We start from the raw sequence: 56,087 nt of genomic DNA, 5'->3' as shown, positions 1-56,087 counted from the left end.
CCGGGCACGCGGAGGTCGGGCTCCGGTGAGCGCGCTGACGGGGACGGTCGCGGCGCTGCTCGGCATCGAGGACGCCGGCGACGTGGCCCGCGTCTCGGCCCGCGCGGAGGCCATCGGGAGGGCGCTCCCGGCTCCCGCGCGGCTGGGCCTGCGCGCCGGGGCGGGCACGCTGGACGCGTTCTCGCGGCTCGCCACCGGGCGTCCGCTGGACCATCTGGACCCCGATCGGCGGGACGCGTTCTGCGCCTTGCTGACGTCGCGCGAGCCGGGGGTCCGGCTCGTCGAGACGTTGAAGATCCCGCTGCTGCTCGCCGCCGGCACCGAGCTGCTGCCGATGCCCGCCGTGCCCATGCCCGCCGGGCCGGGCGGCCCGCGTCCGGACGCGCCCCTGGACTGCACGCCGTCCACCGACCGGCCGGCGTGCACTACGGCCGACGCCGTCGTGATCGGATCGGGCGCGGGCGGCGCGATGGCCGCGCGGACCCTCGCGCGGCGCGGTATGTCGGTCGTCGTCCTGGAGGAGGGGCGGCGGTTCACCGTGGCGGAGTTCCGCGACCGTCCGCCGCTCGACCGGTTCCTCGACCTGTACCGCGACGGCGGCTCCACCGTCGCGCTCGGCCGCCCGCCCGTGCTGCTGCCCCAGGGCCGGGCGGTCGGCGGGACGACGGTCGTCAACAGCGGCACCTGCTACCGGACGCCGGACCGCGTCCTGCGGCGATGGGCGGCGCTCGGCGTGCCGGTCGAGGACTTCGGCGACCACCTCGACGAGGTGGAGGCCACCTTGCGGGTCGCCCGGCAGCCGGTCGAGCCGCTCGGGCGAAACGGGCTGCTCGCCCTGGACGGAGCGAACCGGCTCGGCTGGCGCGCCGCGCCGCTGCGCCGCAACGCGCCCGGCTGCGTGGGCAGCGCGCAGTGCGCGGCCGGTTGCCCGCACAACGCCAAGTACGGGGTCCACCTGAACGCACTCCCCCAGGCGTGTGAAGCGGGGGCGCGGATCGTCACCCATGCCAGGGCCGAACGAATCCTGGTCGAGCGCGGCACCGCCACCGGTGTGCGCGCGCGCCGGCCGGACGGCACGTCGTTCGAGATCCTCTCACCGCGCATCGTCGTCGCCGCCGGCGCGACGGAGACACCCCTGCTCCTGCGCCGCTCCGGTCTCGGCGGCCATCCCGAGCTGGGGCGCGGCATGGCCGTCCACCCCGCCACGAACATCGCCGGACGCTTCACCGAGCCCGTCGTGTCGTGGTCGGGAGTGATGCAGAGCGTCGGCATCGAGGAACTGCACGGCGACGGGATCCTCATCGAGGCGACGGCGAGCCCGCCCGGCATGAGCTCGTTCCCCCTGCCGGGCGCGGGGCGGTCGCTGCGCCGCGAACTGGAGGGCGCGGACCGCCTCGCCGTGCTCGGCGCGATGATCGCGGACGCCCCGTCCGGCCGCGTCCACGGCGCCCGCCACCGCGCGTACGTCCGCTACGACCTGACCGGGGAGGACGCCGGCCGGCTGCGCCGCGCACTCGTCGCGATGGGCCGGATCCTGTTCGCCGCCGGGGCCGAGGAGGTGCTCACCGGCCTGCACCGCCACCCGGTCGTCCGGGACGAGGCCGGGCTGAGGCACGCGGTCGCGACGGCGCCCGCCGCCGACCTGCACCTGGCCGGGTTCCACCCGACCGGGACGGCGAAGCTCGGCGCCGAGGAGGCCCGCGCGCCCGTGGACCCCTCCGGGCGGCTGCGCGGCGTGCACGGCGTGCACATCGTGGACGCGTCCGTCCTGCCGAGCTGCCCGGAGGTGAATCCGCAGCTCACCATCATGGCGATGGCGCTGCGGATCGCCGCGGGCATCGGCTGAGCGGCGGCGGGCTCGCGGGCGCGCCGGTCCGCGAGTCCGCCGCGCCGGGATCAGACCCCGGCTCCCACCAGGCCGTGCGGGTCGAGGATGACCTTCTCCGCCGCACCGCGGTCGAACTCGGCGTAGCCCTGGGGCGCCTGTTCGAGCGGCATGACGATCGCGTGGACGTTGCGCGCGATCTGCACCTTGTCGTGCAGGATCGCCATCATCAGCTGCCGGTTGTACTTCATCACGGGGCACTGGCCCGTGGTGAGGACATGCGACTTCGCCCAGCCGAGGCCGATCCGCAGCCCGAGCTGCCCGATCTTGGCGTTCTCTTCCGCCGCTCCCGGGTCGCCCGTGACGTACAGGCCGGGGATGCCGAGCGCGCCGGCCGCGCGGGTGATGTCCATCAGCGTGTTGAGGACGGTCGCGGGGTGCTCCCCCGCCGACCCCTCGGGACCGTGGCCGCGCGCCTCGAACCCGACGCAGTCGATCGCCGCGTCGACCTCGGGGACTCCGAGGATCTGCTCGATCTGCTCGGCCACGTTGTCGTACCGGGACAGGTCGATCGTCTCGCAGCCGAAGGCGCGGGCCTGCTCCAGCCGGCGCGGGTTCATGTCGCCGACGATCACGACGGCGGCGCCGAGCAGATGGCAGGCGGTGGCGCAGGCGAGCCCGACCGGGCCCGCCCCGGCAACGTACACGGTGGAGCCGGTGGTGACGCCCGCGGTGTAGGCGCCGTGGTAGCCGGTCGGGAAGATGTCCGACAGCATCGCCAGGTCGGGCAGCTTCGCCATCACGGTGTCACGGTCGCCGGGGAACTTCAGCAGGTTGAAGTCCGCGTACGGGACGACCGCGTACCGGGCCTGGCCGCCGTGCCAGCCGCCCATGTCGACGTACCCGTACGCCGCGCCCGGGCGTTCGCGGTTGACGTTCTCGCAGACGCCGGTGTTGCGCTCCTTGCAGTTGCGGCAGCGGCCGCAGGCGATGTTGAACGGGACGCTGACGAGGTCGCCCTCCTTGATGTACTCGACGTCCCTGCCGGTCTCCACCACCTCGCCGGTGATCTCGTGGCCGAGCGTCAGCCCGGCGGGCGCGGTCGTCCGGCCGCGCACCATGTGCTGGTCGGACCCGCAGATGTTGGTGGCGAGGACCTTCAGGATGACGCCGTGCTGCAGCTTGCGGCCCGCCTGCTCGGCCAGTTCGAGCCTGGGGAAGTCCAGTTCCTCGACCGTGACCTTGCCCGGCCCCTGGTATACGACGCCCTTGTTGGTGTCCGCCATGACCTTCTCCCTTCTCGTCGAGAGTCGGTTTCGGCCATACCCGATTCATGCCCGTTAGTCCGTTTTTTGGGGGAAGGTTTAGGACCCCAGATAGCGCAGGACGGCGAGGACGCGGCGGCTGTACCCGGCCGCGTGCGACAGGTCGAGCTTGTCGAAGATCGCGTTGACGTGCTTCTCGACGGCGCTCTGCGAAACGTGGAGGTTCGCGGCGATCGAGGCGTTGGTGTGCCCCTGCGCCATGTTGTCGAGGACGTCCCGCTCCCGCGGGGTCAGCCGGGCCAGCGGGTCGGCGTGCGCGCTGTGCGCCAGCAGCCGGCGGACCACCTCCGGATCGAACGCCGCGCCGCCCGCCCCGACTCGGTCGAGGGCGTCCAGGAACTCGTCCACCTGCGCGACCCGGTCCTTCAGCAGGTAGCCGACGCCGGTGGTGTCCGCGGTGATCAGCTCGGTGGCGTAGCGCTTCTCCACGTACTGCGACAGGACGAGCACCCCGACGTCCGGCCAGCGGCGCCGGATCTCCAGCGCGGCGCGCAACCCCTCGTCGGTGTGCGTCGGCGGCATCCGGACGTCCACGACCACGACGTCGGGCGGGCCCTGCGCCACCGCCGCGAGGAGCGCGTCGCCGTCGCCGACCGCCGCGTCCACCCGGTGGCCCTCCTCGGCGAGGAGCCGCACCAGGCCCTCGCGGAGCAGCGTCGAGTCCTCGGCCAGCATCACCCGCACGGCAGCTCCGCGGTGATCACGGTCGGGCCGCCCGGCGGGCTGTGCACGGTGAACGTCCCGTCCAGCGCGGCGACCCGGCGGGCCAGCCCGGCGAGCCCGCCGCCGCCCGGGTCGGCTCCCCCGCCGCCGTCGTCCTCGATGCGCACGCCGATCATTGTCGCCGATCCGGCGACGGCCACCCGCACGGAGCGGGCGCCGGAGTGCTTGGCGGCGTTCGTGACGGCCTCGCAGACGACGAAGTAGGCGGCGGTCTCCACCGCGTGCGGGGGCCGGCCGGGCACGTCGTACTCGATCGCCACCGGCACCGCGGACCGCTCGGCCACCGTCTCCAGCGCCGCCCGCAGGCCCTCGCCGTCCAGCGCGGCCGGGTAGACGCGCCAGGTGACCTCCCGCAGGTCGGCCAGCGCCCGCTGCGACTCCTCGTGCGCCTGCTTCAGCAGCTCCGAAGCCCTGTCCTCGGCGCCGGCGCGGCGTGCGCGGCCGATCAGCATGCCGAGCGCCACGAGCCGCTGCTGGACGCCGTCGTGCAGATCCCGCTCGATGCGCCGGCGCTCGTCGTCCACGGCGTCCACCACCTGAGCCCGCGTGACCGACAGCTGCGCGATGCGGCGCTCGTACTCCGCCAGCGGGCTCGGGCCGAGGCAGCGCCGCGCCACGCCCCGCTCCATCGCCGCGACCCCGACCAGGCCCTGGACGGCGAGGAAGAGCAGCACCAGCCCGGCGACGACCGCGTAGAGGACGATCCACCAGCTCGGCGGGATGCCGTCCAGGTAGTCGCCCGTGATCCACCAGCTCACCGCCAGCCGGACCCCGGTCACCGCGCCGAAGGCGATCAGCAGCAGGATCACGCCGCCGAGCAGCCCCACCGGCACCCGCAGCACGAGGTAGGAGAGCGCCCGCAGCGGGCCGTACTGGACGACGCCGTCCTCGCCGAGGAACGTCCGGAGCCGCCGGCGCTCCAGCTCGGTCAGCCTGCGCGCCCCGTCGGCGACGACCGCCGGGACCGTGCGCTGCCCGTGCGAGAAGGCCAGGGAGTAGGCCATGAGCGGGGCCGCCACCGCCAGCAGGACCAGCTCCGCGCCGGCGGTGAACGCGCCCAGCGCCAGCCCCACGGCGGCGCGTCCGATCGCCGCGAGGCCACCGCGCGGGACGTCAGAAGATGCGGTCACGTTCGAATTCTCTTGTCTCCGCCCGATGCGCACCCGGCCGCCGTTCCTGGACGAACCGCTGCCCCCCGGCGGCCTTCCGTGACTTCACGATACGGACGGCGAGGAACACCACCGCCACCAGGGCGACCAGCGCGACCACGGCCTTGGAGTAGACGCCGACGCACTCCTCGACCGTCCGCCAGTTGTCGCCGAGCCCGTATCCGGCCAGCACGAACGTCGTGTTCCACAGCAGGCTGCCGAGCGTGGTGTAGAGCAGGAAGGTCGCCATCCGCATCCGCTCCACCCCGGCCGGGACGGAGATCAGGCTGCGGAAGATCGGGATCATCCGGCCGAAGAACACCGCCTTGGCGCCGTGGCGGGCGAACCACGCCTCGGTCCGGTCCAGGTCGGCGAGCTTGACCAGCGGCAGCCGCGCTGCGAGCGCGCGGATCCGGTCCCGCCCGATCAGCGCCCCGATCCCGTAGAGCGCCAGCGCGCCGGCGACGCTGCCGAGCGTCGTCCACACGAGCGCCGCCACCAGGCTCATCCGGCCCTGCGCGGCGGTGAACCCCGCCAGCGGCAGGATCACCTCGCTCGGCAGCGGCGGGAACAGGTTCTCCAGCGCGATGGCCAGCCCGGCACCCGGCGCGCCGAGTTCCTCCATCAGGCCGGTCGCCCAGCCCGCGACGCCGCCGGCGGACTCGCTCCCGGACGCCGCGTACATCATTTCGATCATGCTTGAGACGCTAGGAACCGGCGCGTCCGGCCACCATGGAGAGCACCGCCGACGCGTCCGGCCGTACGCCGCACCCCCAACCTGCGGAAAACCGCACCCCTGCCACGGAAAGGCTGACGGGCAAGGCGGATCGGCCTAGTCTTGTGGGCCACGTCACCGCCCGTCCGCGGGCACCAAGGGCGCACAACAGAAGGAGCCGCACGCGTGGCAGACGACCTCCCCGAGAGCGCGCCTCCCGGAATCGATCCCTCCACGCCGACCTTCGCACGCGTGTACGACTACTTCCTCGGCGGCAAGGACAACTTCGCCGCCGACCGGGAGGTGGCGGACATGGTGATGCAGCTCGTCCCGGAGGCTCCCGTGGTGGCGCAGGGCAACCGCGTCGCCATCGAGCGGGCGGTGACCTACCTGGCCCGCGATCTCGGGATCGACCAGTTCGTCGACATCGGGTCGGGGCTGCCCACGGCGTCCAACGTGCACCAGTTCGCGCGCACGGCCAACCCGGCGGCGCGGGTCGTCTACGTCGACAACGACCCGATCGTCCTGGCGCACGGGCGGGCGCTGCTCACCGAGACCGGTGTCGCGACGTTCATCCAGGGCGACCTGTACGAGCCGGAGAAGATCTTCACCGACCCGGCGCTGACCGCGCTGCTCGACCTGTCGCGCCCGGTGGGGGTCGTCCTGGCCGCGATCATCCACCACGTGCCGGACGAGCGGGACCCCGCCGGCGTCGTCCAGGCGCTGCATCCGTTCCTGGCGGCCGGCAGCCACGTCGTGCTCACCCACCTGCACGACTCGGGGAACGACCCGCGCGTCGAGGAGGCCAAGCGCATCCTGCAGTCCGGCCTGGGCGGGTCCTACTTCCGGCACTCCTCGGACATCGAACGGTTCATGGAGGGGTTCACGATCCTCGAACCGGGGGTGGCGCACGTGACCGAGTGGCGGCCCGACGGGCCGGCCGGGCCCCTGGAGCACCCCCTGCACACCCAGATGGTGGCCGTGCTGGGCCGGAAGGACTGACCGGGTCCCCTTGATCGGCCGATTAAGCGCAGAGTGAAACCGGTACCGCCGGCGGACGTCCGCGCGGGAGCCTCGGAGGCCCGATTCCCGCAGGCCGTGCGGTTCCGGACACCGGCGCCACCCGGTTTCGGGCATCGGACCGACCATGATCCAGGTAAAGGATCTTTTTGATCGACTTTTCCGTTAAGAGCCTTTCTTGTAGCGTTCGCAGCGTTTTGTGAAGTGCATTCATGATCGGACTTTCCCGCCACAAGATCATCTGAGGACGCCGCGATGCCCCTGGCGACAGGTCTGGCCGCGGCCGCGCTCCTGGGCCTGCTGACGCTCCTGGCCACCGCGCGGCGCGGCCGGCGCCGACACACGTCGGAGAACGAGCACCCCGAGTCCCTGACGGCCGTCCTCGGCCCGGGCGACGAGGAGTACCTCGCATGGCTCGCCGACCACCACTGGCCGGGGGACGAGTACCTCGATCTCGAACACGAGTGGCTCACCGAACTGGCGTTCGGCGAACCGGCCGGTCACTACGTGTCGCCGCTGTGCCCCCAGTGCAACCTTCGCCGCGAGGACGTCTGGCCGTGCCCCACCTGCGGCAGGCTCCTGCACTCGTCCTGCGGCCACGGGATGCGGCGCCGGACCGTCGACCGCCCCTACCGGACGCACGGCGCCAACTCCGAGGCCGTCATCGCGGAGTGGATCTGCACGGGCTGCACGTCCGTCGTCGGCCTGGACGTGGACCACGGCGGCGAACCGGACGAGGGCCTCTTGCGGTGAAACGTCCCAATTGCCCGATCCTGCCGGTCTTCACACGTGCCCAACAGTAAAGAATCCGCCATCCACTTGCATATTTCGGTCGGACGGCGGCAGGCTGCACTATGTCCTTAATCATAGGGACACCCGTGGAGGAACCCCGTGACCGCTCAACAAGACTCGATCTGCCAGCACGATCCGACCTGTCCGACACCGGACGACCTCGACCGCGAGGCCGCGCGCATCGTCGCCGCCCACCCCGAGCAGGGCTGGAGCCTTCTCTGCAACGGCATCGTCGTCTTCGACGACACCGGCGAGCTGCTCCCCGACGGCCGCGTGATCGCTCCGCACCGTCCCAGCACGGCCGCCTAGAGGCGAGATTCCCTCCGTGATCACCTGATCACGTACCTGCCGCAGCCGAGCCGGGCGCGCTCTTCGAAAGCCGCCCAGGCCGCCGCGGGACGCTCTGGAAACCCCGTCCCGCGTGATCGGCACACGCTGCAGGCCCCCGGCATGAGCCCGGCGAACTGACGCTCGTCCGCATCGAGCACACCCGATCCCGGCCAGGTCGCCGTCACCGTCCGGTCGAGACGACCACCAGCGGACTCCATCCCCAGGCCAAAGCCTGGCCGCGTGCGCCGCCACCCGCGTGTCGTGGCACCCCGGCGCGAGGATCACGTCAGCCTTGGAGAGAGGGCCGGAGTCCCGGCGCTCGCATGTCGGGATGCCATCCGGCGGGTGGTCCCGGTAGCGTTCAACTGCTTTGCTACTTACGCAAGATTCATGCGGAACTCGACCGCGAAAGGACGGTGTAGGTGTGGTCACAGTCCTGGTCCTCGTGTCCCTGGTCGCCCTGTTCGGACTCTGCCTGCCGAACCTCCTGCGCCCCATGCCGCCGCGTCCCGCGCCCGACCCGCCCCCCGACGCCGGCCATCCGGAGTCGATGACCGCCGAACTCGACCCCGGCGACGAGGAGTACCTCGCCTTCCTCGCCAACGAGCTCTGGCCCGACGACGAGTACCTCGAACCAGAGCACAGCACCGACGGCGAAGAGGAATCCGGCGGCACCGACATGCTCCTCTGACCCGCCCGGGTCAGGGGGATTCGAAGAGGGCGCTCACGGATTCGCCGTTGTGTATCCGGCGGACCGCCTCGGCCAGGGCCGGGGCTATGGAGAGGACGCGGAGCTTGTCGCTGCGGTCCCCGTCGGGAACGGGGACCGTGTTGGTGCAGACGATTTCCAGGACGTCGGGTTCGGCGGAGAGGCGCTGGAGGGCGCCGGCGGCGAACAGGCCGTGGGTGCAGGCGATGCGGATGGTGCGGGCGTCCATCTCGCGGAGGCGGTCCAGGAGTTCCAGCACGGTGCTGCCCTTGGCGATCTCGTCGTCGAGGACGATCACGTCGCGGCCGGCGATCTCGCCGATGACGGAGCTGATCTGGACGCGGTCGTCGGGGAAGCGCTGCTTGGCGCCGGCGGCGACCTTGACGCCGAGGAGGCGGGCGAAGGCGGCGGCCTCCTTGGCGTTGCCGAGGTCGGGTGAGACGACGGTGGCGCGGGACAGGTCGTGGCCGCGGAAGTGCGCGGCCAGTTCCCGCAGCGCGTTCAGGTGGTCGACCGGGACGGAGAAGAAGCCGTGCACCTGCGGCGAGTGCAGGGTCATGGCCAGGACGCGGCTCGCGCCGGAGGCGACGAGCAGGTCGGCGACCAGGCGGGCGCCGATGGAGATGCGGGGCGCGTCCTTCTTGTCGGAGCGGGCGTAGGAGAAGTGCGGCATCACGACGGTGATGCGGCTCGCGGACGCCCCCCGTGCGGCGTCGCACATCAGGAGGAGCTCGACCAGGTGCTCCTGGACGGGTGCGACGAGCGGCTGGATCAGGAAGACGTCCCGCTCCCGGCAGTTGGCCTGCAACTGTACTTCGAGGCAGTCGTTGGCGAACCGGTCGACGCGGGCGGGGCTCAGCGGCACGCCCAGATGGGAGCAGACCTCGGCGGCCAGTTCGGGGTGGGCGCTGCCGCTGAACACGGCGATCTCTCGCACGAACCGCTCCTCACATGATCGACTGCGGCCCGCTCATCGTAGGGCGGCGCCCGGTCAGGTGCTGGGGAGGGGCTCGCCGGTCTCCAGCAGGGTCTTCAGGCCGGACAGGACGTGCGGCCAGCCGTGCCGGGACATGCCGAGCAGGGTCTCGCCGCCCTCGTGCACGACGGTCAGCTTCACCGTCTCCCCGGCGGGCTCCATCTCGAAGGTCACCTTGGAGCGGGGCTCCTGCATGAGCTTGGCGCGGGTCTCCTCGTCCACGCCGACGGACCGGGCCCACTCGGGTGTGAAGGTGTGCCAGGTGTAGGAGAGGCGGCGGCCCGGTTCGGATTCGAGGACGACCTGCTCGGGGTCGGCCGTCGTCGCGCCCTCCTCGTGCCAGTCGATCGGAGACCCCGGCTTCCAGTCCGTCTCGAACGAGACGCCCCAGTAGCGGCGGGTGAACGCCGGGTCGGTCAGGGCCTCCCAGAGGCGTTCCGGCGTGGTCTTGATGTAGGTCGTGTAGACGAACTCGTTTCCGGTCATCGGGTCCTGCTCCAATGCGGTCTTCAGGTCGGCGAGCGCACGCGCGCGCTCCTGGTCGTACCGGCTCATCCATCGGTCGGCGATGGCGTTGATCGGGGCGGCGTCGAGATAGTGGAGCTTCTCGCGTCCCCGGCGCAGGGTCGTCACGAGACCGGCGGTCTCCAGCACCGCCAGGTGCTTGCTGACCGACTGCCGGGTCATGTCCAGCCCGGCGCACAGCTCACGGAGCGTCTGCCCGTTGCGGGCGTTCAGGGTGTCCAGCAGCCGGCGCCGGCTCGCGTCGGCGAGCGCCTTGAAGACCTCGTCCATCCGTCCGTCCCATATGCAGCCATCTGGTTGCTTTTAACTATAGGCAGCCAGATGGTTGCATGTCAACGGACGGTCCTGGTCGCGGGGAGGGCGGCGCTACGGTTTGCGCCCCACGGCACCGTAGGCGTCCACCGGTTCCGGCTCGGCCCCGGCCGCCGTGTCCGGCCGCCAGTGCGTCACCGGGACGATGCCGGGCTCCACGATTTCGAGCCCGTCGAAGAAGCGCCCGATCTGCTCGGGCGTCCGAAGGACCAGCGGGGCGTTGCCCGACGCGTTCCAGACCTCGACGATCCGGTCGGACGCCGCGCCGTGGACGACGTTCGTCCCGTCGAACATCGCCAAGTAGCTGCCCGGCGGCACCCCGCCCAGGAGTGTCCGGACTATCCCGTACGCCTGGTCGTCGTCCGGGATGAACTCCAGGATCCCCATCAGCGTGAACGCGACCGGCCTGCCGAAGTCGAGCGTCTCGGCGGCGGCCTCCAGGATGGTCTCGGGATCCCGCAGGTCCGCGTGGATGTAGGCGGTGCGCCCCTCGGGGGTGCTGGTGAGCAGCGCCTTCGCGTGCTCCAGCACCAGGGGGTCGTTGTCGACGTAGACGATCCTCGACTCGGGCGCGGCGCGCTGGGCCACCTCATGGGTGTTGTCCACCGTGGGCAGGCCCGTCCCGATGTCGATGAACTGGCGGACCCCGGCCTCGGCGGCCAGATGCCACACCACCCGGTTGAGGAACAGCCGGGAGGCGCGCGCGAGCCGGGCGACGTCCGGGAGCATCCCGAGGATCTGGTCCCCGACCTCGCGGTCCACCGGATAGTTGTCCTTGCCGCCCAGCCAGTAGTTCCAGATGCGCGCCACGTGCGAGACGTTCGTGTCGATGCCCGGCCCGGGCCGCTGTTCGCTCATGGGCACCTCCTCGGCCGTTCCTTTCCCGCCGCGGACAGGGGTCAGTCCTCGTCGCCCGTCTCGCTATCGATGACCTTGCCTGTCGCGGCGTTTACGGTGACCTCGTGTTCGGTGCCGTCCTGGGCGGTCACGTCGAGTTCCCACACCGCCTTGCCATCGTCATGCTCGAACTCCGCGGACGTGACGCGACCGGAGACGGCCTTCAGCGCCGCACCCGCCGCGTCCGACACGGTGACCTTCGCATTCCGCAGCGCGGCCTCGCCCCGGTGGTCGCCGTCCTCGTCCGGGCGGTCCGCGCGGTTACCCGTGACCTTCGCGTTGCCGGCGTCCACGGTCACGTCACGCCAGGTTCCGTCGGCGGCGAGGACGTCGACCTCCCAGACCGTCCTGCCGTGCGCGTCGTTGAGGTCGATCTCCTCGACCTTGCCCGGAACGGCCTTCAACGCCGCGTCCACGGCCTGCGTCAGCGAGACCGCCGTCTTCGCGGGCCGGTCGTCGGACGGCGATGCGCCTCTGCCTTCGTCGTCGTCGGCGGCGGCGACCGCGGCCGTGGCTCCCCCGCCCGCGAGGACCCCCGCGGCCACGACCGTGACCAGCAGCCCGCGGCCCGCGAGCAGGCGCCGTGCGTCGAACTTCATCGAACCCCACCTTCGGATGTCGTGTCAGCGGCCGGTGTTCCGGCCGTGCAGATGGACGATGCCCCGAATTCCTGTAGCCCCGCTGAAGCAACCTGAAGCCGCCTTCAACCCTCTTCTTGCAAGCGCCGTGATTCATCGCCTCAGGGGAATCGCATCCTTTACCTGCGCCCTGGTACACAAAACGAGTAACCTTCCGGGAGCTGTCTGTGAGTCTGGAAGGCACGAACCGGCTTGCCGGGGATACGGTTCAGAAGACGTCGATCGGGTGGCTGTCGCTGGGCTCGCCCCAGCGTGGGGCCCTGTCAACGGTCCCGCGCCGCACACGTGTGGTGGATGCGACTTCGACGCGGCGGCCAGTCGTGAGCGAAGAGCGTAAATCGGTGGAGACGATCGAGCCAAGAGCTCGGTCGTTGACGGCCGAGAAGTTGACGCGGGATTTGGCACCACCTGTGGGTGTTGATGGTCCGCGTCCGGGCGCTCTCGTGCCCGGACGCGGGCACACCTGCCCATCGTGCCCGGGCGCTCCACGGTGGACCGCCACCTCCACCTCCGCGCCGGCCCTGGAACACCCGCCATGCCGACGAGCTGACCCGGCAAGGAGTTCGCCGTGCTGGAGCATCTGGCGGCGAACGCGGGCCGCGTCGTGTCGAAGGCGCAGATCATGGAGGCGGTCTGGGACTTCGCGTACGACGGGGATCCCAACATCGTCGAGGTGTACGTGAGCGCGCTGCGCCGCAAGCTCGACGTCCCGTTCGGGCGGCGGTCGATCACGACGCTGCGCGGGGCCGGATACCGGCTGGCCAGGGACGGGGGCGCCTGAGGTGGCCCGCCGCCCGACGTCCGTCCGGGCCCGGACCACCCTGGCCGCGACGGCGGTGGTGGCCGTCGCGCTGATCGCCGCCGGTCTCGCCGTGGTGCTGCTCCTGCGCGCGAACCTCGGCGGCCAGGCCGATCTGAAGGCCGAGGTGGCGGCGCGCGAGGTGGCGTCCCAGCTGGCGACCGGCACCGCGTACGCGGCGCTCGATCTGCCGGATCCGGAGGATCACCCGGTGCAGGTCGTGGGCGAGGACGGCCGTGTCCGTGCGGCCAGTGAGGATCTCCAGGCGATCCAGGGCGCCGGCTCCCCCGCTGTGCGGGCCGGCCGGTCCCCGCGCGTCCACGGCGACGATGACGACCACGATGACGACGCCCCGGGGCGCGGCGAGGTCTCGGGCGACGACCCCTCGTTCAGCACCGGCAGCGCGACCGTGGACGGCCGCACCGCCCGGTTCCGGTTCGCGGCGGTCGAGGTGACGACGCCGCGGGACGAGACCGTGACCGTGTACGCGGGCACCGACCTTGCCGCCGCGCGGGACGCGGTCGGCACCGCCACCCGGGCGATGCTCGCCGGACTGGCGCCGCTGCTCGCCGTGGTCGCGGGGGTGACGTGGCTGGTCACGCGGCGGGCGCTGCGGCCGGTGGAGGCGGTCCGGGCGGAGCTGGCCGAGATCACCTCGTCCGGCGACCTGGCCCGGCGGGTGCCGGTGCCGGACGCGCGGGACGAGATCGCCGGGCTCGCCGCGACGACGAACGAGACCCTCGCCGCGCTGGAGGACTCGGTGGCGCGGCAGCGCGGGTTCGTCGCGGACGCCTCGCACGAGCTGCGCAGTCCGATCGCGTCGCTGCGCACCCAGCTGGAGGTCGCCGCCGCACATCCCGAGCTGATGGACGTGCCGGGGCTGGTCGAGGACGTCGTGCGGCTCCAGCATCTCGCCGCCGACCTGCTGCTCCTCGCCCGCATCGACGCCGGTGACCGTCCGCCGGCCCGGCCCGTCGCGCTCGGGAGCCTCGTCCGGGAGGAGCTGGAGCGCCGCGCGGCCCGCGACCGGATTCCCGTCCGGCCGTCGATCGAGGGAGACCCGCACGTCATGGGCGTGCCGGGACGGCTCGCCCGGGTCGTCGGCAACCTGCTCGACAATGCCGGGCGGCACGCCGGGACGGCCGTCCGGCTGTCCTTGCGCGAGGTGGCGGGCACCGCAGTGCTGGGGGTCGCCGACGACGGGCCGGGCGTGCCCGCCGCCGACCGGGGGCGGATCTTCGAGCGGTTCGTGCGGCTGGACGACGCCCGCAGCCGCGACGAGGGCGGCGCGGGGCTCGGCCTCGCCATCGCCAGGGATCTGGTGCGGGCCCATGGCGGGGACCTGACCGTCGGCGAGGCCCCCGGCGGCGGCGCGCTCTTCGAAGTGCGGCTGCCGGTTATTTGAGGAGTTGGCGGGCGATGACCATGCGCTGGATCTGGTTGGTGCCCTCGTAGATCTGGGTGATCTTGGCGTCGCGCATCATCCGCTCCACCGGGAACTCGCGCGTGTACCCATACCCGCCCAGCAACTGCACCGCATCCGTGGTCACATCCATCGCCACATCCGAGGCCAGCGCCTTGCACGCCGAGGACACCAACGTCAGATCCGCCACCCGCTCCCCCCGCATCGCCCGCTCGGACTTGACCGCCGCGTGGTAGGTCAACTGCCGGGCGCCCTCCAGGCGCATCGCCATGTCGGCCAGCATGAACTGCACACCCTGGAAATCGGCGACCGGCCGGCCGAACTGACGGCGCTCCTGCACATACCCCACCGCGAAATCCAGCGCACCCTGCGCGATCCCCAGCGCCTGCGCCGCGATCGTGATCCGGGTGTGGTCCAACGTCGCCAGCGCCGTCTTGAACCCCGTCCCCGGCTCCCCGATGATCCGATCCGCCGGAACCCGCACATCCTCCAAGATCACCTGCCGGGTCGGCGACCCCTTGATCCCCAGCTTGCGCTCCTTGGGACCGAACGACACCCCCGCATCGGCCGCCTCCACCACGAACGCCGAAATCCCCCGCGCCCCCGCCGACGGATCGGTCACCGCCATCACCGTGTAGAACTGCGACACCCCCGCATTGGTGATCCACATCTTGGTGCCGTTCAACACCCAATGCTCACCATCACGCACCGCACGGGTCTTCATCCCCGCCGCATCCGACCCCGCATCCGCCTCCGACAACGCATAGGAGAACATCGCCTCCCCCCGCGCCACCGGCGCCAGGAACCTCTTCTTGAGCTCCTCCGAACCCGCCAGCAGCACCGGCACCGTGCCCAGCTTGTTCACCGCCGGAATCAACGACGAGGACGCACACGCCCGCGCGACCTCCTCGATCACGATCACCGTCGCGAGCGCATCAGCCCCCGCACCCCCGTACGATTCGGGCACGTGCACCGCGTGCAGACCATTGGCGACCAGAGCGTCCAGGGCCTCCCGCGGGAACCGGGACTCCTCGTCCACCTCCGCCGCGAAAGGAGCGATCTTGGCATCGGCCAGCTCACGCACCGTCCGCCGCAGCAGCTCATGCTCCTCCGACGGCGCGTACGCGGGAAAGTCGCTCATCGTTCCTCCACGGCGCTCACGGCGCGCGTCAATACTTTGACGGCCAATATTTGGACGCCAAAGTAATCGACCGCCGCGGCGGCCGTCAAGACGGTCAGAGATGCTGCAGCAGCTTGGCGAGCGCCGGGTTGTCGTTGCCGCGGTGCCAGGTCAGGCTCAGCTCGACCGGGGCGGGGTCCGGGAGGTCGACGGGCCGGAACGTCAGGCCGGCGTAGCGGAGCCGGGCGGCCGCCGCGGGCACGAGCGCGACGCCCCAGCCGGAGTCGACCAGCGCGAGGATGCTGTGCACCTGGCTGAGATACTGCGCGTACACGGGCGAGACGCGGGCCTGCCGGAACAGGCTGATCAGCAGTTCGTGGAAGTAGCGGGCCTCGACGGGCGAGTACATGATGAACCGCTGCCCGTCGAAGTCGGCCAGCCGGACCGGGTCCTCCCCTTCGGCGAGGGGGTGCCCGTTGGGGACGGCGGCGAGCAGCGGCTCGCGATCGGCGCGGCGTTCCTCAAGGTCGGGGTCGCTGACCGGCGGCCGGACGAACCCGAGGTCGAGGCCGCCCTCGGCAAGGGCCCGCACCTGGTCCCGGGTCACCATCTCCCGCAGCACGATGCCGACGTCGGGCAGCGCCGTCCGCGCGACCTCCAGGAGCCGGCCGAGCGTCGCGTAGGCGCTCGCGGCGGTGAAGCCGACCGTGATGGTCCCGGCCTCCCCCGCCGACACCTGCCGGACGGACATCGCGGCGTGGTCGGCCTGCTGGAGCAGCCGGCGGGCCTCGTCGAGGAACGCCCGGCCCGCGGGCGTGAGGCGGACCGAGCGGTTCGTCCGGTCGAACAGCCGGACCTTGAGCTCGTTCTCCAGCAACTGGATCTGGCGGCTCAGCGGCGGCTGCGTCATGCGGAGCCGCTCGGCGGCCCGGCCGAAGTGCAGTTCCTCGGCGACGGCGACGAAGTTCGTCAGCTGGGTGAGAGTGAACATTGATTCCGCACAGGTATCAGTGGATGCATTTTTCGTGTTGGACCTAAATCAATCGGCCATCTTAGCCTCGGGACCATGAAGCAGACTGCGCCCGACGACATCGCCCGGCGGCTCGGGTCCGGGCTCCTCTCGTTCCCCGTCACCCACTTCCGCGACGATCTCTCCTTCGACGAGGACGGCTACCGCGAGAACATCGCGCGGCTCGGCGGATACGAGGTGGCGGGCCTGTTCGCGGCGGGCGGGACGGGCGAGTTCTTCTCGCTGACGCCGGACGAGGTCGGCCGGGTGGTGCGCGCGGCGGCCGGGGAGGCGCCGGACGGCGTCCCGGTGATCGCGCCCGCCGGGTACGGGACGGCGGTGGCGGTCGAGATGGCCAGGGACGCCGAACGCGCCGGCGCCGACGGGGTGCTGCTGTTCCCTCCCTACCTCACCGAGGCTTCGCAGGACGGTCTGGTCGCGCACGTCCGGGCGGTGTGCGAGGCCACCCGCCTCGGCGTGACGATCTACAGCCGGGCGAACGCCGTCTACCAGGACACGACGGTCGCCGAGTTGGCCGACGCGTGCCCCAACCTCGTCGGTTTCAAGGACGGGGTCGGCGACCTGGAGCTGATGACGCGGGTCCGGTCCCGCCTCGGCGATCGCCTCGTCTACATCGGCGGGCTGCCGACCGCCGAGACGTTCGCGCTCCCCTACCTGGAGATGGGCGTCACGACCTACTCGTCGGCGATCTTCAACTTCGTCCCGGAGTTCGCGCTCGCGTTCTACGCCGCAGTCCGCGCGTGCGACCGGGAGGGGGTGCAGCGGCGGCTGGCGGAGTTCGTCCTCCCGTACTGCGACATCCGCAACCGCGGCAAGGGCTACGCGGTGAGCATCATCAAGGCGGGCATGCGGATCATCGGGCGGCCGGCCGGTCCGGTGCGCCCGCCGCTGACGGACCTGACCGAGGGCGAGACCGCCGAGCTCACGGAACTCGTCAAGCGGGTGCGCTGAGATGGCGGGCGCCGGTGCGGCGACCCTCGACCGGATCGCCTGGATCGAGCTGTCCTCGGTCACCCTGCCGCTCGCCACCCCGGTCAGCGACGCGAAGGTGCTGACCGGACGGCAGCGGCCGATGACCGAGGTGGTCTTCCTGTTCGCCGAGATCGGCACCGAGGACGGCCACGAGGGCATCGGCTTCGGATACTCCAAGCGCGCCGGCGGGCCCGGCCAGTACGCGCACGCCGCCGAGATCGCGCCCGTCATCGTCGGCGAGGACCCGAGCGACATCGGCAGGATCTGGACGAAACTGGCGTGGGCGGGCGCCTCCGTGGGTCGCAGCGGGCTCGCCACGCAGGCGATCGCCGCCATCGACATCGCGCTGTGGGACCTGAAGGCCAAGCGCGCCGGCCTGCCGCTCGCCAAGCTCCTCGGCGCGCACCGCGACTCCGTCCGCTGCTACAACACCTCGGGCGGGTTCCTGAGCGCACCGCTGGAGGAGGTCCTCGACAACGCGGCCGCGGCCGTGGCGGACGGGATCGGCGGTATCAAGATCAAGGTCGGGCATCCCGACCACGCCGAGGACCTGCGCCGCGTCACCGCCGTCCGGGAGCGGCTCGGCGACGGGTTCCCGCTCATGGTGGACGCGAACCAGCAGTGGGACCGTCCGGCCGCGCAGCGGATGGGCCGCGCCCTGGAGGCGTTCGGCCTCACCTGGATCGAGGAGCCCCTGGACGCCTACGACGCCGAAGGGCATGCCGCACTGGCCCGCGCACTCGACACGCCCGTCGCCACCGGCGAGATGCTCACCAGCGTCGCCGAGCACTGCGAGCTCATCGACAAGGGCGCGGCCGACATCATCCAGCCGGACGCGCCGCGCATCGGCGGCATCACCAACTTCCTCAGGCTCGCCGCGCTCGCGGACCACCGGCGTCTGCAGCTCGCACCGCACTTCGCGATGGAGATCCACCTGCATCTGGCCGCCGCGTACCCGAGCGAGCCGTGGGTCGAGCACTTCGACTGGCTCGACCCGCTGTTCAACGAACGGTTGACGATCGAGGACGGGCGGATGCACGTCCCGGCCCGTCCCGGCCTCGGGATAACCCTCAGCGAGCAGGCCCGCGCCTGGACGACGGCACGGACCCTCGTGGGCCGCCGGAACTGAAACCGGTTTCGGCAATTCGGCCGATCCCTGCTGCCACAGAGCCTCGAACGCCACGTATCAGCAGGTCAAAGATTTCCCGCCACGACTCTTGACATCTCGGCGGCCCCTGCTGCAATCATTCTCTGACAACGGTTTCAGTGATGCGGGCGACAGACAGGAGTCAATGTGGCGACCATCCACGACGTGGCGGCGCGGGCCGGCGTGTCTCCCGCCACCGTCTCGCGGTTCCTGCGGGGACAGCGGGTCAGGTCGGCGGAGGCCATCCAGGCCGCCGTGGATGAGCTGGGCTTCGCGCCGAACATCGCGGCGCAGTCGCTGAAGTCGGGACGCACCCGCACCATCGGCGTCGTCGTCCCCGACATCACGAACCCGTACTTCGCCGCCGTCGTGAAGGGCATGGAGTCCGTCAGCCGCGACCGCGGCTACCGGCTGCTGCTCGCCAACAGCGACGAGAGCGGCGACCGCGAGGCCGACCTGCTCGCCGACATGGCCCGCCAGGTGGACGGCATCATCCTCGCCCCCGCCACCGAGCACGAGGAGACCCCGCTGCAACTGCGCGACAGCGGCCTGCCGGTCGTGTTCATCGACCGGGACCTCGCCGACGGGGAGAGCTTCGACGCCGTGCTCGTCGACAACCGGGCGGGCGGGCGGCAGGCCGCAGAGCATCTCCTCGCCCTCGGCCACACCCGCATCGCGATGATCAGCGGCGGCCAGGAGTCCACCCCCGGCCGCTACCGGCGGGACGGCTTCCTGGAGGCGGTGTCCGCCGCCGGCGTCGAGATCCCGCCGGAGTTCGACCTCATCGGCGACTTCCGCGAGGAGCGCGCCTACCAGCTCACCCTGTCGCTGCTGTCGCTCGCCGAACCGCCGACCGCGATCTTCACCGCGAACAACCTCACGACGCTGGGCGCGCTGAAGGCGCTGCACGACATGCGGGTGGACGTCCCCGGGCAGATCAGCCTCATCGGCTTCGACGACCTGGACACCGGGCCGCTGCTGCGGCCCCCGCTGACCGTCGTCGACCGTCCGATGACCGAGCAGGGCGTGCTCGCGATGCGGCTGCTGCTGCACCGCTTCGACGACAGCGAGACCCGCGACCTCCCCCGCCGCATCGTCATGGAGATAAAGATCGTCGAACGCGCCTCGACCGCTCCGCCCCGGACCTCCAGGAAGGCAGGAAGGACGCGATGACCGTGACCGAGTTGCAGGGGTTCCTGCGTGGTCTGCCGGGTGTGGATCAGGTGGGGGCCGAGGAGCGGGCGGCGCGGTTGGCGTCGCGGTCGATCAAGACGTCGGCGAAGGCGGCGGCGATCGATCTGGCGATTTCGATGGTGGATCTGACCACGCTGGAGGGTGCGGACACGGCGGGGAAGGTGCGGGCGTTGTGCGCCAAGGCCGCCCACCCCGACCCCTCCGATGCCTCGGTACCGCGTGTCGCGGCGGTGTGTGTGTATCCCGACATGGTGGAGGTCGCCGTCCGCTCCCTCGCGGGCACGGGGATCGGGGTGGCCAGTGTGGCGACGGCGTTTCCGTCGGGGCGGGCGCCGTTGGAGGCCAAGCTCGCCGACACCAAGGCTGCGGTGGCGGCGGGTGCGAGCGAGATCGACATGGTGATCGATCGGGGTGCGTTCCTGGCCGGTGATTACGGGACGGTGTTCGAGCAGATCGTGGCGGTGAAGGAGGCGTGTGGTTCCGCGCATCTGAAGGTGATTTTGGAGACGGGTGAGCTGGCCACGCTGGACCATGTGCGGCGTGCGTCGTGGTTGGCGATGCGGGCGGGCGCCGATTTCATCAAGACCTCGACCGGGAAGGTGTCGCCGGCGGCGACGCTTCCGGTGACGTTGGTGATGCTGGAGGCGGTGCGTGATTTCCGGGCGGCGACGGGACGGCAGGTGGGGGTGAAGCCGGCGGGTGGGATCCGCACCACCAAGGACGCGATCAAGTATCTGGTTTTGGTGAACGAGACGGCCGGGCCGGACTGGCTGTCGCCCGCCTGGTTCCGTCTGGGGGCGTCCAGTGTGTTGAACGATCTGCTGATGCAGCGCCGCAAGCTGGCCACCGGTGTGTATTCCGGTCCCGACTACTTCACCCTGGACTGAGGGATCATGGCAGTGTTCGAGTATGCGCCGGCGCCGGAGTCCCGGTCGGTCGTCGACATCCGGCCCTCCTACGGGCTGTTCATCAACGGTGATTTCGTCGATGGGCACGGTGGGCCGTTCAAGTCGATCAACCCGGCCGATGAGAGCGTGCTGGCCGACATCGCCTGCGCCGACGCCTCGGATGTCGATCGTGCCGTGCAGGCGGCGCGGGTCGCGTTCGAGTCGGTGTGGGGGCCGATGCGCGGCGCCGAGCGGGCCAAGTATCTGTACCGGATCGCGCGGATCATCCAGGAGCGGTCGCGGGAGCTGGCCGTGTTGGAGTCGATCGACAACGGCAAACCGATCCGTGAGTCGCGGGATGTGGACGTGCCGTTGGTGGCGGCGTGGTTCTTCTACTACGCCGGGTGGGCCGACAAGCTCTCCCACGCCGGGTTCGGGGCCGATCCGGCGCCGGTGGGGGTGGCGGGGCAGGTGATCCCGTGGAACTTCCCGCTGCTGATGCTGGCCTGGAAGATCGCCCCCGCCCTGGCCTGCGGCAACACCGTGGTGCTCAAACCGGCCGAGACCACCCCGCTGACGGCGTTGCTGTTCGCCGACATCTGCCGCCAAGCGGAGTTGCCGCCGGGGGTGGTCAACATCATCACCGGCGCCGGAGAGACGGGCCGCGCGCTGGTCGCCCATGACGGGATCGACAAGGTCGCCTTCACCGGCTCCACCGACGTCGGCCGCCACATCGCCCGCACCCTGGCCGGCACCAACAAGAAACTCACCCTGGAACTCGGGGGCAAGGCCGCCAACATCGTCTACGAAGACGCCGCCCTGGACCAGGCGGTCGAGGGGATCGTCAACGGGATCTTCTTCAACCAGGGGCATGTGTGCTGCGCCGGGTCCCGGCTGCTGGTCCAGGAATCGGTCGCAGGCGAAGTCCTGGACCGGCTGAAGGCGCGGATGGCGACGCTGCGGGTCGGTGACCCCCTGGACAAGAACACCGACATCGGCGCGATCAACTCCGCCGAACAACTCACCAAGATCAAAGAGCTCACCGCCGCCGGGGAGGCCGAGGGCGCCGGGCGGTGGTCACCGCCGTGTGAACTCCCTGCCCAGGGGTTCTGGTTCGCGCCCACGATCTTCACCGGGGTCGCGCAATCGCATCGGATCGCGCGGGAGGAGATCTTCGGGCCGGTGTTGTCGGTGTTGACGTTCCGCACCCCCGAGGAGGCCGTCACCAAGGCCAACAACACCCCGTACGGGTTGTCGGCGGGGATCTGGACCGAGAAGGGCTCGCAGATCCTGTGGACCGCGCAACGGCTGCGGGCCGGGGTGGTGTGGGCCAACACCTTCAACAAGTTCGACCCCGCCTCCCCGTTCGGCGGCTACAAGGAATCGGGATTCGGCCGCGAAGGCGGACGCCACGGACTGGAGGCATACCTCAATGCCTGAACGAACTGAGCGAAGGCTGAACCCGGCTGAGCGGCTGGCCGTCCGCAAAACCTACAAGCTGTACATCGGCGGCGCGTTCCCCCGGTCCGAATCAGGCAGGTCCTACCCCGTGACCGACACCAAAGGCCGGTTCCTGGCCAACGCCGCCCAAGCCTCCCGAAAAGACGCCCGCGACGCCGCGACCGCCGCCCGCAAAGCCTTCCCCGGCTGGTCGGCCCGCACCCCCTACAACCGCGCCCAAATCCTCTACCGCATCGCCGAAATGCTGGAGGGCCGCCGCGACCAGTTCACCGGCGAACTCCGCCACACCGGCGCCACCAAGACAACCGCGAACGCCGAGGTGGACGCCGCCATCGACCGGTGGGTCTGGTACGCCGGATGGGCCGACAAACTCACCGCCATCACCGGCGCCGCCAACCCCGTCGCCGGACCCTACTTCAACTTCTCCACCCCCGAACCCACCGGCGTCGTCGCCGTCATCGCCCCCGACTCACCCCTCCTCGGCCTGGTCTCGGTCCTGGCCCCCGTCATCGTCACCGGCAACACCACCATCCTCATCGCCTCCCAACCCAACCCCCTCCCCGCCATCACCCTCGCCGAAGTCCTGGCCACCTCCGACCTCCCAGCCGGCGTGGTCAACATCCTCACCGGCCACCGCACCGAACTCGCCCCCCCACTGGCCTCCCACATGGACATCAACGCCCTCGACCTCACCGGCATCCCCCACGACCAGACCCACGACCTGCAAGACCTGCAAGACCAAGCCACCGGCAACCTCAAACGCCTCCACCACCCCACCGAAACCGACTGGACCACCCAACCCACAACCACCCGCATGACCGCCTTCCTGGAAACCAAGACCGTCTGGCACCCAGTCGGGATCTGATCCACAACCGCGAACACCCAAGGACACGGCGCAACCGCCGTGACCTCTCCCCACTCATGCCTCGAACAGCCGGAACAGGAGGACCGCGATGGAACCCCACGGTGTTCTCGTCGTCGGCAGCATCACCGCGGACGTGACCGCGTTCAGCACACGGTTCCCGCGGCGCGGTGAGACCGTGCTCGGCGACGACTTCACCCTCGTGCTCGGTGGGAAGGGCGCGAACCAGGCGGTCGCGTCCGCCCGCGCGGGGGCGCGGACGTGGCTCGCCGGGTGCGTCGGCCGTGACCCGTTCCGCGAGATCGTCCTCGACGGCCTGCGGGCGTACGGCGTCGAACTGGACGAGGTCCGGACCGTGGACGGCCGCACCGGCGTCGCGCACATCCGCGTGGACGCGTCCGGGGAGAACGACATCGTCATCACCCCCCTCGCGAACGCCGACCTCAGCCCGGAGATGGTCGACGCGAGCATCGGCGCGACCGCCGGGAAGGTCGGCGTCCTGCTCCTGCAACTCGAAGTCCCCGCGGCGACGACCTGCCACGCGGCGAAGGCGGGCAGAGCGGCCGGGCTGACGGTCGTCCTCGACCCCGCCCCCGCGCAGGCGCTCCCCGACGACGTCTGGCCGCACATCGACCTGGTCACCCCGAACGAGAGCGAGGCGACGGAGCTGACCGGCGTCGAGGTCACCGACCCGGCGTCCGCCGAGCGGGCCGGGCGATGGTTCCTCGACCAAGGCGTCGGCCATGCGCTGATCACGCTGGGCGCGGGCGGCGCCGTCTCCGTCACCCGCGAAGGCACCCGGCACTTCACCGCCTACGAGGTCACCGCCGTGGACACCACCGCGGCCGGGGACGCGTTCACCGGCTCGCTAGGAGCGGCGCTCGCGGCCGGCGACGACCTGGAACGTGCCATCCGACGGGGCATGGCCGCCGGGGCGCTGGCGACGACCCGTCCCGGCGCGAGCCCGTCCCTGCCCGGACGGGACGAGGTGGACGCACTGATGTCCGGCAGCACCCTGGAAGGAGCCGCCCGATGAGGCGCAACAACGGCACGCTCAACGGCCAGCTGGCCCGGGTCATCTCCGAACTCGGGCACACCGACCGGCTCGTCGTCACCGACGCCGGGCTGCCCATCCCGCCCGGGGTGGAGCGGGTCGACCTGGCGGTGCGGGAGAACCTTCCGCGCTTCCTCGACCTGCTGGACGCCGTCCTCGCCGAGGTCGCCGTGGAGGGCGTGCTGATGTCGGAGGAGATCAAGCGGCACAGCCCGGAGATGCTCGCCGAGATCGAGGCCCGGTTCACCGGCGTCGAGATCCGGTTCGTGCCGCACACCGAGTTCAAGCGGTCCACCGGCGAGGCGCGGGCGGCGGTGCGGTCCGGGGAGTTCACCCCGTACGCGAACGTGCTGCTGACCGCGGGCGTCGTCTACTGACGGGAGATCGACATGCGGATGCAGCTGGTCGACGTCCACAAGTCGTTCGGGGAGAACCACGTGCTGCGGGGCGTCGGCCTCGCGGTCGAGCCGGGCGAGGTCGTCGCGCTGTGCGGCGAGAACGGCGCCGGCAAGTCCACCCTGACCCGGGTGATCTCCGGCGCGCACCAGCCGGACGGCGGCATGGTCCTCGTCGACGGCCGCGCCACGGTCCTGAAGGACCCGCAGGCCGCGATGGCGCTCGGGATCGAGGTCATCTACCAGGAGTTCCAGCAGAACCTGTTCCCGAACCTGTCCGTCGCCGAGAACATGCACGTCCTCGACCGGGAGGGCCGGTTCGGTCGGCTGCTGGTGTCGCGCCGCCGGATGGCGGAGGCCGCCGCGTCCGCCCTGAAGGATCTCGGCCTGGACATCGACGTGCGGCGGCCGGTCGGCGAACTCGGCGTCGCCGGGCGGCAGATGGTCGAGATCGCCAAGGCGATGACGCACAAGCCGCGGCTGCTGATCCTGGACGAGCCGACCGCGGCGCTGGACGAGCGAGAGTCGGAGCGGCTGTTCGAGCAGATCCGGCGGCTGCGCAAGGCCGGCGTCACGATCCTCTACATCAGCCACCGGCTGGACGAGGTGTTCGAGCTGTCCGACCGGATCGTCGTCCTGCGCGACGGCCGCGTCACCCTGGACGAGCCCACCGGGACGCTCTCCCCCGCCCAGGTCGTCACCGCGATGGTCGGCGACGCCGTGGACGACTTCTACCCGAAGGAGCACAACACCACGGACCGGGTCGTCCTGCGGGTCCGGGGCGCGTCGGGCGGCGACGCGTTCCACGACGTCGACCTGGACGTCCGGGCGGGCGAGGTGCTCGGCATCGGCGGTGTCGTCGGCTGCGGCCGCGGCGAGCTGCTGCGCGCGCTGTTCGGCCTGCACCCGCTGACGTCCGGGACGGTGACCGTGGACGGCGAACCCGTCCGGGCACGCGGCCCGAGGCAGGCGATCTCCGGGCGCATCGCCTACGTCACCCCGGACCGGTCCGGTGAGGGTCTCGCCATGCAGCAGTCCGTCGAGGCGAACGTGTCGCTGCCGTCCCTCGGCCGCTTCACGAGGGCCGACGTCGTCCTGCGCGGCCGGGAGCGCGCGGAGACCGGGAAGGTGATGGCGGACCTGCGGGTCCGCGCGGCGTCGCCGTCCATCGCCGCGGGCTCCCTGTCGGGCGGCAACCAGCAGAAGGCGCTGTTCGCCAAGTGGGTGATGGCCGGGCCCCGGGTGCTGCTGATGGACGAGCCGACCCGCGGCGTCGACGTCGGCGCCAAGACCGAGATCTACCGGATCATCAACGGCCTCACCGCGGACGGCGTCGCCGTCGTGCTGGTCAGCTCCGACCTGCCCGAGCTCGTCGCCATGTCCGACCGCGTCCTCGTGATGCGCGAGGGACGCACCGTCTCCGAGCTCACCGGCGACGACGTCAACGAACAGAACATCCTCGAGCACGCACTGGTAGGTGCCCCATGACCTCCACCGTCACGAGCCTCGCGTCCCCGTCGCGGCTCTCCTCGGCGGCCGCCGCCGCGCGCAGGCTGCGCGCCGTCTGGATGCTGCTGCTGGTCGGGATCATCCTGAGCATCGCCTCACCGGTCTTCCTGACGCACAACAACCTGATGAACGTCGGGCTGGCCACGTCCGTCGCGGCGCTGCTCGCGGTCGGGCAGACCTACGTGATCATCCTGGCGGAGATCGACCTGTCGGTCGGCGCGGCGCTCGGCTTCACCGCCGTCGTCACCGCGCAGACGCTCCGCGACCACGGTCTCGTCGCCGGGGTCGGCGCGGGCGTGGCGACGGGCGCCGCGATCGGGCTGGTGAACGGGCTGCTCGTCACCAAGACGCGGATGCCGTCGTTCATCGCGACGCTCGCCACCATGTCGGTGCTGTCGGGGCTCAGCCTCCAGCTCACCAAGGGCAACCCGGTCGCCGTCACCGACTACGACTTCCAGGGCATCGGGCAGAACCGGATCGCCGGCGTGCCCGTCCCCGTCGTGATCATGCTGGTGGTGTTCGCGGTGTTCGGGTACCTGCTCGCGCGGACCCGGTTCGGCCGGTACGTCTACGCCACCGGCGACAACACCGAGGCGGCCCGGCTGTCGGGCGTCCGCAGCGACCGGGTGAAGATCCTCGCGTTCGTGATCAGCGGCGTGCTGGCGGCGCTCGCCGGGTTCATCCTCACCGCGCGGCTGTCCACCGCCGAGCCGACCGCCGGCACCGGCCTGGAACTGGAGGCCATCGCCGCCGTCATCATCGGCGGGACGAGCCTCGCCGGCGGCCGCGGCACCCTGCTCGGCACCCTCGTCGGCGCGCTCGTCCTCGGCGTCATCGACAACGGGATGAACCTCCTGGACGTCTCGCCGTTCCTGCAGAACGTCGTGAAGGGCCTGGTCATCCTGCTGGCCGTGTTCCTGGACCGCAACATCGACGTGCTGCGCTCCCTCATCCCGAAACGTGCGGACAAGACCGCGCAGGGCGGGCCGTCCCATCGCAGCGGCACCGCCGCCAAGACCCTCTGACCGATTCCCACCCCACCCCCGCAAAAGGAGATTCCCATGCGCGTGGCCCGAACCACCCGCGCCGTGATCGCCGTGACGGCCGCCGCCGCGCTCGCCCTGACCGGGTGCAGCCGCGCCGGCGAGGACGCCGGCGCCTCCACCGGCAAGGCGTCCGGCAAGAAGGACGCGACGATCATCATGAGCACGCTCAACAACCCGTTCTTCGTCAGCGTCAAGAACGGCGCCCAGGCGCAGGCGGCCAAGCTCGGCATCAAGCTGAACGTGCAGAACGCCAACAACAGCGACGCCGCCGCGCTCAACCAGGCGACGACGGCCATCTCCAAGCAGACCGGCATCCTCATCATCGACCCGGTCAGCACCCAGTCGGCGACGTCGTCGGTGACTCAGGCGAACGGCGCGAACATCCCGGTGATGGCGTTCGACCGCAAGCCGTCCGGCGGCAAGCTCGCCACGTTCGTCGGCTACGACGCCGTCCAGGCCGGGCGGAACGCCGCCAAGTCGCTCGCCGAGGCCGTCGGCGAGAAGGGCAAGGTCGTGGAGATCCAGGGCCTGCTCGGCACGAACGTCGCGCAGGACCGCAGCAAGGGCTTCAACGAGGAGATCGCCAAGCACAAGGGCATCACGGTAGTCGCCAAGCAGGCCGCCGACTTCGACCGCGCCAAGGCGCTGAACGTGATGACGAACGTGCTGCAGGCCAACCCGGACATCAACGGCGTGTACGCCGCGAACGACGAGATGGCCATGGGCGTCCTGTCGGCGCTGAAGGCCCGGAACCTGTCCAAGAAGGTGAAGCTCGTCGGCAACGACGGCATCTCCGACGCGCTGGCCGCGGTCGCGGCGGGCGACATGTACTCGACGAACGCCGAGTCGCCGTTCGCGCTGGGCCAGAAGGTCATGACGCTCGCCGCCGACGTCCTCGCCGGCAAGAAGGTCGCGGCCGACGAGACGCTGCAGGGCAGGCTCGTCACGAAGGGCGGCGCCAAGGAGTACGCCGACTACCTGGTCGGGCTCGGCGACGCCGCGGACGTCCCGCCGTCGCTCAAGTGATCGGCGGACGGTCCCGCCGGCCCCCGTCCGGGTCGGCGGGACCGTCCTTTTCCTCGCCGGGTCGACCGGACAGGATTCGAACCTGCGACCCGCTGCTTGTAAGGCAGCCGCTCTGCCCGGGCTGAGCTACCGGTCGTCCATCGGAAACGGCACGCCGTTTCCGCCGTTCTCCGGGCTGGATTCGAACCAGCGATCGCCCGCTTATCATACGGGTGCCCTTACCGGCCTGGGCCACCGGAGATCGGCGCTTTCGCCGAGGCGAAAGCCGCTGCTGGAGCAGGGGTCGAACCTGCATGACGTGATCCAGAATCACGCATCCTGCCATTGGATGATCCAGCATGGGTGCCCGCCGGCGGGCGGTGGCGTCCACCCGCCCGTGGGCACGGGAGGACCAGCCGGGGGTCGTTACTCCCGCCGGTCCAGTCCAGAGCCGCACCCGGGAATCGAACCCGGTTCGCCTGGGTGGAAGCCAGGTGTCTCACCATTTCGACCTGTGCGACGTGGCCGTCCGAGGAGTCGAACCTCGTCCTCCCGGGCTTCAACCGGGCGCTCGTCCCCACGAGCTCGAAGGCCGTGGATCGGGCCGGACTCGAACCGGCATCTGCCCGCTTGCAAGGCGGGTGCTCTCCCAATTGAGCTACTGACCCGTGATGTGAACGAAAAAGGCCGCCGGGATTTCTCCCTGACGGCCTCCGGTGAGCCTGACGGCCCTATCCAGAGGCGTTTCCGAAGGCGGCGGAACCTCGCCCCGGCCCGGCACCGAAGTGTTGCGGCGCCTGCTGCGCGATGATCGCGGTCATGTCCGCTCCCTTCCGGTTTCCGTTCCCGTTCGGCTCGTTACTCATATGGTGCGGGACGCGGCATGAACGCGCAACGCCTTTTTCACGCGGAACGCCCCGGGCCATTCTGGAGGAGTGGCCCAGGGCGAGGTCCGCCGCGCGTCAGATGGCCCGGCGGCGGGTGCGGGCCGAGCGGCCGCGCGAGGGGGTCAGCAGCCGCTGCCGAACCCGGAACGGCAGGGTCACGACGGGTGATCATCGCGCCGATGATGGCGCTGAGCGCTGCACTGATGCGGCGCATCGGATTTCACCTGTTGCCTTCCGTATGGGGGCCCCGTCCTTAGGACAGGGAGGAAACACGGCACAGTGCCGCACGGTGGTCTCCCGGTTTTGTCGGTGGCAGCCGGTAGCTTTCCGGGCATGTCCCGCTACCGTCTGCAGCCGACGCCCGTGCAAGAACAGGCCCTGCTGCAGCATTGCGGGCACGCCCGGTTCGTGTGGAACCTGGCCATCGAGCAGCACGCCTGCTGGCGGCCGAGCCGCGGTCCGGCGCCCAGGTTCGCCGAGCAGTGCCGCCAACTCACCCAGGCCAGGGCGGAGTTCGCCCGGTTACGGGCGGGGTCGGTGACGGTGCAGCAGCAGGCGCTCAAGGACTTCCACCAAGCCATGAGCCACTTCTTCGCCGGTACCCACCGGCGTCCCACCTGGCGTAAGGCCGGACGGCACGAAGGGTTCCGGATCGTGGCGGTCAAACCCGGCGACGTGCGGCGCGTGTCCCGCCGGGTGGGGCAGGTGAAGATCCCCAAGGTGGGGTGGGTGAGGTTCCGCTGGTCCCGGGCCGTCCCCGACGGCGTCAAATCCTTTCGGGTCACCCGTGACCGGGCGGGCCGCTGGCACGTCGCGTTCGCCGCGATCCCCAATCCGATCCCCGCACCCGGCAGCGGCGAGGTTGTGGGGGTGGACCGGGGGGTGGCCGTGGCCGCGGCGTTGTCGACTGGTGACCTGCTGCGGGTGCCCGGGCTGCGGGAGACCGAGCGGGCCCGGCTTGCGCGGCTGCTGCGCCAACTCGCCCGCGCCCAGCGCGGCTCGAAGCGGCGGGCCCGGGTCAAGGCCGCCATCGCCCGGCTGAAAGCCCGCGAGACCGACCGGCGCAAGGACTGAGTGGACAAGACCTCCACCGATCTGGCCCGCCGGTTCGACGTGATCGGTGTCGAGGATCTCAACATCGGGGGGATGACGCGGTCGGCGCGCGGCACGATGGAGGCGCCGGGCCGCCGCGTCCGGCAGAAGGCCGGGCTGAACCGGGGCATCCTCGCCGCCGGCTGGGGCGCTCTGGTGCGGCGGCTGGAGCACAAGGCGCCCGGACGCGTCATCAAGATCGACCCGCGTAACACGTCGCGGACCTGTAGCGCCTGCGGGCATGTCGCCGTGGAGAGCCGTGAGAGTCAAGCGGTCTTCACGTGTGCGGCCTGCGGGTTCGGGGTCAACGCCGATGTGAACGCGGCAATGAATATTCGTGATACGGCCGCAGGGCATGCGGTTGCTGCACGGGAAGGCCCGCCGCTGGGCAGGCCCGCGAACCGTGAACCTCAACACAACCTCCCCCTCACGGGATAGTGGTCGCTGTTGTAATCCCCCTCGTTCACGAGGGGGAGGATGCCAATCCTTCAGGTCGTCCTATGACGGACGATGCGACCGTAGTGGGGAGCGTTTTACACGGATTTGACGCCGACGATGACGGTGGCGTCGAACTCCTCCGATGTGGCGACCACGGCCGACAGGCCGCCCTGTTCGACGGCCGCGACCGCGTCGGCGACCTGCCGTTCGCTCGTCTCGAACAGCAGGCGGCCATGGGGGGCGAGCCACCGCGGCGCCTCGGCGGTGACGCGGCGCAGAACGTCCAGGCCGTCCGGTCCGCCGTCGAGCGCCACCCGCGGCTCGTGGTCGCGCGCCTCAGCAGGCAACAGGCCGACCTCTCCGGTCGGTACGTAGGGGACGTTGCAGAGCAGCACGTCCACACGTCCGCGCAGCGCGTCGGGCAGCGGCTCGAAGAGGTCGCCTTCATAGGCGAGGCCGCCGAACGGCGCGATGTTGCGGCGGGCGCAGCGCACCGAGGCGGGCTCGATGTCGGCGGAGTGCAGGGCGAACTCCTCCAGGCCCGAGACGAGCGCGGCCCCCAGCGCGCCGGAGCCGCAGCACAGGTCGAGGACGACCGCTTCCGGCGGCGCCAGGGCATGGGCCCGCCGGACGAGGAACTCGGTACGGCGCCGGGGCACGAAGACGCCGGGTTCGACGGCGATCCGCAGCCCGCAGAACCACGCCCAGCCGAGGACGTGTTCGAGCGGCTCCCCGGCGGCGCGCCGTTCCACCATGGCGGACGCGTCGGCGCCTGTGCGGGCGGTGGAGAGGATCAGCTGCGCCTCGTCCTCGGCGAACACGCAGCCGGCGGCGCGGAGCCTGGAGACGATGGCGGACTCGGTGAGCGGCGTTGTCATGAGCGTCGGCAACTGTATCCCAGGGCCGCAACCTCCCGGACGGCGGCGGTGTTGAGAGGACATGAACATCTATGCGAGCAGGGTGGCGGAGGCGGACTGGTCCGCGCTCGCCGGCGAGATGGACGCCTACGGCAGCGCGCTGACACCCCCGCTCCTGACGAAGGAGGAGTGCGCGGACGTCTCCGCCCTGTACGACGAGGCGGGACGGTTCCGGTCGACGATCGACATGGAGCGGTACCGGTTCGGCGCCGGGCAGTACCGCTACTTCGCCGAGCCGTTCCCCGAGCCCGTCGGGGAGTTGCGCGCGGCGTTGTACCCGCGCCTGCTGCCGATCGCCCGGGACTGGGCGGCCAGGCTGGGCCGTCCCGCGCCGTGGCCGGACACGCTGGCGGAGTGGCTGGAGATGTGCCACGCGGCGGGCCAGACGAAGCCGACGCCGATCCTGCTGCGGTATGGGCAGGACGACTGGAACGCGCTGCACCGCGACCTGTACGGCGACCTCGTGTTCCCCCTCCAGGTCGTGATCGGCCTGGACGAGCCGGGCGTCGACTACACCGGCGGGGAGTTCCTGATGGTGGAGCAGCGGGCCCGGGCGCAGTCTCGCGGGACGGCGACGCTGCTGCCGCGCGGCCGCGGCCTGGTCTTCACGACGCGGGAGCGTCCGGTGCGGACGAAGCGCGGCTGGTCGGCGGCCCCGATGCGGCACGGCGTCAGCGTCGTCCGGTCCGGTGGCAGGCACACGCTCGGGCTCGTGTTCCACGACGCCTCCTAGGGCGCGACAATGGGGTGTCGTCCAGGGACGGGGATCACGGGTTGTCTGACAGGCCGGACTTGAAGGCCGACTGCGCGAGCTGCTTCGGGCTGTGCTGTGTGGCGCTGCCGTTCGCCAGGTCGGCCGATTTCGCCGTGGACAAGGCCGCCGGCGAGCCGTGCCGTAACCTCCTCGCCGACTTCCGCTGCCGCATCCACACCGATCTCCGGCGGCAGGGCTTCCCGGGCTGCACCGTCTTCGACTGTTTCGGCGCCGGCCAGAAGGTCTCGCAGAAGACCTTCGCGGGCCGGGACTGGCGGCGCGACCCGGACGTCGCCCGCCGGATGTTCGAGGTGTTCCCCGTCATGCGGCAGCTGCACGAGCTGCTGTGGTACCTGAACGAGGCCATGGCGATGCCGTCCGCCGGACCGATCCGCGACGACCTGCGGAGGGTCTTCGACGATGTCGAACGCCTCACCGAGGGCGACCACGGCGAACTCGCCGAGGTGGACGTCAGGGCGGAGCGGGACCGCGCGAACGTCCTGCTGCTGCGGGCCAGCGAGCTCGCCAGGGCCGGCCTCCCCGGCCGCGGCAAGAACCGGCGCGGCGCGGATCTCATGGGCGCGAAGCTGAAGCGCGCCGACCTGCGCGGCGCCGACCTGCGCGGCGCGTACCTGATCGCGGCCGATCTGCGCGGCGCCGACCTGCGGGCGGCCGACCTGATCGGGGCGGACCTGCGGGACGCCGACCTGCGCGGCGCCGACCTCACCGGCAGCCTCTTCCTGACGCAGGCGCAGCTCGACTCGGCGCGGGGCGACGCCGCGACCCGCCTGCCCGCGGCCCTCGCAAGGCCCGCGCACTGGTGACCCGCGCGACCTGATCTTGTTTAGGGCCGCCGTCAAGGGGCATTTCCGCAGCGCACGTCATCGGGGGGTTGCGTGGCGCGGGTGAGATGGTGGGGCACGGGTCTCGTGGCCCTGGTGCTGCTGGTCCTCGGCGCCGGGCTGCCCCTGCTCGACAAGGCCCTCGGAAGCCGCGGAACGCCGCTGGCGCCGGGGACGGTGGTGTCGGTCGGGACGGAGCGGGACGGCGTCCGCCCGGTGACGTTCGTGGTCCCGTCCCCCGGATGGGTGCTGGACAGGGCCGACACCTCGCTCGCCAGCAACGCCGAGTTGCTCAGCGGCGGTGTGGTGTTCAGCCTCAGCGTGGTGGTCCCGCTGGGCTCGGTGGACGCGCGGAAGCTGTGGAACGGCCTTGGCCGGATCGTCGCCGCGGGCGGGCACGCGCGCGTGCGGGCGCAGCCCGTCCCGATCACCACGGCGCACGGCCTGACCGGGCTGACGGGTGGGCTCGCCGGGCGGCGGCGCGCCGGCATGGCGACGGTGTTCGCGAAGGACACGCTGGGGGCCACCGTGACGGCGTCGGGTCCACCGCGCGCCTACCGGGAGGTGGCCTCGGAGGTCGAGGCGATGGTGCGGACGATCAGGATCGCGGCGCCATGACGGTGACCCGCGGCGCCCTCGCGCACCGTCCCGCGTTCTGGCTGTGGGCGGCCGCGTGCCTGCTCGGCGCCTGGATCGCGGTTCGCGGGATCGGCGCGCACGTGGCGGCGTTCCCGGGCGGTGCGATCGCCGGTGCCGCGCTGCTCGCGCCGACGCTGGCCGCCGGGGTGTGGATCCTGCGGCGGCTGCACCCGGTCCGGTCGCGTCCGCTCGGGTACGCGCTGATCGCGGTGGCGTGGGGCGGGCTGGCCGCGTTCGGGACGGTGCTGCCCGCGAACGCGGCGCTCCAGGCGATCATCGGCAAGACCGCGGGGCCGGGCTTCAACGCGGCGTGGGGCGCGGCGATCGCGGCCCCGGTGAACGAGGAGATCCTGAAACTGCTCGGTGTCGCGACGCTGGCGCTGATGGCGCCGTCCGCGATCCGCGGGCCGCTCGACGGCTGGGGGTACGGCGCGCTGTCCGGGCTGGGATTCCAGTTCGTGGAGAACTTCCTGTACGTCCTGAACACGATCGTGCTGACGGGCGCCACACAGGACGCGAACGCGGCGTTCTTCTCCTTCGGCAGCCGGGTGGTCGGCGGGGCGTGGTGGAGCCACTGGGCGATGACCGCGGTCGGCGGCGCGGGCCTCGGCCTCCTGATCGGGCGGGTGTCCCGGGCGAACCTCGCGATCGCCGTAGGCGCGTTCGTCCTCGCGATGGCGCTGCACTCGTGGTGGGACGCGCCGGCCCTGTCCGGGCTCGCCCTGATGCCGGTGAAGGGGGCGCCGATCCTGATCGCCGCCGTCGTCACCTACCGCCTGGCCAGACGCCGCTACCTGTCGCATTTCCGGCGGACCGTGCACGCGGAGACGGCGAGCGGCGTCCTCGTGCCGGGCGAGGGTCACGTGCTCGCGTTCCGCAAATGGCGCCGCAAGGAGCGGTGGGACGTGCCGTCCGGGGAGCCGCGCCGGCTGCTCGCCCGGCTCCGGGCCACCGAGCTCGACCTGATCGAGGACGGGCTCGGCGGCCTGGAACCGGACCCGCGGGCGGCGGACCGGCTGCGGGCCGACATCCGCGACCTGCGGCACGACCTCAGGGCGTCCGCCGCGCCGCCGCGCGTGGCGTGAGGAGCAGGACGGCGGCGCAGACGGCGGCGGCGAGGAACAGCGCGTAGGCGGGGTCGCGGGAGCCCCCGCCGACGGACGCGAACGCGCCCATGACGGCGACGCCCAGCGTGGCGCCGAACTGCCGGACGGCGCCCAGCAGGCCGCCCGCCGCACCGGCCGTCCCGTCCGGCGCGGCGGCGACCACCATGGTGGCGAGGGCGGGCAGCGCGAACGACACGCCGAAACCCGTGCAGAGCAGGCCCGCGACCAGTGGCGGGTAGGACGCGCCGCCCCGCAGCACCACCCCGAACAGCAGTCCCCCGGCCGTCAGCAGCCCGAGGCCGGCGAGGACGGGCCGGCGGGGACCGGTCCTCGCCACGATCCTGCCGGTGATCAGGGGGTTGAACGCGAACGGCAGCGTCATCGGCAGGAACGCCAACCCGGTCTGGAAGGCCGTCAGGCCCAGGGTCTGCCGGAACACCAGCGGCAGCACGAACAGCACGCCGGTCATGACGAAGTTGACCGCCGCGCCGGTGGCCAGCGCGGCCGGCATCCCGGGTGCCCGGAGCACGGCCGGCGCGATGACCGGCGCCCGGCTCCCCCGCTCCCGCACCGTGAACGCGGCGCCCGCCGCGGCCGCACCGGCCGCCGAGCCCGCGGCGTGCACGCCCGAACCGCCGCCGAGCGCGATGAGGGCGTCGGTCAGCAGGCCCATCGCCGCGCACGCCAGGAGCTGCGCCGGCCAGTCGATCGCGCGTGTGCCGCGCGGGCAGTGCACGGACCGCCCGGCGACCAGGGCGAGGACGACGACGGCCAGCGGCACGTTGATCAGGAAGATGGCGCGCCAGCCCGCGAGGCCGACCAGGGCGCCGCCCGCGAGGGGACCGGCGACGAGCGCGGCACCGCTGGTCGCCGCCCAGGTCGCCACGGCCCGGGCGCGTTCGGCGGGCTCCGGGTGCAGCCGGGCGATCACGGCCATGGACGCGGGCACGCACGCCGCGGCGGCGGCGCCGAGCACCGCGCGCAGGGCCACGAGCGTCCACAGGTCCGGCGCGGCGGCGCTGAGCAGCGACGCGACGCCGAAGGCCGCGATGCCCGCGCGGAAGACGCGGTGCGCGCCGTACCGGTCGGCGGCGGCGCCCGCCGACAGCAGCAAGGCACCGAACACGACGGTGTAGCCGGTGACGGCCCACTGGAGGCCCGCGAGCGTCCCGTGCAGGGAGCGGGCGAGGTCGGGTTCGGCCACCGACAGGACCGTCGTGTCGAGCAACACCATGAAGTATCCGAGGGAGACGCCGAGCAGCGCGGGGCGGCGCCGTACGACGGCGGCGTCCGCCGATGCGGGTGAGAGAACCGGGCTCATGGCGGACAAGTCTGGAAATTTCGACTCCAGGGCTCCACCGGCGGCGCCGCACGGGGCGTTCGGAATATCCGAACGCGCGTCCAGGGTTGCCTCGGCATGGAACTGCGCCAGCTGCGGACGTTCGAGGCCGTCGTCGCCCACCGGACGGTCACCGACGCCGCCAACGCGCTCGGCCTCGCACCGTCGTCGGTGTCGGAGCAGATCCGCGCGCTGGAGGGCTCGCTGGGCGTGCCGCTGTTCGACCGCGGCCCGAAGGGCATGCGGCTGACCCCGGCGGGGGAACGGATGCGCGGATGGGCGCGCCGGCTGCTCCGGCAGGCCGAGGAGGCCCGCAGCGAGGTGACCGGGGAACGGCCGGTGCTGCGGCTCGGCGCGCTGGAGTCCATCGCCGCCACGCACGTCCCCGGCGTCCTCGCGCGGCTGGCCGAGCGGCGGCCGGGCCTGCGGGTGGACGTCCGGTCCGACGCGGCGCGCGACCAGCTCCTGGACGCGGTCGCCGCCGGCACCCTGGAGGCCGCGCTGCTGCTCGACGCCGGCGACGACGTCGGCGGGCTCGGCTTCGCACCGCCGCCCGCGCCGCTGGACTTCGTCGACCTGGAACCGGTGCCGCTCGTCCTCGTCGCCGCGCCCGACCATCCGCTCGCCGGGGCGCCCCGCCTCGCCGCCGCCGACCTGCGCGGCGAGAAGCTGCTGGTCAACGTGCCGGCCTGCTCGTTCCACCTGGCCGGCGAGCGGCTCTTCGGCTCCACCGTCGAGCGGGTCCGCGCGGGCAGCGTCACCGTGATGGCGTCCTGGGCCGAGCGGGGGCTCGGCATCGCGCTGCTCCCCGAGTTCGCCGTCCGGGACCGGCTGGAGGCCGGAACCCTCGCCCGGCTCGCGTTCGATCCCCCCGGGCTCGGTCTCCGCCTCGTCTGGCGCGCCGATCGGGAGACGGTCCCCGGTTTGCGCGAGGTCCTCTACGCGGCGAGCGCCTGACCTGCTGCGGGGCCGCGTCCGCACTGCGTTTGCCCCACCCCGCCACGGGTACCGGGCCAGCGGATGCCACTGCTCGGCCGGGGAGAGCGCCATGGCGGGACGGAACGGCAAGGCGGCGAAGGCCGAGAGGCTGGAGACCCTGGTTCGGGGCGTGAACGACCGGCTCGGTTCGACCGAGTTCCTGGACAGGAACCTCCGGAAGGCGTTCCCGAAGCACTGGTCGTTCCTGCTCGGCGAGATCGCGCTCTACTCGTTCATCGTCCTCGTGCTCACCGGCGTCTACCTGACGCTGTTCTTCAAGCCGAGCGGCACGGAGCTGGTCTACGACGGCTCGTACACGCCGCTGAGAGGCGTGAAGATGACCGAGGCGTACGCGTCCACGCTGGACCTGTCCTTCGACGTGCGGGGCGGGCTGCTGATGCGGCAGATCCACCACTGGGCGGCGAACATCTTCGTCGCGGCGATCTGCGTGCACCTCATGCGCATCTTCTTCACCGGCGCGTTCCGCAAGCCGCGCGAGATCAACTGGCTGATCGGCACCACCCTGTTCGCGCTGGCCGTCGCGGAGGGGTTCGCCGGGTACTCGCTCCCGGACGACCTGCTGTCCGGCACGGGCCTGCGCATCTTCGAGGGCATCCTGCTCTCGGTGCCGCTGATCGGGACGTACGCGAGCATGTGGCTCTTCGGCGGCGAGTTCCCGTCCAGCGCGGAGTTCATCCCGCGCCTGTTCACCGTGCACATCCTGCTCATCCCCGCGATCCTGCTGGCGCTCATCACCGCGCACCTGATGATCCTCTGGCACCAGACGCACACGATCTTCCCCGGCAAGGGGCGGCGGGAACGCGCGGTGACCGGCGAGCCGACCTTCCCGCACTTCGCCGCTCAGAGCACCTCCTACTTCCTCTTCACGTTCGGTGTCCTGGCCGGGATCGCGACGTTGCTGCAGATCAACCCCGTCTGGCTGTACGGGCCCTACGAACCGGACCAGGTCTCGTTCGGCTCGCAGCCGGACTGGTACGTCGGTTTCCTCGAAGGCTCGCTGCGCATCATGCCGCCGCTGACGACGACCGTGGCCGGGCACGACATCGCCTGGAACGTGCTGCTGCCGGCGATCGTCCTCCCCGGGGTCTTCTTCACCCTCATCGGGCTGTACCCGTTCGCCGAGCGCTGGGCCACGGGGGACGAGCGCCTCCACCACCTGCTGGACCGTCCGCGGAACGTTCCGACCAGGACGGGGATCGGCGCCGGGGTCGTCGTCTGGTACGCCAACCTGGTGGCCGCGGGCGGCAACGACGTCATCGCCAACACCTTCAAGATCCCGCTGTTCTGGACGACCTGGTTCTTCCGGATCGGCTTCTTCGTCCTCCCGATCGCGGCGTTCGTCATCGCCCGGCGCGTCTGCCTCAGCCTGCAGCGCCGCGACCTGCAGATCCGGGCGGAGGGCGTGGAGAGCGGCCTGATCTCGCTCCGCCCGGACGGCGGGTTCACCGAGCGGCGCGAGCAGCCGTCGGAGGAGACGGAGGCGATCCTGGAGACCCGGCAGCCCGGCGAGCTCGTCGCGCCCTACCCGCACCACCTGATCCCGCTGCCGACCCCGGACCGCGCCCGCACCCAGGTGCGGACGCGCGCGAACCGCTTCTACCTCAACTACCAGGCCGAGTCGCAGGGCGGTGGCCAGGGCAACCTGGAGGAGGGCTCCCCGGAGGACGGCCACGACCGCGAGTGACGGCGGGCCGGGCACCGGCGTCGCCCTGGACTTACTCCTTCGGGCCGGGGATCGCGAACTCGGCCTCCTCGGGCGGCTCCTTCGGCGGGTAGTGCAGGTCGAACGCGGGACGGAAGGAACGGATCCGCGGCATCGACTCGAAGTTGTGCCGCGGCGGCGGGCAGGAGGTCGCCCACTCCAGCGAGCAGCCGGTGCCCCACGGGTCGTCCGTCGTGACCTTCTCACCGCGTCGCCAGGTCCACAGGACGTTCCACAGGAACGCGAACGTCGACGCGCCCAGGACGAACGAGCCGATCGACGAGACCATGTTCAGCGTCGAGAACTGGTCGGGGTAGTCGGCGACGCGGCGTGCCATGCCCTCCGCGCCCAGCCAGTGCTGGACGAGGAACGTGGTGTGGAAGCCGGCGAACAGCGACCAGAAATGGATCTTCCCCCAGGTCTCGTTCAGCATCCGGCCGGTCATCTTCGGCCACCAGAAGTAGAAGCCGCCGAACATGGCGAACACGACGGTGCCGAACAGGACGTAGTGCAGGTGGCCGACGACGAAGAAGGAGTCGGTGAGGTGGAAGTCCATCGCGGGCGAGGCGAGGATGACCCCGGTGAGCCCGCCGAACAGGAACGTGACGAGGAACCCGATCGCGAACAGCATCGGGGTCTCGAACGTCAGGTGGCCCTTCCACAGCGTCCCGACCCAGTTGAAGAACTTGATCCCGGTCGGGACGGCGATCATGAACGAGGTGATGGAGAAGAACGGCAGCAGCACGCCGCCGGTGGCGAACATGTGGTGCGCCCAGACCGTCATGGACAGCCCGGTGATGGCGATGGTGGCGGCGACCATGCCGAGGTACCCGAACAGCGGCTTGCGGGAGAACACCGGGAGGATCTCCGTGACGATCCCGAAGAACGGCAGCGCCGCGATGTAGACCTCGGGATGGCCGAAGAACCAGAACAGGTGCTGCCAGAGCAGCGCGCCGCCGTTCGCGGAGTCGAAGATGTGCGCGCCCAGCTTGCGGTCGGCCTCCAGCCCGAACAGCGCCGCGGTCAGCACCGGGAAGGCGATGAGCACCATCAGGCTGGTCAGCAGCGTGTTCCAGGTGAAGATCGGCATCCGGAACATCACCATGCCGGGGGCGCGCATCGCGATGATCGTGGCGATCAGGTTCACCGAGGTGAGGATCGTCCCCGCACCCGAGACGATCAGTCCCATGATCCACATGTCCGGGCCCGGGCCGGGCGAGAACGTCTGCGACGTCAGCGGCGAGTAGGCGAACCACCCGTACGCGGCCGCGCCGCCCGGCATGACGAACGAGGCCAGGACCATGAGCGCGCCGAACAGGAACAGGTAGTAGGTGAGCGCGTTCATCCGCGGGAACGCCACGTCCGGCGAGCCGATCTGCAGCGGGACGAGGACGTTCGCGAAGCCGGCGAACAGCGGGGTCGCGAACAGCAGCATCATGATCGTGCCGTGGATGGTGAACAGCTCGTTGTAGGTGTGGTTGTCCACCACCCGCCTGCCGGGCTCCAGGAGTTCGGCCCGCATCAGCATGGCCATGACGCCGGCGGCGAGGAACATCGCGAACGACGTCACGAGGTACAGGTAACCGACCATCTTGTGGTCGGTCGTCGCCAGAATGTGGCTGATCTTCGTCCCCTTGCGGTGCCGCGCGAGCGCGTCGGCGACGCTGGTGTCGTTCCAGCCCTGCACGGCCGTCATCCCAGCCCTCCCCCCACGTGCGACCCCTCCGGGGCAGTTGCCGCACAGGGCCGTTTCAAACGCATCACGGTAGAGGCCGGGAAGTTCGGGAAGGCCGCGGGAAAACGGCACTTCCGAAGGAGTTCCCCCAGTGCCACTCGACAAGCCCTCCTATGGGGCCCGTGGACCCGCGACCGCTTCCGCGAGGCGCGGCCCCGAACAGGACATCAGAACACGGGCCGATGTCACGGCCGCGCGGGACGAGGCCGCGCTGGCGCTCGACCGCCTCGACACCGTGCGAAGACGGGCCCGCCGCGATGCGGACGGAGTCGCGGTGATGCGGCCCGTCCAGGAGCAGCGGCTCGCGGAGGCGGCGCGTGCCCTGGCGGAGGCGGCCCGCGAACTGACACGTCTCGTCCGCGACTGCGGCCCGGAGCCCGCCGCACGCGCCACCGCCCACGGCTCCGCGCGGACCCCCGTCAGGCGGCCCGCCGGGGACGAGCCGCTCGTGACGCTCGACCTGGCACACCGCGTCGCCCCCGGCTGGCGGCTGTGCCAGTTCACCACCGCCGACCGGGACGCCCACCGGTGGCATCTCCGGCACGAGGGCCACGAGGGCGGGACCGTGACGCACGTCCTCGGGCTGCGCGGGCGCCGGACGGGCTGGGAGGCCCGCGACGCCCGCGGATTCCGGCTCCGGCCCGGCCCGGGACCGGAGGCGTACCGGCTCGGCGTGCCCCATCTGTGGGCGACCAGGACGGCGGCCGTCCGCGCCGTCGCGCGCGCCCACCGCTGCCCCTGACCCGCGGGCGGCCGACGTTTCGCCCTGGTCGTCGGGGTAGGGCGGGCCTTGGACGGTCCACGCCCACTGGAGGAACACGATGAAGGCTGTCACCTGGCACGGCAAGCGCGACGTCCGCGTCGGCAACGTGCCCGACCCGAAGATCAAGGAGCCGGACGACGCGATCATCCGGATCACCTCGTCCGGGATCTGCGGGTCGGACCTGCACCTGTACGAGGTGCTCGGGCCGTTCCTCGGCGAGGGCGACGTGCTCGGCCACGAGCCGATCGGGATCGTCGAGGAGACCGGGCCGGAGGTCTCCCACGTCAAGCCGGGCGACCGCGTGGTCATTCCGTTCAACATCTCCTGCGGCCGCTGCCACATGTGCGACATGCAGCTGTTCGCCCAGTGCGAGACGACGCAGGTCCGCGAGCACGGCATGGGCGCTGCGCTGTTCGGCTACACGAAGCTGTACGGGCAGGTGCCGGGCGCGCAGGCCGAGTACCTGCGGGTGCCGCAGGCGCACTTCGGGCCGATCAAGGTGCCGGAGGGCCCACCGGACGAGCGGTTCGTGTACCTGTCGGACGTGCTGCCGACCGCGTGGCAGGCCGTCGACTGGGCCGACGTCCCGGACGGCGGGACGGTCACCGTGCTCGGGCTCGGCCCGATCGGGCAGATGGCCGCCCGGATCGCCCGGTATCTCGGCCACCGGGTGATCGCCGTCGACTTCGTCCCGGAGCGGCTGGAGATGGCCCGCCGGCACGGCGTCGAGGTGATCGACTCCGATGCGGCCGACGACGTCCCGGACGCGGTCCGGGAGCTCACCGGGGGCCGCGGCACCGACTCGGTGATCGAGGCGGTCGGGATGGAGGCGCACGGCTCGCCGGGCGCCAAGCTGGCGCAGACCCTCACCGGGCTGATGCCCGGCAACTCCGCGGCGCCGCTGATGCAGCGGGTCGGGGTGGACCGGCTCGCCGCGCTCGGCACCGCGATCGAGGCCGTCCGCCGCGGCGGGACGATCTCCATCATCGGCGTCTACGGCGGCATGACGGATCCGCTGCCGATGCTGCGGATGTTCGACAAGGGCATCGCGCTGCGGATGGGCCAGGCGCATGTGAAGAAGTGGATCGGCGACCTGATGCCGCTCGTCATCGACGACTCCGACCCGCTCGGCGTGATGGACCTCGCGACGCACCGCTGGCCGCTGGAGAAGGCGCCGCGCGCGTACGAGATGTTCCAGAAGAAGCAGGACGGCGCCATCAAGGTGCTGCTGCAGCCCGGGGCCTGACGCCATCGCGTTCCCTCACCGGGCCAGCCCGAGCACGAGGTAGCTCGCGAAGGCCGACAGGAGATACAGCGGGGGCGCGGCGGGCGGCCAGCGGGCCCGTCCGCGCCGGAAACTCCACGCCGCGAAGGCGGGCAGGACGAGCGGGACCGCCGCGACGAGCGTCCACCCGTCCGCCGCCTGCGAGAACGCCGCCAGCAGAAGGGCCGACAGCACCGGAACGGCAAGGGCGAAAGCCACGGTTCCGTGGACGCCGAGCGTGGCCGCATAGGTCCGCTCCCCTGCCCGCGGCACCCGGGTGATCTTGCCGGCCAGCTCCGGATGGCCCGCCGCGAGCACCACCACGACGACGGCGACGAGCCCGTAGCGGTCGGCGCGGTGGCCGGCCTCGTCCAGGTACCCGGCGTACAGGTAGAGGTGGAGGAGCACCGGCGCGGGCAGGCTGACCAGCAGGCTGGTGAACATCCTGTCGGCGGACGGCCGCCGCCACCGCCGGTGCACGCCGATCACCGCCGCCCCGTACCCGAGCTGCAGGAGGAGGACTCCGGCCCGCCACGGCCATGCGGCGTTCAGCACCGCCAGGGTCACCGCGCCCACGCAGTACAGAACGGCCAGGTCACCGACGCGCACGGCCCCCGACGCCAGCGGACGCCCAGGGTTGAACCGCCTGTCGTAGTCCAGGTCGCGGATGTCGTCCAGGGCCCGCATGAGGAGCAGGTCGACGAACAGCGACACCGCCGCGACCGCGGTCCCCGCCTCCGGCCGCCACCCTCGAACGCCCGGATCGACGGCGGCGAACAGTCCGCTGACCCCGTAAGCCCAGAACCCCGCGACCACGAGGGAGGGCGCGGGTGGATGACTCCGCCGGACGAACCGTCCGATCCGCACCCACCGCCTTCTCACCGCGCCTGCCCCCGGGGCCAGGTGACGGGGAGCCGCCAGAGACCTCGGATGAACATCCGCTCGCGCCATGCGAGTTGAGCGGGGTCCACGGCCAGGGACAGGTCGCCGAAACGGTGCAGGAGGGCGGTGATGGCTATCTGAAGCTCGGCACGGGCGTGGGGGGCGCCCAGGCACATGTGGCGGCCGTGGCCGAAGCCCAGATGGGGGTTCGGGGAGCGGGCGGGGTCGAACTCGTCCGCCTGCGGGAAGGTGGTGGGGTCGCGGTTGGCGGCGTCGGTGAGCGGGATGACGACATCGCCCCGTGAAAGGGATGCTCCGGCGAGTTCGGCGTCGGCGAGGACGACGTGGGGCCGGCCGCCGGTGCCGGCGAACCAGACCCAGCGCAGGAACTCCTCCACGGCCGACGGGACCAGGGACGGGTCGGCGCGCAGCCGGGCGGCCAGCCCGGGGCGCGAGACCAGTTCCAGGACGCAGGCCGCCAGCAGGTTCGACGTCGTCTCGCCGCCCGCCATCAGCAGTCCGGCCCCGAAGACGATGATCTCCTCCTCGGCGAGGCCGGAGCCGTCCAGGAGCGCGGAGAGCAGGTCGGCGCCGGGCAGCGCCCGGCGCGCCGCCACCTTGCCGGCGAAGTAGCCGTGCATGCCCTCGTGCGCGGCCTTCACCTCGGCGGCCGGGTGGTGACCGGCCGACATCATCGCGCCGACCCACGGCAGGAGGCGTCCGAGGTCCCCGGCGGGGACGCCGAGCATGTCGCAGATGACCGCGTAGGGGAACGGCGTGGCGAACCGGGCGATCACGTCGGCGGGCGGGCCGTCCGCCTCCATCTCGTCCAGCAGGCGCTCGGCGAGCGCCTCCATGCGCGGCCGGTCCGCGTCGGCGCGCCGGGCGGTGAACCATGCCCGGACGGCCTTCCGGCGCCGCGTGTGCGTCGGCGGGTCGCTCGCGGCCAGGGCGAGGGACTCCGAGGTCCGGGCGAAGAGGGTGCCGCCCTTCCAGGCGTCCCGGCTGAACCGGTCGTCGGACAGGACCGTCCGGACGTCGGCGTGCCGGGTCACGAGCAGGGCCCTGTGGCCGCTCGCCAGCACGACCGGCACCAGCGGCCGCCCGCGGAGGAGGCGCAGGTGCTCCTCGTCCAGCGGGACGCCCGGACGGTCCGGCAGGGGGAAGTCCATCGGGTCTCCTTCAGGCGCTCAGCGGCGGGGGCAGGGAGGCGTCCTCGGCCCGGAGCCCGTCACGTTCCAGGCTCGTCAGCCGGGCCGAGGTGAGGGCGGCGCGGAACAGCTGGATGCCGCGCGCCGAGCTGGGGTCGACGCCGGACAGGTCCCGGATGCGGTCCAGCCGGTAGTGCAGCGTGCGGCGGTGGATCCACAGCTCCCGCGCCGCACGCTCGCGGTCGAGGTTGCAGGCGAGCAGCACCTCCAGCGTCCGGCGCAGGTCGGTGCCGGCGTCGAGCGGGGACAGCACGGCGGCGAGCCGGCCGCGGATGGCGGGCTGCCCGAGGATGGCGAGCTCCACGAGCAGTTCGTCCGCCCGGTAGGGCCGGTCCTCGGCGTCCGGGATGGCCTTGACGATCGTCAGGACCCGGGAGGCCTCCTCCAGCGCGGCCGGGATGTTCGCGGCGCCGCGCCGGTAGGACTCGGCGGCGTGCACCGGCCCGCGCGCGCACGCGGCGAGGCCGGCGGTGAACTCGGCGGCCCGGTCCTCGGCGCGCAGGACGTCGGCGGCGGGGAACAGCACGACGAGCCCGGCGAGGTCGCCGGCGTGCAGGACGTCCTCCCAGGTCTCCAGGTGCTCGCTCGCCCGCTCCCAGTGCGACGCCGCCGTGAGCGCCGGGGCCTCGCAGCGCAGGACGAGGTAGGCCGGCGCCAGCCGGACGCCCGCCGCCTCCGCGATGACGCCGGCCGGGGCGCCGTCGATCAGGGTCTCGGCGAGCAGCCGGCGCAGCGGGCGCGACCTCGCGCCCTCGCAGGGCGCCTCCGCGTAGCCACGGATGCACGCCTCCCGCGCCCCGGCGGCGAGCCGCGCGGCGTGCGCGGTCAGCTCGGCCATCTCGGTGAAGAGGCCGGGCGGCGCGATCGTCCAGCAGGTGCGGGCCGCGGCGGCGAGGGCGAGGTCCCAGGCCTCCGACAGCATCGGCAGCGGGATCGCCTGCCGCGCCGCGAGGACGCCGAGGTCGCGGAAGCGCCCCCGGTCGTCCTCCGGGAGGGGGTCGCCGGCGACGGCGACGCCGAGCAGCCGGGCGCAGGTCTCCCGGTGCCCGCCGAACATCGGGCCGGCCGCGCGCCTGATCGGCTGGTAGGCGGGGTGGCCGTGCAGCGCCTCCCGGACCGCCGTGGCGACCCGCGGGCAGTGCGCCGTGAGGATTTCCGGAAGTCCGCCGGAAACGGTCATCGACGGTCCTCCCCTAGGCCACGGCCAGCCGGAACCGGGGCAGGTGGCCGACGGTCTCGTCGACCAGCCCGTGCAGTTCCCGGACGCAGCCCGGATCGCCGCCGAGCAGGTCGAGGAGGCCGTGCGCGCGCCCGATCAGCGGCGCGACGGAGGCGGCGTAGGACTCGATGACCTCGTGGTCGAGCATCCGGGCGGCCAGCTCGGCGCGCGCGGACGCCGAGTGCCGCGCGGCGGCGTGCAGGGCCAGCGCCTCCCGGCGGCGCGCGGCGGGCAGCACGGTCAGCAGATGGACGAGCAGGTACGTCGCGGTGCCGTTGGCAAGATCCTCGTGCCGGCCGGAGGCGAGGTCGCGCTGGTCGTTGACGAGCTGGCGCAGCACGCCGAGCGCGCGCCCGAACTCGCGCCAGCCGGCCACCCGGCGGCCGTCCGCGCCGGCCAGGCAGGCCGCCGAGGCCGCGGCCATCGCGTACGGCGAGCCCGTCTTGCCCTCGTAGGAGCGCAGCACCGACGCGCGGGTCGCGGCCGGCGCACGCTCGGTGAGGTCGCGGAGCTGGCCGTCCACGGCGTCCAGCCAGGCCCGCGACAGCTCGTCGGCGAGCGCGGCGCGCACGGCGCGGCCGACGGGCAGGCCCGCGATGAGCCGGGCGGGCAGGTGGCCGCCGGCCGCGAGCGCGGTGACCACCTTCTTCCCGGCGTCCGCGCCGTCCGGGGGCGGCCCGCCGGCGTCGGTGAGGTCGTCGAGGTAGCGGGCCGACGCCCACCAGAGCAGGTGGATCACGGCGGCGGGCTCGGCGCCCGGCTCGCCGGTGTCCGCGCCGTGCACCAGGAGCGGAAGCGTGATCATGCCTTTCATCCCGGGACGCGAGCCCTTGGCCCGGACGAGGTCGAAGAACTCCACGAGGAACTCCGACATGGCGCCGCCGACCATCTCGCGGCCCTCGTCCAGGCCCATCGCGAGGCCCTCGGCGAGCAGTTCGCACAGCCGGGCCATCTCCGCCTCGACCTCGGCGATCGCCCGTTCCTGGGCGGCCTTGCCGAACACTCCTTCGTCCACGTGCCAGCTCCTCTGCTGCTGCGGGGTGTCTCCGGGCGTCGCCCGGAGGTGGTGGCGCGCGCCGGTCGCCCGGCGGCGCCGGTCATCGGGTGACGCGCCCGTCCAGGACCCGGACCGTGCCGGCGCGCCCGTCCAGCTCGATCCAGGCTCCGTCGGGGATGCGGTCGACGGCACCGCCGACCGCGACCGCGGTCGGCACGCCGAGCAGACGTCCGGTGACGGCGGTGTGCGAGAGCAGGGTGCCGCGCTCGACGACCAGGCCGGACGCGGCGATCATGAGCGAGAGCCAGCCCGGATCGGTCTCGCGCGCGACGAGGATCCGGCCCGCGCAGCCTTCGGGCGCGATGCCGGGGTCGAGGACGACCTTGGCGCGGCCCCGGACCGTCCCGCCGCTCGATCCGAGCCCGCGCAGCACGTCGCCGTCGTCCGCGCCCCCCGCGGCACAGGCCGGGCGGACGTGCGTCAGGGCCGCCGCGGCGGGACGTCCGGCCGGGACGGAGAACAGCGCGGGCAGGGGCGGGACGTCCCTGTGGCGGCCCCGTTCCGCGCGCCGCACGGCCGCTAGGCCGCGCAGGTCCGCACCGGGGAGCGTGCCGTCGAACGCGCCGACGACCTCCTCGGCGGTGAGGTCGAGGACGTCCATGGGGTCGTCGAGCGCTCCGGCCTCGGCCAGGTCCGCGCCGAGCCGCCACAGGACCGCCCGGGACAGCCCGAACAGCTGGGTGCGGGCGAACCGGGTGTCCTCCCGTGCCCGGACGAGCCATCGCATCATGGACAGCAGCGCGTGCAGGACGGTGCGGCGCGCCGGGCCTGGACACGCCGCCCGCAGGCGCCGCCGGGCGTCCGCCGCGGCGCGCGCCTCGTCCGCCCGGCTGGCGGCGACGGTGGCGCCGCGCCGGACCAGCGGCGCGATCGTCCGGGCGAGCATCCAGGGCCGCTGGCGCGGCGTGGGCTCGTCGAGCTTGAGGTCGTGCGGCGCGCGGTCCCCGTAGCGCCGCAGGTAGGCGCGGGCGGCCGCGGCGATGTGGGAGCCGTGCCGGCCGGCGGCGATGTCGTCCCAGACGGCCTTCAGGTGCTCCTCCTCGGTGCGTCCGTCCGGCTCGGCGAGGAGCGCGGCCTTCAGGTCCGGTATCGCGGCGGCGCGCTCGGCGAGGGCGATCGCGGCGCGGGCGGCCGCGAGCGAGCGGTTCTCACGCCCCCCGCACAGCAGCCCGACGAGCGTCTCGGGACCGGCATCCGCCCAGCGCCGCAGCAATCCGATCCCGGCCCGCATGACGAGGAGCCCGTAGATCCCGTTGGCGAGCGTGACGCCCCAGCGCACCGACACCTCGGCCCACACCCGCCGGTACAGGGTGATCAACTCCTCCGGGGAACGTTCGTCCAGCGGGCGGGCGGCCGGATCGTGCACCTCCGCCATCAGGCCGTCCCACCAGCGCAGGAACCGCGCGATCGCCCGCCGATGCCCGGCCGCGTGCCACGCGACCGCCGGCAGCGCGGCGGCGACGCGGACACGCGACCGGCGACGGGAGGCGCGTGCCTCGCCGGTGATGCCCATGGCCTCCTCCCATCCGGCGCGGACGAGGTCGAACACGGGCAGCTGGCCGTGCAGCTCCTGCCAGTCGTCCAGCCGGTAGTGGACGCGGCCCTCAAGGAACCCGACCATGCGCGCCAGCCGGTGCGCGTTCGCGCGCAGCCGCGGGGCCGGCACGCCCATCCGCCGGTACAGGTCGGTGAAGGCCAGCTCGTAGAACACGCGCGCCTGCGAGTAGGTGAGCGCGCCCGACACTCCCGGGAAGCTCTCGGTGATGTTGTGGCCGCCCCAGTGCACGCGCGCGCCGGCGTCCTGCGCGGTCGGGGCGAGGGGCCGCGCCTGGACGAGATGGACGGCGCCGTCCGGTGTGATCGTCCCCTCGATGTCCTGCGGGCGGGCGAACCGCTCCTCGACGCGGGCGGCGAGGACGGCGATCTCGCGGGCCTCGTCGTCGGTGAGCACGGGCGCGTCCCGGAGCCAGCCCGGCACCTCGACCACGCGCGGGGTGGTCTCGCCGCCCGCGGGCGGCCCGACCATGCGGCGTTTGACGACGACTTCGGCGCGGACACCGTTCGTCCCTGGATCGACGAAGAAGTGGTCGACGTCGGCCTTCTCCTGGACGACGCCTTCCCCGATCCCGTGCGCCGCGGCGATGACATGGCGCCGAGTCCCGTCGCGGGGGTCGCGGGTGAACGCGACGAACGAGCGCGTCCCCGGAACCATCCGCTGGATCCCGACGGCCACCCTGGCGCCCGCCGGATCGACGCCCCTCAGCATCCGGTACCGGACGGCCTCGGCCTTGAACGCCGACGCCCAGCAGCGCGCCACCGCCTCCAGCAGCCCTTCACGCCGCACGTACAGGAAGCTGTCGCTCAGCCCGGCGAACGGATCGTCCTCGGAATCCTCTCCCCCGCCGTCCGCGCCCGGCACCACACAGGCCCGCACGGCCACCGTCCCGGTCTCCTGCGGGCGGACGGCTCCCCGCACAGAAGGCGGGCCGCCGACGAGTTCGTCGAAGGCGTCCAGCAGCCCGGCGGCGAGCTCGCCTTCCGGGACGGCCCTGGACAGCGCCGACGCCGCTGACGCGCACCAGTCGGCGGCCGGCACCGACCCGGCCGGCGGAAGGGCGTGCCTGAGCGCGTCCAGTGCCCCGTCGAACTCGGACGCGGGCAGGCAGAAGAAGTCCGGGACGGGGAAGCCCGCCACGCGAAGCGTCTCCAGCCGCGTGAACTTGTGGCCGATCTCGCCCATGCTCACCACACCTTCGGCAGGACACGCGGCTTGCCCGCGGCGTAGTGCGCATAGCCCGGAACGTCCCAGAGGGCCCGTTCCTCGCCCCTGATCCGCCAGGCCACCGCCACGGCCAGCAGGAGCAGCGCCGCCACGCCCGCCGGGGTGAGGAAGAAGCACGTGAAGCCGATGTGAGCGAGCAGCATCCCCGCGTACGCCGGATGCCGGACGATCCCGTAGAGCCCGCTCGTGACCACCCGGTGGCCGTCCTGCCGCATGACGTGGTGGGAGTAGAACCGGCCGAGCGCGCGGATCGCGGCCTGCCGCAGCGCCACGCCGGCGGTGAAGGCGGCGGCCGGGGCGAGCAGCCACGGCGACCAGCCGTCCCAGGGCAGCGGCCCGAGCGATGCCGATACGACGAGCAGGAGGCGGGCGAGCGCGTACGGGAGCAGCGTCCGGGCGTCGGCGGGCGGTGCGGCGGCGCGGCGGAACGTCACCGGGGCCTCCAGCAGGAGCCAGCCCAGGTAACCGGTCAGCAGACCCGCCGCGACGTGTTCCGCCGTGCCACCCCGTCCCGCATGCAGGACGACGCCCGCGGTCAGCGCGGCCGCCCCGGCGACGAACAGCAGGCGGGGCGCGAGCGTCAGCAGCCTCATGACGTGATCACCGCGACCGGGTGCGCTCGTACTGCTCGGGGTCCACCGCGTACGCCTCGTAGGCGAGCGACCCGAGATCGGCGCCGGTCGAGGCGTCCGCCAGCGTCGCCGCGCACCGCGAACGGCGCCCGGGGACGCGCGTGACGGGCCAGCGCAGCAGCAGCGGCACGTCGCGGCGGACGCGGTACGGGATGTCCAGGCGCAGCGCCACCCACAGCAGCGTCGCGTCCATGGGCCTGCCGTGCTCCTCGTGCTCCAGCATCGTGGCGAACTGCCGGCCCGCCTCGACGATCTCGACGGGCCCGCGGAACTCCGCCGGCGGCCTCTCCCCCGCGGGGGGCCGCAGGACCGCGCACTCCACCACCCCCCGGCTCGGCCGGACCGGCTCGCCGACCAGGATGTTCTCCGGACGGCGCCGGTGGACGAGGTCCGCGGGCGCCCGGCCCGCCCTTGCGGGGGGTGCGAGCGGAGCTGCGGCCGCGCTCGGCTCCGGGGCCTGGTCGGCGAACGCGATGGAGCCCCCGCACACCTCCTCGGCGCCCTGGCGGGCGGCGACCGTCCAGGCCCGGTTCCGGCCCGGGACCGGGCGGCACGACAGGGTCGTGCCGCGGTCCAGCTCGCAGAACCGGGTGAAGTCCAGGCCGGCGGCGACCCGGCCCGGCCGCCGCCCGCGCGCCCGCAGCGCGTCCGCCCGGACGGCCAGCTCCAGCAGGCCGCTGAACAGCAGCATCCCCGGCACATGGTCGAGCGGATGGTCGAAGTAGAAGGGATCGGACTCGTCGACGACCAGCTCGCGGAAACGATCGATGACGGACGCGGTCATGCGCCCTCCTTCCAATTGACCCGAGCTCACCGGCACCCGCCGAAAACTGCGGACGCCCTTCTGGGGAAGGGCGGATAAGCCGACCGGACGGCCGTCATCTTGCTACAGAATTGCGCCCGGCTGAACTGCACTCCCGGGCAGTCCGGGCGGCGCCGGGCTGCCCGGTCCGGCAACCCGGTGCGGCCCGGACACGCTCCGTGCAAGGCCGTTACATCCCGGAAACCGCATGTCAGCGTCCGCTTGCAGGACATGCGGGAGCGGAGCGCCGGACCGACCGCGCACGTCACCCGGCACCCTGGAGACCGATCGCCGCGCGTTTCACCGTGATCAACAGGAAAATTCGGCGGGCGAATCGTACAAGGTATATTTTCAAATTATTGTTCAATCGGCCCGGATACCGCATGGCGCTGTGATGTTGCCCACAATTAATTGGCAGAATGCGGCCAATCCGCCGGGGCCGGGGCGTCAGGCCGGCACGTGCGCCTTCTCGCGCGTCCCGTGCCGGTGCGGCGATCTTGCGTGCCTGAACGGAATCGGCGGGCGCGTGCGCCTGGCTCAGCGCGGGCGACGTGCGGCCGTGGTCGGCCGTCACCGGTGCCTTCGGCGGCTCCACCCCGATCCCCTCGGCGACCTGGACGGCGAGGGTGTGGTCGACATGGTTGAGGTGCTCGACGACGCCCTCTCTCGCTCCGCTTGCGGATCTTGTCGCCGTCCACCCGCTCCCGGTGGTGGGAGAAGGAACCCTCGCCGCCGACGGCCGGGCAGCCGCCCGACAGCGAGTTCTCGTGGTAGCTCGCCTGGCCCTGGTGGACGTCCGTCTGGTGGCAGCCGTCGCGGTGGGGTCGAAGTCTCCCTGCCGCGTGTAGGGGCGGCCTACCCCGCCATTGCTGCGTCATGCGCTGTTTGACCGGAACTTGAGTTCGGCCGGCGCACCGCCGTCCGGACGGCCGCCCCGATTGTTAGAAGGCTGACAAACACCTCCGCGGACGGTGCGGACCGGTGAGTGTCGCCGGTCACGCGGCACGCCTAGTTTGAGAACCGCCGGCCCGCTCCGGCACGGCGATGGGAGGTGTCACCGTGACGACGGCGTACGACGAGACGCACCCTGGAACACCGGTCCTCGACGGCCTGGCGGACGAGCCGTGGCGGGACGTCCCGGCGGAGGAGGCGCGGTGGATGCGCCCCCGCCTTCCCGAACTGCTCGGCGTGATGGTCGAGGGCGTGCTCCGGCACGTCCCCGAGTACGACCGGCCGGGTGACGCGGCCTACTGGCGGGTGGCCGAGGCCGCGGTCGCGCACGCGATGGAGCACTTCGTGCAGATGATCGCCGACCCGGACGCCTCGTGGAAGGAGGTGTACCAGGTCTTCTTCGACGTCGGGTACGGCGAGGCCATGGAGGGCCGCAGCCTGGAGCACCTGCAGAACGCGATGCGCGTCGGGTCGCGGCTCGCCTGGCGGCACCTGGCGGTCGAGGCCGAGCGGCTCGGCCGTCCCCCCGCGCTCGTCAGCCTGCTCGCCGAGGCGAACTTCGCCTACCTGGACGCGCTGGCGTCCGCGGCGGCGCACGGCTACGCCCGGGCCCGGGAGAGGGCCGCGGGCGAACGCGAGCAGCGCCGCGGCCGGCTGCTGACCCTGCTGCTGTCGGACCCGCCGGCGCCGCCCGAGGTCGCCCGCGAGCAGTCCGCCCGGGCCGGCTGGCCGCTGCCCCGCCGGCTGGCGGTGATCGTGCTGCGGCCGCGGCCGGGCAGCGGCGGGGAGGGCCCCGCCGGGCTGCCGCCGTCCCTGCTGACCGGCCTGGACCACGGCCGCCCCTGCCTGGTCATGCCCGACCCGGACGGCCCCGGACGCGTCGACGAGCTGGCCGCGACGCTCGCCGGCTGGACCGGTGCGATCGGCCCGGCCGTCCCGGCACAGGAGGCCGGGACGTCGCTGCTGTGGGCGCGGCGCGCGCGCGACCTGGCGCCCGCCGCGCCGCCGCCCTCCGGTCCGGCCGGGCCCGCCCCCGGCCGGACCGGAGGGCGGCGGCGCGGCGGGCTCCTCGTCCGGGCCGAGGAGCACCTGCCCTCGCTGCTGCTGCGCGAGGGGGCGTCGCTCGCCTCGATCGTGGCGTCCCGGCGCCTCGCCCCGCTGGACGAGGCCGCCCCGCGGCAGGGGCTGCGGCTCGCGGTGACGCTGCTGGAGTGCATGAAGCACGGCTTCAACGCCACGGGCGCCGCCGAGGTCCTGTGCGTGCACCCGCAGACCGTGCGGTACCGGCTGGCGCAACTCCACGAGATGTTCGACTTCGACATCGAGGATCCGGAGATCCGGCTGGAGATGATGCTGCTTCTACACACCTGGATCCAGCGCAACGGCGGCTGACGCCGCCGCCTTAACGTTCCGCCGCGCCGCCGTGCGCTTTTTCTCACGCCGCCCGCGCGTCCCCGCGTCCTGCCGGGCCACGGAATCCGCTACGGTCGGGGGCGCCGCGTAGGCGAGGGGAAGGAAGACACAGAACACATGGCCGAGAAGGTCATTCGGGTGGACGACATCGACGGCTCCGAAGGAGCCGATGTCGCAAAGCGAGACTTCGAAGTCTTGGGCCGGACGTTCACGATCGACCTGAGCGATGACAACTACAAGCGGCTGAACGAGATGCTGGACGCCCTCGCGCCCTTCATCGAGAACGCCGCCGAGGTGAAGCCCGCCGGGAAGGGCCGCAAGTCCCGCGTCGCGAAGATCAAGGGCTACACGAACGGCGATGTCCGCGACTGGGCATTGCGTCAGGACATCGAAGTCTCCGAACGTGGCAAGATATCGGATGAGGTCTATGCTGCATTCATCGAGGCACATCCGGACGCCAAGCCGGACGCATAGCTAGAGGGAGTCCCCGCATGGCACAGAAGGTCGAAGTCCTTCTCGTGGACGACATCGACGGAGGAGAGGCCGACGAGACCGTCAGCTTTTCCATCGATGGCACGTCTTATGAGATCGACCTGAGCAAGAAGAACGCCGCCAAGCTGCGCAACGGCCTTGAGCCGTTCGTCGCCGGTGCCCGCAAGGCGCGCAAGGCCCCCGGCCGGGGTGGCCGCGGGACGCGCACCGCGGGCAGCCGCGAGCGCTCCGCCGAGATTCGCGAGTGGGCGAAGAACCGGGGCATCAAGGTCAATGAGCGGGGTCGTATCCCCGCCAATGTGATCGAGCAGTACGAGGCCGCGCACTAGCGGAAGCCGCGCGGCAGGCGGCGTTCCGGCACGACGCCGAGGGGCCGGGGTGGAATTCTCATCACCCCGGCCTCTTCCGTGCGCAACGGGCAAATCGTCCGGCATTGTGGGAGAGAATGCCGGGAATGGTGCGGGGCAACACAATAGGCTGACGCCGGGGCGACGGCGGAGGGGGCGGCCGCGTGACACGGGTGACGCGACGGGACCGTGTGCGGTACTGGTTCGACCGGACGATGTCGAAAGGGACGCCCGCGCTCATCGGCTGGCTGGGGCTCGCGTCCGGAGCGCTGGTGCTCGTGGTCGCGACCGCCGCGGTCGTCATCGCGCCGCGCGACACCGCCGGCAACGGGCACTGGCCGGGCATGGTCTGGCGCAGCCTGCTGCGCACCCTGGATCCGGGGACCATGGGCGGCGACACCGGCAGCGCCCCCTTCCTCGCGCTGATGCTGGTCTCCACCATCGGCGGGATCTTCATCGTCAGCTCGCTGATCGGCGTGCTCACCACCGGCCTCGAAGCCAAGATCACCGAGCTGCGGAAGGGCCGGTCGCGGATCGTCGAGCACGGTCACACGGTGCTGCTGGGATGGTCCGAGCAGGTCTTCACGGTCGTCGCGGAGCTGGTGGAGGCCAACCAGAGCGAGCGCCGGTCGTGCGTCGCGATCCTCGCCGACCGCGACAAGGTCGAGATGGAGGACGCGATCCGCGCCCGGGTCGGCGACCTCGGCCGCACCAGGATCGTCTGCCGCACCGGCGACCCGCTCAAGGTCGCGGACGTGGAGCTGGTCAGCCCCGGCACGGCGCGCGCCATCATGGTGGTCACGCCGGAGGCCGAGGACGCCGACACCCGCGTCATCAAGGTGCTGCTCTCGCTCGGCGCCCGCGCCTGGGGGCGGCGCAGGCCGCACGTGGTGGCCGCCGTGCACGACTCGGCGAACCTGCCCGCGGCCCGGCTCGCCGGCGGCCCCGCCGCGCACGTCATCGACGCCGACGACGTCGCGATCCGGCTGATCGTCCAGTCGCACCGCCAGTCGGGCCTGTCGCAGGTCTGCACCGACCTGCTGGACTTCGCCGGGCACGAGTTCTACATGCGGCCCGAGCCGTCCCTGGCGGGCCTGACGTTCGGCGAGTCGCTGTCGGCCTACGACCTCGGCGTCCCCGCCGGGCTGCGGCACGCCGACGGGACCGTCCTGCTGAACCCGCCGATGGACACCGTGCTCCGCGCCGAGGACGAGATCATCGTGCTCGCCGAGGACGACCTGCTGATCCGGCTCGCCACCGGGCCGGCCGCGCCCGTCCGGGAGGCGGCGATCACCACGGCCACCGCGCGGGAGCCGGTGCCCGAGCGCACCCTGATGCTCGGCTGGAACCACCGCGCCCCGAAGATCATCGAGCTGCTGGACGAGTTCCTCGCCCCGGGCTCGGCGCTCGTCGTGGCCGCGCCGCGCGCGGACCCCACCGGGGTGCTGGCCCCGGCCGCCAACCTCAAGATCGGCTTCGTCCGGGCGGAGCCGACCGAGCGGCCGTCCCTGGAGTCCCTCGACATCGGCTCCTTCCAGCACGTCGTCGTGCTGTCGGAGTCCGGGTACGACCGCGAGCACGCCGACGCCCGCACCCTGGTCACACTGCTGCACCTGCGCGACATGGAGGACGCGCTCGGCGACCCGTTCGCCATCGTCAGCGAGATCAACGACGACGCCAACCGGGAGATCGCGCAGGTCACCAAGGCCGACGACTTCGTGGTCAGCGAGAAGCTGATCAGCCTGATGCTGACCCAGCTCAGCGAGAACCGGCACCTGTACGAGGTGTTCGCCGACCTGCTCGACCCGGCCGGCTCGGAGATCTACCTCAAGCCCGCCTGCGACTACCTGGCGCCGGGCGCCGAGGCCGACTTCGCCACGCTCATCGAGTCGGCGCGGCGGCGCGGCGAGGTCGCGCTCGGCTACCGGCTGACCGAGCGTTTCCACGAGCCGCCGGGCTACGGGGTGGTGCTCAACCCGGACA

53 protein-coding genes, 5 tRNA genes and 1 pseudogene (2 of these 59 only partly in view) are annotated in these 56,087 nt (G+C 72.2%); 33 read left to right on the top strand and 26 right to left on the bottom strand.

Going from position 1 to position 56,087, the window contains the following annotated elements; translation table 11 throughout:
• Together ACQPZP_RS17405 and ACQPZP_RS17400 are read left to right on the top strand one after the other, a co-directional pair.
• Nucleotides 1–29: the end of a hypothetical protein gene (locus tag ACQPZP_RS17405; RefSeq protein ID WP_433478646.1), read on the top strand. It extends 1,342 nt beyond the left edge of the window; only the last 29 of its 1,371 coding nucleotides appear in the window; its start codon lies beyond the left edge, outside the window; the stop codon is at nt 27–29.
• On the top strand, nt 26–1,846 hold the full coding sequence (locus tag ACQPZP_RS17400; protein WP_433478645.1) for a GMC family oxidoreductase N-terminal domain-containing protein: 1,821 nt from the start codon (nt 26–28) through the stop codon (nt 1,844–1,846). The genes ACQPZP_RS17405 and ACQPZP_RS17400 overlap by 4 nt, the downstream gene beginning before the upstream one ends.
• 50 nt (nt 1,847–1,896) lie before the next feature.
• Here the strand turns inward: ACQPZP_RS17400 and fdhA are convergent, their stop codons facing one another.
• The 4 genes from fdhA to ACQPZP_RS17380 form a co-directional block, all read right to left on the bottom strand.
• Entirely contained in the window at nt 1,897–3,111 is a 1,215-nt protein-coding gene (gene fdhA / locus ACQPZP_RS17395) for a formaldehyde dehydrogenase, glutathione-independent (RefSeq protein WP_433478644.1), read from the bottom strand.
• A 78-nt stretch (nt 3,112–3,189) separates the two neighbouring features.
• Complete coding sequence (locus ACQPZP_RS17390) at nt 3,190–3,834, bottom strand: response regulator (RefSeq protein ID WP_433478643.1); 645 nt, start codon at nt 3,832–3,834, stop codon at nt 3,190–3,192.
• Complete coding sequence (locus ACQPZP_RS17385) at nt 3,825–5,003, bottom strand: sensor histidine kinase (protein ID WP_433478642.1); 1,179 nt, start codon at nt 5,001–5,003, stop codon at nt 3,825–3,827. Before ACQPZP_RS17385 ends, ACQPZP_RS17390 begins: the two co-directional genes overlap by 10 nt.
• Nucleotides 4,987–5,718, bottom strand: coding sequence for a DedA family protein (locus ACQPZP_RS17380; RefSeq protein ID WP_433478641.1), 732 nt, complete (start codon nt 5,716–5,718; stop codon nt 4,987–4,989). Before ACQPZP_RS17380 ends, ACQPZP_RS17385 begins: the two co-directional genes overlap by 17 nt.
• Before the next feature lie 204 nt (nt 5,719–5,922).
• Here ACQPZP_RS17380 and ACQPZP_RS17375 point away from each other — a divergent pair, with 204 nt between their 5' ends.
• The 4 genes from ACQPZP_RS17375 (at nt 5,923) to ACQPZP_RS17360 (ending at nt 8,569) form a co-directional block, all read left to right on the top strand.
• A complete protein-coding gene (locus ACQPZP_RS17375) occupies nt 5,923–6,738 on the top strand; it encodes an SAM-dependent methyltransferase (RefSeq protein ID WP_433478640.1) in 816 nt (271 codons plus the stop codon).
• 273 nt (nt 6,739–7,011) lie between these two features.
• A complete protein-coding gene (locus tag ACQPZP_RS17370; protein WP_433478639.1) occupies nt 7,012–7,509 on the top strand; it encodes a hypothetical protein in 498 nt (165 codons plus the stop codon).
• A 159-nt stretch (nt 7,510–7,668) separates the two neighbouring features.
• Nucleotides 7,669–7,857 carry a DUF5999 family protein gene (locus tag ACQPZP_RS17365; protein WP_433469986.1) on the top strand — a complete coding sequence of 63 codons (189 nt, stop codon included), beginning with the start codon at nt 7,669–7,671 and terminating at the stop codon, nt 7,855–7,857.
• Nucleotides 7,858–8,302: 445 nt separating this feature from the next.
• A complete protein-coding gene (locus ACQPZP_RS17360; RefSeq protein WP_433478638.1) occupies nt 8,303–8,569 on the top strand; it encodes a hypothetical protein in 267 nt (88 codons plus the stop codon).
• Nucleotides 8,570–8,579: 10 nt separating this feature from the next.
• On the opposite strand, the gene ACQPZP_RS17355 is transcribed toward ACQPZP_RS17360, so the two are convergent.
• From ACQPZP_RS17355 to ACQPZP_RS17340, 4 genes are all read right to left on the bottom strand, one after another.
• A complete protein-coding gene (locus tag ACQPZP_RS17355; RefSeq protein WP_433478637.1) occupies nt 8,580–9,524 on the bottom strand; it encodes a ribose-phosphate diphosphokinase in 945 nt (314 codons plus the stop codon).
• Nucleotides 9,525–9,578: 54 nt separating this feature from the next.
• On the bottom strand, nt 9,579–10,358 hold the full coding sequence (locus ACQPZP_RS17350) for an ArsR/SmtB family transcription factor (protein WP_433478636.1): 780 nt from the start codon (nt 10,356–10,358) through the stop codon (nt 9,579–9,581).
• A gap of 96 nt (nt 10,359–10,454) precedes the next feature.
• Nucleotides 10,455–11,258, bottom strand: coding sequence for an SAM-dependent methyltransferase (locus ACQPZP_RS17345; RefSeq protein WP_433478635.1), 804 nt, complete (start codon nt 11,256–11,258; stop codon nt 10,455–10,457).
• Nucleotides 11,259–11,299: 41 nt separating this feature from the next.
• The gene (locus ACQPZP_RS17340) at nt 11,300–11,896 is read right to left on the bottom strand and encodes a PepSY domain-containing protein (protein ID WP_433478634.1); all 597 of its coding nucleotides are present in this window, start codon (nt 11,894–11,896) and stop codon (nt 11,300–11,302) included.
• A gap of 604 nt (nt 11,897–12,500) precedes the next feature.
• Between ACQPZP_RS17340 and ACQPZP_RS17335 the strand changes: the two are divergent.
• Nucleotides 12,501–12,716: pseudogene (locus tag ACQPZP_RS17335) on the top strand (winged helix-turn-helix domain-containing protein); the annotation flags it as partial.
• A gap of 1 nt (nt 12,717) precedes the next feature.
• A complete protein-coding gene (locus ACQPZP_RS17330; protein ID WP_433478633.1) occupies nt 12,718–14,139 on the top strand; it encodes a sensor histidine kinase in 1,422 nt (473 codons plus the stop codon).
• Here the strand turns inward: ACQPZP_RS17330 and ACQPZP_RS17325 are convergent.
• Both ACQPZP_RS17325 and ACQPZP_RS17320 read right to left on the bottom strand, forming a co-directional pair.
• Nucleotides 14,132–15,298, bottom strand: coding sequence for an acyl-CoA dehydrogenase (locus tag ACQPZP_RS17325; RefSeq protein WP_433478632.1), 1,167 nt, complete (start codon nt 15,296–15,298; stop codon nt 14,132–14,134). The genes ACQPZP_RS17330 and ACQPZP_RS17325 overlap by 8 nt on opposite strands.
• A 94-nt stretch (nt 15,299–15,392) precedes the next feature.
• Nucleotides 15,393–16,268 carry a LysR substrate-binding domain-containing protein gene (locus ACQPZP_RS17320; protein WP_433478631.1) on the bottom strand — a complete coding sequence of 292 codons (876 nt, stop codon included), beginning with the start codon at nt 16,266–16,268 and terminating at the stop codon, nt 15,393–15,395.
• Between the two features lie 75 nt (nt 16,269–16,343).
• Between ACQPZP_RS17320 and kdgD the strand changes: the two genes are divergently transcribed.
• From kdgD to ACQPZP_RS17265, 11 genes are all read left to right on the top strand, one after another.
• Complete coding sequence (gene kdgD / locus ACQPZP_RS17315; protein WP_433478630.1) at nt 16,344–17,258, top strand: 5-dehydro-4-deoxyglucarate dehydratase; 915 nt, start codon at nt 16,344–16,346, stop codon at nt 17,256–17,258.
• A gap of 1 nt (nt 17,259) precedes the next feature.
• Nucleotides 17,260–18,408 (top strand): L-talarate/galactarate dehydratase, encoded by a 1,149-nt coding sequence (locus ACQPZP_RS17310; protein ID WP_433478629.1) that lies wholly within the window; start codon nt 17,260–17,262, stop codon nt 18,406–18,408.
• 165 nt (nt 18,409–18,573) lie between these two features.
• Nucleotides 18,574–19,599: a LacI family DNA-binding transcriptional regulator gene (locus ACQPZP_RS17305; protein WP_433478628.1), complete on the top strand. Its 1,026-nt coding sequence runs from the start codon at nt 18,574–18,576 to the stop codon at nt 19,597–19,599.
• Nucleotides 19,596–20,507: a deoxyribose-phosphate aldolase gene (gene deoC, locus ACQPZP_RS17300; protein ID WP_433478627.1), complete on the top strand. Its 912-nt coding sequence runs from the start codon at nt 19,596–19,598 to the stop codon at nt 20,505–20,507. The genes ACQPZP_RS17305 and deoC overlap by 4 nt, the downstream gene beginning before the upstream one ends.
• A 6-nt stretch (nt 20,508–20,513) precedes the next feature.
• Nucleotides 20,514–21,947, top strand: a complete 1,434-nt coding sequence (locus ACQPZP_RS17295) for an aldehyde dehydrogenase family protein (protein WP_433478626.1) — start codon at nt 20,514–20,516, stop codon at nt 21,945–21,947.
• Nucleotides 21,940–22,833 (top strand): aldehyde dehydrogenase family protein, encoded by an 894-nt coding sequence (locus ACQPZP_RS17290; RefSeq protein WP_433478625.1) that lies wholly within the window; start codon nt 21,940–21,942, stop codon nt 22,831–22,833. The genes ACQPZP_RS17295 and ACQPZP_RS17290 overlap by 8 nt, the downstream gene beginning before the upstream one ends.
• Before the next feature lie 88 nt (nt 22,834–22,921).
• On the top strand, nt 22,922–23,866 hold the full coding sequence (locus tag ACQPZP_RS17285; protein WP_433478624.1) for a ribokinase: 945 nt from the start codon (nt 22,922–22,924) through the stop codon (nt 23,864–23,866).
• Nucleotides 23,863–24,261: a D-ribose pyranase gene (gene rbsD, locus ACQPZP_RS17280; protein ID WP_433478623.1), complete on the top strand. Its 399-nt coding sequence runs from the start codon at nt 23,863–23,865 to the stop codon at nt 24,259–24,261. Before ACQPZP_RS17285 ends, rbsD begins: the two co-directional genes overlap by 4 nt.
• Before the next feature lie 12 nt (nt 24,262–24,273).
• Nucleotides 24,274–25,767: a sugar ABC transporter ATP-binding protein gene (locus tag ACQPZP_RS17275; protein WP_433478622.1), complete on the top strand. Its 1,494-nt coding sequence runs from the start codon at nt 24,274–24,276 to the stop codon at nt 25,765–25,767.
• Nucleotides 25,764–26,813, top strand: coding sequence for an ABC transporter permease (locus ACQPZP_RS17270; RefSeq protein WP_433478621.1), 1,050 nt, complete (start codon nt 25,764–25,766; stop codon nt 26,811–26,813). The genes ACQPZP_RS17275 and ACQPZP_RS17270 overlap by 4 nt, the downstream gene beginning before the upstream one ends.
• Before the next feature lie 36 nt (nt 26,814–26,849).
• The gene (locus ACQPZP_RS17265) at nt 26,850–27,860 is read left to right on the top strand and encodes a substrate-binding domain-containing protein (RefSeq protein WP_433478620.1); all 1,011 of its coding nucleotides are present in this window, start codon (nt 26,850–26,852) and stop codon (nt 27,858–27,860) included.
• A 61-nt stretch (nt 27,861–27,921) separates the two neighbouring features.
• Here the strand turns inward: ACQPZP_RS17265 and ACQPZP_RS17260 are convergent.
• The 5 genes from ACQPZP_RS17260 to ACQPZP_RS17240 form a co-directional block, all read right to left on the bottom strand.
• A tRNA-Val gene (locus tag ACQPZP_RS17260) sits at nt 27,922–27,996 on the bottom strand.
• A 30-nt stretch (nt 27,997–28,026) separates the two neighbouring features.
• A tRNA-Ile gene (locus tag ACQPZP_RS17255) sits at nt 28,027–28,101 on the bottom strand.
• A 27-nt stretch (nt 28,102–28,128) separates the two neighbouring features.
• A tRNA-Gln gene (locus ACQPZP_RS17250) sits at nt 28,129–28,199 on the bottom strand.
• An 89-nt stretch (nt 28,200–28,288) separates the two neighbouring features.
• Nucleotides 28,289–28,360: transfer RNA gene (locus tag ACQPZP_RS17245), tRNA-Gly, on the bottom strand.
• Between the two features lie 74 nt (nt 28,361–28,434).
• A tRNA-Ala gene (locus tag ACQPZP_RS17240) sits at nt 28,435–28,507 on the bottom strand.
• 552 nt (nt 28,508–29,059) lie between these two features.
• Here ACQPZP_RS17240 and ACQPZP_RS17235 point away from each other — a divergent pair.
• Nucleotides 29,060–29,800, top strand: coding sequence for an RNA-guided endonuclease InsQ/TnpB family protein (locus tag ACQPZP_RS17235; RefSeq protein ID WP_433478619.1), 741 nt, complete (start codon nt 29,060–29,062; stop codon nt 29,798–29,800).
• Nucleotides 29,801–30,256 carry an RNA-guided endonuclease InsQ/TnpB family protein gene (locus ACQPZP_RS17230; protein ID WP_433478618.1) on the top strand — a complete coding sequence of 152 codons (456 nt, stop codon included), beginning with the start codon at nt 29,801–29,803 and terminating at the stop codon, nt 30,254–30,256.
• Nucleotides 30,257–30,351: 95 nt separating this feature from the next.
• Here the strand turns inward: ACQPZP_RS17230 and ACQPZP_RS17225 are convergent, their stop codons facing one another.
• Nucleotides 30,352–31,134 (bottom strand): putative protein N(5)-glutamine methyltransferase, encoded by a 783-nt coding sequence (locus ACQPZP_RS17225; protein ID WP_433478617.1) that lies wholly within the window; start codon nt 31,132–31,134, stop codon nt 30,352–30,354.
• A gap of 61 nt (nt 31,135–31,195) precedes the next feature.
• Here ACQPZP_RS17225 and ACQPZP_RS17220 point away from each other — a divergent pair, with 61 nt between their 5' ends.
• The 4 genes from ACQPZP_RS17220 to ACQPZP_RS17205 all read left to right on the top strand — a co-directional run bounded on the left by ACQPZP_RS17220 (nt 31,196) and on the right by ACQPZP_RS17205 (nt 34,493).
• Nucleotides 31,196–31,906 (top strand): 2OG-Fe(II) oxygenase, encoded by a 711-nt coding sequence (locus tag ACQPZP_RS17220; protein ID WP_433478616.1) that lies wholly within the window; start codon nt 31,196–31,198, stop codon nt 31,904–31,906.
• A 41-nt stretch (nt 31,907–31,947) separates the two neighbouring features.
• Nucleotides 31,948–32,751: a pentapeptide repeat-containing protein gene (locus ACQPZP_RS17215; protein WP_433478615.1), complete on the top strand. Its 804-nt coding sequence runs from the start codon at nt 31,948–31,950 to the stop codon at nt 32,749–32,751.
• 72 nt (nt 32,752–32,823) lie between these two features.
• Nucleotides 32,824–33,387, top strand: a complete 564-nt coding sequence (locus ACQPZP_RS17210; protein ID WP_433478614.1) for a hypothetical protein — start codon at nt 32,824–32,826, stop codon at nt 33,385–33,387.
• Entirely contained in the window at nt 33,384–34,493 is a 1,110-nt protein-coding gene (locus ACQPZP_RS17205; protein ID WP_433478613.1) for a PrsW family intramembrane metalloprotease, read from the top strand. Before ACQPZP_RS17210 ends, ACQPZP_RS17205 begins: the two co-directional genes overlap by 4 nt.
• Here the strand turns inward: ACQPZP_RS17205 and ACQPZP_RS17200 are convergent.
• Nucleotides 34,459–35,835, bottom strand: coding sequence for an MFS transporter (locus ACQPZP_RS17200; RefSeq protein WP_433478612.1), 1,377 nt, complete (start codon nt 35,833–35,835; stop codon nt 34,459–34,461). The two genes, ACQPZP_RS17205 and ACQPZP_RS17200, sit on opposite strands and share 35 nt — an antisense overlap.
• A 96-nt stretch (nt 35,836–35,931) precedes the next feature.
• On the opposite strand from ACQPZP_RS17200, the gene ACQPZP_RS17195 reads away from it, so the two are divergent.
• Complete coding sequence (locus ACQPZP_RS17195; protein WP_433478611.1) at nt 35,932–36,810, top strand: LysR family transcriptional regulator; 879 nt, start codon at nt 35,932–35,934, stop codon at nt 36,808–36,810.
• A 91-nt stretch (nt 36,811–36,901) separates the two neighbouring features.
• Nucleotides 36,902–38,536 carry a cytochrome bc1 complex cytochrome b subunit gene (qcrB, locus tag ACQPZP_RS17190; protein WP_433478610.1) on the top strand — a complete coding sequence of 545 codons (1,635 nt, stop codon included), beginning with the start codon at nt 36,902–36,904 and terminating at the stop codon, nt 38,534–38,536.
• 31 nt (nt 38,537–38,567) lie between these two features.
• On the opposite strand, the gene ctaD is transcribed toward qcrB, so the two are convergent.
• Nucleotides 38,568–40,250, bottom strand: coding sequence for an aa3-type cytochrome oxidase subunit I (gene ctaD / locus ACQPZP_RS17185; RefSeq protein ID WP_433478609.1), 1,683 nt, complete (start codon nt 40,248–40,250; stop codon nt 38,568–38,570).
• A gap of 130 nt (nt 40,251–40,380) precedes the next feature.
• Between ctaD and ACQPZP_RS17180 the strand changes: the two genes are divergently transcribed.
• Entirely contained in the window at nt 40,381–41,031 is a 651-nt protein-coding gene (locus tag ACQPZP_RS17180) for a hypothetical protein (RefSeq protein ID WP_433478608.1), read from the top strand.
• 79 nt (nt 41,032–41,110) lie between these two features.
• Entirely contained in the window at nt 41,111–42,298 is a 1,188-nt protein-coding gene (locus tag ACQPZP_RS17175) for a zinc-dependent alcohol dehydrogenase (protein ID WP_433478607.1), read from the top strand.
• A 15-nt stretch (nt 42,299–42,313) separates the two neighbouring features.
• On the opposite strand, the gene ACQPZP_RS17170 is transcribed toward ACQPZP_RS17175, so the two are convergent.
• The 8 genes from ACQPZP_RS17170 to ACQPZP_RS17135 form a co-directional block, all read right to left on the bottom strand.
• Nucleotides 42,314–43,183 (bottom strand): hypothetical protein, encoded by an 870-nt coding sequence (locus ACQPZP_RS17170; RefSeq protein ID WP_433478606.1) that lies wholly within the window; start codon nt 43,181–43,183, stop codon nt 42,314–42,316.
• A gap of 11 nt (nt 43,184–43,194) precedes the next feature.
• Nucleotides 43,195–44,370 (bottom strand): cytochrome P450, encoded by a 1,176-nt coding sequence (locus ACQPZP_RS17165; RefSeq protein WP_433478605.1) that lies wholly within the window; start codon nt 44,368–44,370, stop codon nt 43,195–43,197.
• Nucleotides 44,371–44,380: 10 nt separating this feature from the next.
• On the bottom strand, nt 44,381–45,589 hold the full coding sequence (locus ACQPZP_RS17160) for a PucR family transcriptional regulator (RefSeq protein ID WP_433478604.1): 1,209 nt from the start codon (nt 45,587–45,589) through the stop codon (nt 44,381–44,383).
• A gap of 13 nt (nt 45,590–45,602) precedes the next feature.
• Nucleotides 45,603–46,643 carry a polyprenyl synthetase family protein gene (locus ACQPZP_RS17155; protein ID WP_433478603.1) on the bottom strand — a complete coding sequence of 347 codons (1,041 nt, stop codon included), beginning with the start codon at nt 46,641–46,643 and terminating at the stop codon, nt 45,603–45,605.
• A gap of 82 nt (nt 46,644–46,725) precedes the next feature.
• Nucleotides 46,726–49,425 carry a PEP/pyruvate-binding domain-containing protein gene (locus tag ACQPZP_RS17150; protein WP_433478602.1) on the bottom strand — a complete coding sequence of 900 codons (2,700 nt, stop codon included), beginning with the start codon at nt 49,423–49,425 and terminating at the stop codon, nt 46,726–46,728.
• Nucleotides 49,426–49,427: 2 nt separating this feature from the next.
• Entirely contained in the window at nt 49,428–50,060 is a 633-nt protein-coding gene (locus ACQPZP_RS17145; RefSeq protein WP_433478601.1) for a methyltransferase family protein, read from the bottom strand.
• Between the two features lie 7 nt (nt 50,061–50,067).
• Nucleotides 50,068–50,883 (bottom strand): AfsA-related hotdog domain-containing protein, encoded by an 816-nt coding sequence (locus ACQPZP_RS17140; protein WP_433478600.1) that lies wholly within the window; start codon nt 50,881–50,883, stop codon nt 50,068–50,070.
• A 283-nt stretch (nt 50,884–51,166) separates the two neighbouring features.
• Complete coding sequence (locus ACQPZP_RS17135; protein ID WP_433478599.1) at nt 51,167–51,496, bottom strand: hypothetical protein; 330 nt, start codon at nt 51,494–51,496, stop codon at nt 51,167–51,169.
• 464 nt (nt 51,497–51,960) lie between these two features.
• On the opposite strand from ACQPZP_RS17135, the gene ACQPZP_RS17130 reads away from it, so the two are divergent.
• The 4 genes from ACQPZP_RS17130 to ACQPZP_RS17115 all read left to right on the top strand — a co-directional run.
• Nucleotides 51,961–53,244, top strand: coding sequence for a helix-turn-helix domain-containing protein (locus tag ACQPZP_RS17130; RefSeq protein ID WP_433478598.1), 1,284 nt, complete (start codon nt 51,961–51,963; stop codon nt 53,242–53,244).
• Between the two features lie 138 nt (nt 53,245–53,382).
• Nucleotides 53,383–53,739 (top strand): histone-like nucleoid-structuring protein Lsr2, encoded by a 357-nt coding sequence (locus ACQPZP_RS17125; RefSeq protein WP_433478597.1) that lies wholly within the window; start codon nt 53,383–53,385, stop codon nt 53,737–53,739.
• 17 nt (nt 53,740–53,756) lie between these two features.
• A complete protein-coding gene (locus ACQPZP_RS17120) occupies nt 53,757–54,086 on the top strand; it encodes a histone-like nucleoid-structuring protein Lsr2 (RefSeq protein ID WP_433478596.1) in 330 nt (109 codons plus the stop codon).
• 182 nt (nt 54,087–54,268) lie between these two features.
• Nucleotides 54,269–56,087: the 5' portion of a CASTOR/POLLUX-related putative ion channel gene (locus tag ACQPZP_RS17115; protein ID WP_433478595.1), read on the top strand. The gene runs 59 nt beyond the window's last position; only the first 1,819 of its 1,878 coding nucleotides appear in the window; the start codon lies at nt 54,269–54,271; its stop codon lies off the right edge, out of view.

Source organism: Spirillospora sp. CA-142024 (assembly GCF_050942325.1).
Taxonomy (GTDB): Bacteria; Actinomycetota; Actinomycetes; order Streptosporangiales; family Streptosporangiaceae; genus Spirillospora.
The sequence above is the reverse complement of the archived record's forward strand: the minus strand, read 5'-3'. Positions and strand labels throughout refer to the sequence as shown.

Excerpts from the sequence above, each read along its gene's own strand:
- fdhA (WP_433478644.1), bottom strand. The coding sequence starts at position 3,111 with ATGGCGGACACCAACAAGGGCGTCGTATACCAGGGGCCGGGCAAGGTC.
- ACQPZP_RS17380 (WP_433478641.1), bottom strand. The coding sequence starts at position 5,718 with ATGATCGAAATGATGTACGCGGCGTCCGGGAGCGAGTCCGCCGGCGGC.
- ACQPZP_RS17370 (WP_433478639.1), top strand. The coding sequence starts at position 7,012 with ATGCCCCTGGCGACAGGTCTGGCCGCGGCCGCGCTCCTGGGCCTGCTG.
- ACQPZP_RS17350 (WP_433478636.1), bottom strand. The coding sequence starts at position 10,358 with ATGGACGAGGTCTTCAAGGCGCTCGCCGACGCGAGCCGGCGCCGGCTG.
- ACQPZP_RS17345 (WP_433478635.1), bottom strand. The coding sequence starts at position 11,258 with ATGAGCGAACAGCGGCCCGGGCCGGGCATCGACACGAACGTCTCGCAC.
- ACQPZP_RS17340 (WP_433478634.1), bottom strand. The coding sequence starts at position 11,896 with ATGAAGTTCGACGCACGGCGCCTGCTCGCGGGCCGCGGGCTGCTGGTC.
- ACQPZP_RS17325 (WP_433478632.1), bottom strand. The coding sequence starts at position 15,298 with ATGAGCGACTTTCCCGCGTACGCGCCGTCGGAGGAGCATGAGCTGCTG.
- ACQPZP_RS17320 (WP_433478631.1), bottom strand. The coding sequence starts at position 16,268 with ATGTTCACTCTCACCCAGCTGACGAACTTCGTCGCCGTCGCCGAGGAA.
- kdgD (WP_433478630.1), top strand. The coding sequence starts at position 16,344 with ATGAAGCAGACTGCGCCCGACGACATCGCCCGGCGGCTCGGGTCCGGG.
- ACQPZP_RS17310 (WP_433478629.1), top strand. The coding sequence starts at position 17,260 with ATGGCGGGCGCCGGTGCGGCGACCCTCGACCGGATCGCCTGGATCGAG.
- deoC (WP_433478627.1), top strand. The coding sequence starts at position 19,596 with ATGACCGTGACCGAGTTGCAGGGGTTCCTGCGTGGTCTGCCGGGTGTG.
- ACQPZP_RS17295 (WP_433478626.1), top strand. The coding sequence starts at position 20,514 with ATGGCAGTGTTCGAGTATGCGCCGGCGCCGGAGTCCCGGTCGGTCGTC.
- ACQPZP_RS17290 (WP_433478625.1), top strand. The coding sequence starts at position 21,940 with ATGCCTGAACGAACTGAGCGAAGGCTGAACCCGGCTGAGCGGCTGGCC.
- ACQPZP_RS17285 (WP_433478624.1), top strand. The coding sequence starts at position 22,922 with ATGGAACCCCACGGTGTTCTCGTCGTCGGCAGCATCACCGCGGACGTG.
- rbsD (WP_433478623.1), top strand. The coding sequence starts at position 23,863 with ATGAGGCGCAACAACGGCACGCTCAACGGCCAGCTGGCCCGGGTCATC.
- ACQPZP_RS17275 (WP_433478622.1), top strand. The coding sequence starts at position 24,274 with ATGCGGATGCAGCTGGTCGACGTCCACAAGTCGTTCGGGGAGAACCAC.
- ACQPZP_RS17270 (WP_433478621.1), top strand. The coding sequence starts at position 25,764 with ATGACCTCCACCGTCACGAGCCTCGCGTCCCCGTCGCGGCTCTCCTCG.
- ACQPZP_RS17265 (WP_433478620.1), top strand. The coding sequence starts at position 26,850 with ATGCGCGTGGCCCGAACCACCCGCGCCGTGATCGCCGTGACGGCCGCC.
- ACQPZP_RS17235 (WP_433478619.1), top strand. The coding sequence starts at position 29,060 with ATGTCCCGCTACCGTCTGCAGCCGACGCCCGTGCAAGAACAGGCCCTG.
- ACQPZP_RS17225 (WP_433478617.1), bottom strand. The coding sequence starts at position 31,134 with ATGACAACGCCGCTCACCGAGTCCGCCATCGTCTCCAGGCTCCGCGCC.
- ACQPZP_RS17220 (WP_433478616.1), top strand. The coding sequence starts at position 31,196 with ATGAACATCTATGCGAGCAGGGTGGCGGAGGCGGACTGGTCCGCGCTC.
- ACQPZP_RS17205 (WP_433478613.1), top strand. The coding sequence starts at position 33,384 with ATGACGGTGACCCGCGGCGCCCTCGCGCACCGTCCCGCGTTCTGGCTG.
- ACQPZP_RS17200 (WP_433478612.1), bottom strand. The coding sequence starts at position 35,835 with ATGAGCCCGGTTCTCTCACCCGCATCGGCGGACGCCGCCGTCGTACGG.
- ACQPZP_RS17195 (WP_433478611.1), top strand. The coding sequence starts at position 35,932 with ATGGAACTGCGCCAGCTGCGGACGTTCGAGGCCGTCGTCGCCCACCGG.
- qcrB (WP_433478610.1), top strand. The coding sequence starts at position 36,902 with ATGGCGGGACGGAACGGCAAGGCGGCGAAGGCCGAGAGGCTGGAGACC.
- ctaD (WP_433478609.1), bottom strand. The coding sequence starts at position 40,250 with ATGACGGCCGTGCAGGGCTGGAACGACACCAGCGTCGCCGACGCGCTC.
- ACQPZP_RS17175 (WP_433478607.1), top strand. The coding sequence starts at position 41,111 with ATGAAGGCTGTCACCTGGCACGGCAAGCGCGACGTCCGCGTCGGCAAC.
- ACQPZP_RS17165 (WP_433478605.1), bottom strand. The coding sequence starts at position 44,370 with ATGGACTTCCCCCTGCCGGACCGTCCGGGCGTCCCGCTGGACGAGGAG.
- ACQPZP_RS17160 (WP_433478604.1), bottom strand. The coding sequence starts at position 45,589 with ATGACCGTTTCCGGCGGACTTCCGGAAATCCTCACGGCGCACTGCCCG.
- ACQPZP_RS17150 (WP_433478602.1), bottom strand. The coding sequence starts at position 49,425 with ATGGGCGAGATCGGCCACAAGTTCACGCGGCTGGAGACGCTTCGCGTG.
- ACQPZP_RS17145 (WP_433478601.1), bottom strand. The coding sequence starts at position 50,060 with ATGAGGCTGCTGACGCTCGCGCCCCGCCTGCTGTTCGTCGCCGGGGCG.
- ACQPZP_RS17140 (WP_433478600.1), bottom strand. The coding sequence starts at position 50,883 with ATGACCGCGTCCGTCATCGATCGTTTCCGCGAGCTGGTCGTCGACGAG.
- ACQPZP_RS17125 (WP_433478597.1), top strand. The coding sequence starts at position 53,383 with ATGGCCGAGAAGGTCATTCGGGTGGACGACATCGACGGCTCCGAAGGA.
- ACQPZP_RS17120 (WP_433478596.1), top strand. The coding sequence starts at position 53,757 with ATGGCACAGAAGGTCGAAGTCCTTCTCGTGGACGACATCGACGGAGGA.